The 53,251-nt window shown below is 63.6% G+C and carries 58 protein-coding genes (1 of these 58 cut by a window edge); 29 read left to right on the top strand and 29 right to left on the bottom strand.

The window, feature by feature from the left end; all coding sequences use genetic code 11:
- Positions 1-1,763: the 5' portion of a PhoX family protein gene (locus ACKUUH_RS09525; protein ID WP_407949669.1), read on the bottom strand. 223 nt of this gene lie to the left of the window's left edge; only the first 1,763 of its 1,986 coding nucleotides appear in the window; it begins with the start codon at positions 1,761-1,763; its stop codon lies off the left edge, out of view.
- 153 nt (positions 1,764-1,916) lie between these two features.
- Here ACKUUH_RS09525 and ACKUUH_RS09520 point away from each other — a divergent pair, with 153 nt between their 5' ends.
- The 4 genes from ACKUUH_RS09520 to ACKUUH_RS09505 all read left to right on the top strand — a co-directional run bounded on the left by ACKUUH_RS09520 (position 1,917) and on the right by ACKUUH_RS09505 (position 5,015).
- Positions 1,917-2,447, top strand: a complete 531-nt coding sequence (locus tag ACKUUH_RS09520) for a gamma carbonic anhydrase family protein (RefSeq protein WP_407949668.1) — start codon at positions 1,917-1,919, stop codon at positions 2,445-2,447.
- Positions 2,447-2,914, top strand: a complete 468-nt coding sequence (locus ACKUUH_RS09515) for a DUF192 domain-containing protein (RefSeq protein ID WP_407949666.1) — start codon at positions 2,447-2,449, stop codon at positions 2,912-2,914. Before ACKUUH_RS09520 ends, ACKUUH_RS09515 begins: the two co-directional genes overlap by 1 nt.
- A 64-nt stretch (positions 2,915-2,978) precedes the next feature.
- Entirely contained in the window at positions 2,979-3,803 is an 825-nt protein-coding gene (locus tag ACKUUH_RS09510; protein WP_407949665.1) for an enoyl-CoA hydratase/isomerase family protein, read from the top strand.
- 36 nt (positions 3,804-3,839) lie between these two features.
- On the top strand, positions 3,840-5,015 hold the full coding sequence (locus ACKUUH_RS09505) for a hypothetical protein (RefSeq protein ID WP_407949664.1): 1,176 nt from the start codon (positions 3,840-3,842) through the stop codon (positions 5,013-5,015).
- 4 nt (positions 5,016-5,019) lie between these two features.
- Here the strand turns inward: ACKUUH_RS09505 and ACKUUH_RS09500 are convergent, their stop codons facing one another.
- The gene (locus tag ACKUUH_RS09500) at positions 5,020-5,451 is read right to left on the bottom strand and encodes a peptidylprolyl isomerase (RefSeq protein WP_407949663.1); all 432 of its coding nucleotides are present in this window, start codon (positions 5,449-5,451) and stop codon (positions 5,020-5,022) included.
- 214 nt (positions 5,452-5,665) lie between these two features.
- Positions 5,666-6,427 (bottom strand): hypothetical protein, encoded by a 762-nt coding sequence (locus ACKUUH_RS09495; protein ID WP_407949662.1) that lies wholly within the window; start codon positions 6,425-6,427, stop codon positions 5,666-5,668.
- A gap of 168 nt (positions 6,428-6,595) precedes the next feature.
- On the opposite strand from ACKUUH_RS09495, the gene ACKUUH_RS09490 reads away from it, so the two are divergent.
- Positions 6,596-7,369 (top strand): enoyl-CoA hydratase-related protein, encoded by a 774-nt coding sequence (locus tag ACKUUH_RS09490; protein ID WP_407949698.1) that lies wholly within the window; start codon positions 6,596-6,598, stop codon positions 7,367-7,369.
- A gap of 98 nt (positions 7,370-7,467) precedes the next feature.
- On the opposite strand, the gene ACKUUH_RS09485 is transcribed toward ACKUUH_RS09490, so the two are convergent.
- The 3 genes from ACKUUH_RS09485 to ACKUUH_RS09475 all read right to left on the bottom strand — a co-directional run bounded on the left by ACKUUH_RS09485 (position 7,468) and on the right by ACKUUH_RS09475 (position 9,965).
- The gene (locus tag ACKUUH_RS09485; RefSeq protein WP_407949661.1) at positions 7,468-8,259 is read right to left on the bottom strand and encodes a transglutaminase-like cysteine peptidase; all 792 of its coding nucleotides are present in this window, start codon (positions 8,257-8,259) and stop codon (positions 7,468-7,470) included.
- Positions 8,260-8,572: 313 nt separating this feature from the next.
- Entirely contained in the window at positions 8,573-9,274 is a 702-nt protein-coding gene (locus tag ACKUUH_RS09480; protein WP_407949660.1) for a crotonase/enoyl-CoA hydratase family protein, read from the bottom strand.
- A 91-nt stretch (positions 9,275-9,365) separates the two neighbouring features.
- Entirely contained in the window at positions 9,366-9,965 is a 600-nt protein-coding gene (locus ACKUUH_RS09475; protein WP_407949659.1) for a PilZ domain-containing protein, read from the bottom strand.
- Positions 9,966-10,304: 339 nt separating this feature from the next.
- Here ACKUUH_RS09475 and ACKUUH_RS09470 point away from each other — a divergent pair, with 339 nt between their 5' ends.
- Positions 10,305-11,951 carry a choline dehydrogenase gene (locus ACKUUH_RS09470; RefSeq protein WP_407949658.1) on the top strand — a complete coding sequence of 549 codons (1,647 nt, stop codon included), beginning with the start codon at positions 10,305-10,307 and terminating at the stop codon, positions 11,949-11,951.
- A 70-nt stretch (positions 11,952-12,021) separates the two neighbouring features.
- Here the strand turns inward: ACKUUH_RS09470 and ACKUUH_RS09465 are convergent, their stop codons facing one another.
- Positions 12,022-12,696 (bottom strand): PAS domain-containing protein, encoded by a 675-nt coding sequence (locus ACKUUH_RS09465; protein WP_407949657.1) that lies wholly within the window; start codon positions 12,694-12,696, stop codon positions 12,022-12,024.
- A 508-nt stretch (positions 12,697-13,204) separates the two neighbouring features.
- Here ACKUUH_RS09465 and ACKUUH_RS09460 point away from each other — a divergent pair.
- Positions 13,205-14,170: a hypothetical protein gene (locus ACKUUH_RS09460; RefSeq protein ID WP_407949656.1), complete on the top strand. Its 966-nt coding sequence runs from the start codon at positions 13,205-13,207 to the stop codon at positions 14,168-14,170.
- A 273-nt stretch (positions 14,171-14,443) separates the two neighbouring features.
- On the opposite strand, the gene ACKUUH_RS09455 is transcribed toward ACKUUH_RS09460, so the two are convergent.
- Together ACKUUH_RS09455 and ACKUUH_RS09450 are read right to left on the bottom strand one after the other, a co-directional pair.
- The gene (locus tag ACKUUH_RS09455) at positions 14,444-14,881 is read right to left on the bottom strand and encodes a DUF2147 domain-containing protein (RefSeq protein WP_407949655.1); all 438 of its coding nucleotides are present in this window, start codon (positions 14,879-14,881) and stop codon (positions 14,444-14,446) included.
- 125 nt (positions 14,882-15,006) lie between these two features.
- Positions 15,007-15,465 carry a DUF2147 domain-containing protein gene (locus ACKUUH_RS09450; RefSeq protein WP_407949654.1) on the bottom strand — a complete coding sequence of 153 codons (459 nt, stop codon included), beginning with the start codon at positions 15,463-15,465 and terminating at the stop codon, positions 15,007-15,009.
- A gap of 226 nt (positions 15,466-15,691) precedes the next feature.
- Between ACKUUH_RS09450 and ACKUUH_RS09445 the strand changes: the two genes are divergently transcribed.
- Complete coding sequence (locus ACKUUH_RS09445) at positions 15,692-16,009, top strand: DMT family transporter (protein ID WP_407949653.1); 318 nt, start codon at positions 15,692-15,694, stop codon at positions 16,007-16,009.
- 415 nt (positions 16,010-16,424) lie between these two features.
- Here the strand turns inward: ACKUUH_RS09445 and hfaB are convergent, their stop codons facing one another.
- On the bottom strand, positions 16,425-17,489 hold the full coding sequence (gene hfaB / locus ACKUUH_RS09440) for a holdfast anchoring protein HfaB (RefSeq protein ID WP_407949652.1): 1,065 nt from the start codon (positions 17,487-17,489) through the stop codon (positions 16,425-16,427).
- 367 nt (positions 17,490-17,856) lie between these two features.
- Here hfaB and ACKUUH_RS09435 point away from each other — a divergent pair, with 367 nt between their 5' ends.
- From ACKUUH_RS09435 to ACKUUH_RS09425, 3 genes are all read left to right on the top strand, one after another.
- Positions 17,857-18,459, top strand: a complete 603-nt coding sequence (locus tag ACKUUH_RS09435; RefSeq protein ID WP_407949651.1) for a 2-hydroxychromene-2-carboxylate isomerase — start codon at positions 17,857-17,859, stop codon at positions 18,457-18,459.
- On the top strand, positions 18,452-19,285 hold the full coding sequence (locus tag ACKUUH_RS09430) for a rhomboid family intramembrane serine protease (protein WP_407949650.1): 834 nt from the start codon (positions 18,452-18,454) through the stop codon (positions 19,283-19,285). Before ACKUUH_RS09435 ends, ACKUUH_RS09430 begins: the two co-directional genes overlap by 8 nt.
- A gap of 70 nt (positions 19,286-19,355) precedes the next feature.
- On the top strand, positions 19,356-19,691 hold the full coding sequence (locus ACKUUH_RS09425) for a DUF4389 domain-containing protein (protein WP_407949649.1): 336 nt from the start codon (positions 19,356-19,358) through the stop codon (positions 19,689-19,691).
- Here the strand turns inward: ACKUUH_RS09425 and ACKUUH_RS09420 are convergent.
- A complete protein-coding gene (locus ACKUUH_RS09420; protein WP_407949648.1) occupies positions 19,675-20,358 on the bottom strand; it encodes a TetR/AcrR family transcriptional regulator in 684 nt (227 codons plus the stop codon). The two genes, ACKUUH_RS09425 and ACKUUH_RS09420, sit on opposite strands and share 17 nt — an antisense overlap.
- A 106-nt stretch (positions 20,359-20,464) precedes the next feature.
- On the opposite strand from ACKUUH_RS09420, the gene ACKUUH_RS09415 reads away from it, so the two are divergent.
- Complete coding sequence (locus ACKUUH_RS09415) at positions 20,465-21,898, top strand: carotenoid oxygenase family protein (RefSeq protein WP_407949647.1); 1,434 nt, start codon at positions 20,465-20,467, stop codon at positions 21,896-21,898.
- 113 nt (positions 21,899-22,011) lie between these two features.
- Here ACKUUH_RS09415 and ACKUUH_RS09410 read toward each other — a convergent pair whose 3' ends face one another.
- On the bottom strand, positions 22,012-22,617 hold the full coding sequence (locus ACKUUH_RS09410; RefSeq protein ID WP_407949645.1) for a GDYXXLXY domain-containing protein: 606 nt from the start codon (positions 22,615-22,617) through the stop codon (positions 22,012-22,014).
- Positions 22,614-23,903 (bottom strand): DUF2157 domain-containing protein, encoded by a 1,290-nt coding sequence (locus ACKUUH_RS09405; RefSeq protein ID WP_407949644.1) that lies wholly within the window; start codon positions 23,901-23,903, stop codon positions 22,614-22,616. Before ACKUUH_RS09405 ends, ACKUUH_RS09410 begins: the two co-directional genes overlap by 4 nt.
- A 265-nt stretch (positions 23,904-24,168) precedes the next feature.
- On the opposite strand from ACKUUH_RS09405, the gene ACKUUH_RS09400 reads away from it, so the two are divergent.
- Positions 24,169-24,597: a CBS domain-containing protein gene (locus ACKUUH_RS09400; RefSeq protein ID WP_407949643.1), complete on the top strand. Its 429-nt coding sequence runs from the start codon at positions 24,169-24,171 to the stop codon at positions 24,595-24,597.
- Between the two features lie 37 nt (positions 24,598-24,634).
- On the opposite strand, the gene ACKUUH_RS09395 is transcribed toward ACKUUH_RS09400, so the two are convergent.
- Together ACKUUH_RS09395 and ACKUUH_RS09390 are read right to left on the bottom strand one after the other, a co-directional pair.
- Positions 24,635-25,249, bottom strand: a complete 615-nt coding sequence (locus ACKUUH_RS09395; protein ID WP_407949642.1) for a pyridoxamine 5'-phosphate oxidase family protein — start codon at positions 25,247-25,249, stop codon at positions 24,635-24,637.
- A 68-nt stretch (positions 25,250-25,317) separates the two neighbouring features.
- A complete protein-coding gene (locus ACKUUH_RS09390) occupies positions 25,318-25,695 on the bottom strand; it encodes a DsrE family protein (protein WP_407949641.1) in 378 nt (125 codons plus the stop codon).
- A gap of 118 nt (positions 25,696-25,813) precedes the next feature.
- On the opposite strand from ACKUUH_RS09390, the gene ACKUUH_RS09385 reads away from it, so the two are divergent.
- On the top strand, positions 25,814-26,395 hold the full coding sequence (locus ACKUUH_RS09385; RefSeq protein ID WP_407949640.1) for a TetR/AcrR family transcriptional regulator: 582 nt from the start codon (positions 25,814-25,816) through the stop codon (positions 26,393-26,395).
- Positions 26,392-27,036, top strand: a complete 645-nt coding sequence (locus ACKUUH_RS09380) for a glutathione S-transferase family protein (RefSeq protein ID WP_407949639.1) — start codon at positions 26,392-26,394, stop codon at positions 27,034-27,036. The genes ACKUUH_RS09385 and ACKUUH_RS09380 overlap by 4 nt, the downstream gene beginning before the upstream one ends.
- Before the next feature lie 58 nt (positions 27,037-27,094).
- Here ACKUUH_RS09380 and ACKUUH_RS09375 read toward each other — a convergent pair whose 3' ends face one another.
- The 4 genes from ACKUUH_RS09375 to folE all read right to left on the bottom strand — a co-directional run bounded on the left by ACKUUH_RS09375 (position 27,095) and on the right by folE (position 31,011).
- The gene (locus ACKUUH_RS09375) at positions 27,095-28,153 is read right to left on the bottom strand and encodes a patatin-like phospholipase family protein (protein WP_407949638.1); all 1,059 of its coding nucleotides are present in this window, start codon (positions 28,151-28,153) and stop codon (positions 27,095-27,097) included.
- A gap of 112 nt (positions 28,154-28,265) precedes the next feature.
- Positions 28,266-28,703: a phosphoribosyl-AMP cyclohydrolase gene (gene hisI / locus ACKUUH_RS09370; RefSeq protein ID WP_407949637.1), complete on the bottom strand. Its 438-nt coding sequence runs from the start codon at positions 28,701-28,703 to the stop codon at positions 28,266-28,268.
- A 119-nt stretch (positions 28,704-28,822) separates the two neighbouring features.
- Positions 28,823-30,187 carry a DUF1254 domain-containing protein gene (locus tag ACKUUH_RS09365; protein WP_407949636.1) on the bottom strand — a complete coding sequence of 455 codons (1,365 nt, stop codon included), beginning with the start codon at positions 30,185-30,187 and terminating at the stop codon, positions 28,823-28,825.
- Positions 30,188-30,381: 194 nt separating this feature from the next.
- The gene (folE, locus tag ACKUUH_RS09360; protein ID WP_407949697.1) at positions 30,382-31,011 is read right to left on the bottom strand and encodes a GTP cyclohydrolase I FolE; all 630 of its coding nucleotides are present in this window, start codon (positions 31,009-31,011) and stop codon (positions 30,382-30,384) included.
- Between the two features lie 565 nt (positions 31,012-31,576).
- On the opposite strand from folE, the gene cysS reads away from it, so the two are divergent.
- From cysS to thrS, 4 genes are all read left to right on the top strand, one after another.
- On the top strand, positions 31,577-32,983 hold the full coding sequence (cysS, locus tag ACKUUH_RS09355; protein WP_407949635.1) for a cysteine--tRNA ligase: 1,407 nt from the start codon (positions 31,577-31,579) through the stop codon (positions 32,981-32,983).
- Positions 32,984-33,484, top strand: a complete 501-nt coding sequence (locus ACKUUH_RS09350; protein ID WP_407949634.1) for an iron-sulfur cluster assembly scaffold protein — start codon at positions 32,984-32,986, stop codon at positions 33,482-33,484.
- Between the two features lie 149 nt (positions 33,485-33,633).
- Positions 33,634-33,948 (top strand): membrane protein insertion efficiency factor YidD, encoded by a 315-nt coding sequence (yidD, locus tag ACKUUH_RS09345; RefSeq protein WP_407949633.1) that lies wholly within the window; start codon positions 33,634-33,636, stop codon positions 33,946-33,948.
- A gap of 10 nt (positions 33,949-33,958) precedes the next feature.
- Positions 33,959-35,917: a threonine--tRNA ligase gene (gene thrS / locus ACKUUH_RS09340; RefSeq protein WP_407949632.1), complete on the top strand. Its 1,959-nt coding sequence runs from the start codon at positions 33,959-33,961 to the stop codon at positions 35,915-35,917.
- Between the two features lie 128 nt (positions 35,918-36,045).
- On the opposite strand, the gene ACKUUH_RS09335 is transcribed toward thrS, so the two are convergent.
- Together ACKUUH_RS09335 and ACKUUH_RS09330 are read right to left on the bottom strand one after the other, a co-directional pair.
- Positions 36,046-36,600 carry an SRPBCC family protein gene (locus tag ACKUUH_RS09335; protein ID WP_407949631.1) on the bottom strand — a complete coding sequence of 185 codons (555 nt, stop codon included), beginning with the start codon at positions 36,598-36,600 and terminating at the stop codon, positions 36,046-36,048.
- Positions 36,597-36,908, bottom strand: a complete 312-nt coding sequence (locus ACKUUH_RS09330) for an ArsR/SmtB family transcription factor (protein WP_407949630.1) — start codon at positions 36,906-36,908, stop codon at positions 36,597-36,599. The genes ACKUUH_RS09335 and ACKUUH_RS09330 overlap by 4 nt, the downstream gene beginning before the upstream one ends.
- Before the next feature lie 141 nt (positions 36,909-37,049).
- On the opposite strand from ACKUUH_RS09330, the gene ACKUUH_RS09325 reads away from it, so the two are divergent.
- Positions 37,050-38,804, top strand: coding sequence for a hypothetical protein (locus tag ACKUUH_RS09325; RefSeq protein ID WP_407949629.1), 1,755 nt, complete (start codon positions 37,050-37,052; stop codon positions 38,802-38,804).
- A gap of 1 nt (position 38,805) precedes the next feature.
- Here the strand turns inward: ACKUUH_RS09325 and ACKUUH_RS09320 are convergent, their stop codons facing one another.
- Complete coding sequence (locus tag ACKUUH_RS09320) at positions 38,806-39,627, bottom strand: hypothetical protein (RefSeq protein ID WP_407949628.1); 822 nt, start codon at positions 39,625-39,627, stop codon at positions 38,806-38,808.
- Positions 39,628-39,737: 110 nt separating this feature from the next.
- Between ACKUUH_RS09320 and ACKUUH_RS09315 the strand changes: the two genes are divergently transcribed.
- The gene (locus ACKUUH_RS09315; RefSeq protein ID WP_407949627.1) at positions 39,738-40,325 is read left to right on the top strand and encodes a nitroreductase; all 588 of its coding nucleotides are present in this window, start codon (positions 39,738-39,740) and stop codon (positions 40,323-40,325) included.
- 3 nt (positions 40,326-40,328) lie between these two features.
- On the opposite strand, the gene ACKUUH_RS09310 is transcribed toward ACKUUH_RS09315, so the two are convergent.
- The gene (locus ACKUUH_RS09310; protein ID WP_407949626.1) at positions 40,329-40,616 is read right to left on the bottom strand and encodes a hypothetical protein; all 288 of its coding nucleotides are present in this window, start codon (positions 40,614-40,616) and stop codon (positions 40,329-40,331) included.
- Between the two features lie 75 nt (positions 40,617-40,691).
- Here ACKUUH_RS09310 and ACKUUH_RS09305 point away from each other — a divergent pair, with 75 nt between their 5' ends.
- Positions 40,692-41,420 (top strand): HAD family hydrolase, encoded by a 729-nt coding sequence (locus tag ACKUUH_RS09305; protein WP_407949625.1) that lies wholly within the window; start codon positions 40,692-40,694, stop codon positions 41,418-41,420.
- Here ACKUUH_RS09305 and ACKUUH_RS09300 read toward each other — a convergent pair.
- Complete coding sequence (locus ACKUUH_RS09300; protein WP_407949624.1) at positions 41,417-42,226, bottom strand: phytanoyl-CoA dioxygenase family protein; 810 nt, start codon at positions 42,224-42,226, stop codon at positions 41,417-41,419. The genes ACKUUH_RS09305 and ACKUUH_RS09300 overlap by 4 nt on opposite strands.
- A 42-nt stretch (positions 42,227-42,268) precedes the next feature.
- On the bottom strand, positions 42,269-43,699 hold the full coding sequence (locus ACKUUH_RS09295) for a tetratricopeptide repeat protein (protein ID WP_407949623.1): 1,431 nt from the start codon (positions 43,697-43,699) through the stop codon (positions 42,269-42,271).
- A gap of 180 nt (positions 43,700-43,879) precedes the next feature.
- Here ACKUUH_RS09295 and chrA point away from each other — a divergent pair, with 180 nt between their 5' ends.
- Positions 43,880-45,208 carry a chromate efflux transporter gene (chrA, locus tag ACKUUH_RS09290; protein ID WP_407949621.1) on the top strand — a complete coding sequence of 443 codons (1,329 nt, stop codon included), beginning with the start codon at positions 43,880-43,882 and terminating at the stop codon, positions 45,206-45,208.
- A gap of 3 nt (positions 45,209-45,211) precedes the next feature.
- On the opposite strand, the gene ACKUUH_RS09285 is transcribed toward chrA, so the two are convergent.
- The 3 genes from ACKUUH_RS09285 to ACKUUH_RS09275 are packed head-to-tail and all read right to left on the bottom strand — an operon-like array spanning position 45,212 to position 47,463.
- The gene (locus ACKUUH_RS09285) at positions 45,212-46,135 is read right to left on the bottom strand and encodes a 2-hydroxyacid dehydrogenase (RefSeq protein ID WP_407949619.1); all 924 of its coding nucleotides are present in this window, start codon (positions 46,133-46,135) and stop codon (positions 45,212-45,214) included.
- An 11-nt stretch (positions 46,136-46,146) separates the two neighbouring features.
- Positions 46,147-46,995, bottom strand: a complete 849-nt coding sequence (locus tag ACKUUH_RS09280) for an HpcH/HpaI aldolase/citrate lyase family protein (RefSeq protein WP_407949618.1) — start codon at positions 46,993-46,995, stop codon at positions 46,147-46,149.
- A gap of 3 nt (positions 46,996-46,998) precedes the next feature.
- Positions 46,999-47,463: a MaoC family dehydratase gene (locus ACKUUH_RS09275; RefSeq protein WP_407949617.1), complete on the bottom strand. Its 465-nt coding sequence runs from the start codon at positions 47,461-47,463 to the stop codon at positions 46,999-47,001.
- 102 nt (positions 47,464-47,565) lie between these two features.
- Between ACKUUH_RS09275 and ACKUUH_RS09270 the strand changes: the two genes are divergently transcribed.
- The 5 genes from ACKUUH_RS09270 (at position 47,566) to ACKUUH_RS09250 (ending at position 50,377) form a co-directional block, all read left to right on the top strand.
- Positions 47,566-48,735 (top strand): acyl-CoA dehydrogenase family protein, encoded by a 1,170-nt coding sequence (locus tag ACKUUH_RS09270; RefSeq protein WP_407949616.1) that lies wholly within the window; start codon positions 47,566-47,568, stop codon positions 48,733-48,735.
- Between the two features lie 58 nt (positions 48,736-48,793).
- Entirely contained in the window at positions 48,794-49,090 is a 297-nt protein-coding gene (locus ACKUUH_RS09265) for a type II toxin-antitoxin system RelE/ParE family toxin (RefSeq protein WP_407949615.1), read from the top strand.
- A gap of 9 nt (positions 49,091-49,099) precedes the next feature.
- The gene (locus ACKUUH_RS09260; protein WP_407949614.1) at positions 49,100-49,402 is read left to right on the top strand and encodes a HigA family addiction module antitoxin; all 303 of its coding nucleotides are present in this window, start codon (positions 49,100-49,102) and stop codon (positions 49,400-49,402) included.
- A 3-nt stretch (positions 49,403-49,405) separates the two neighbouring features.
- Positions 49,406-49,813: an HIT domain-containing protein gene (locus ACKUUH_RS09255; protein WP_407949613.1), complete on the top strand. Its 408-nt coding sequence runs from the start codon at positions 49,406-49,408 to the stop codon at positions 49,811-49,813.
- Positions 49,814-49,900: 87 nt separating this feature from the next.
- Positions 49,901-50,377, top strand: a complete 477-nt coding sequence (locus ACKUUH_RS09250; RefSeq protein WP_407949612.1) for a PleD family two-component system response regulator — start codon at positions 49,901-49,903, stop codon at positions 50,375-50,377.
- 182 nt (positions 50,378-50,559) lie between these two features.
- Here the strand turns inward: ACKUUH_RS09250 and ACKUUH_RS09245 are convergent, their stop codons facing one another.
- The gene (locus tag ACKUUH_RS09245; RefSeq protein WP_407949611.1) at positions 50,560-51,978 is read right to left on the bottom strand and encodes a spinster family MFS transporter; all 1,419 of its coding nucleotides are present in this window, start codon (positions 51,976-51,978) and stop codon (positions 50,560-50,562) included.
- Between the two features lie 163 nt (positions 51,979-52,141).
- On the opposite strand from ACKUUH_RS09245, the gene ACKUUH_RS09240 reads away from it, so the two are divergent.
- Positions 52,142-53,140: a lytic transglycosylase domain-containing protein gene (locus tag ACKUUH_RS09240; RefSeq protein ID WP_407949610.1), complete on the top strand. Its 999-nt coding sequence runs from the start codon at positions 52,142-52,144 to the stop codon at positions 53,138-53,140.
- Positions 53,141-53,251: the final 111 nt, after the last annotated feature.

The raw sequence follows: 53,251 nt of genomic DNA, 5'->3' as shown, positions 1-53,251 counted from the left end.
ACGGGGGCACGGAAGATGCGCCGCGCGATGCCGCGCTTGTCGCCCGTTGTGGCGAGGGCGTAAAGCCCGTCGGCGGCGCCCGATGCCGCGTTCCAGCCCGAGCCCTGATCGGTCGCGACCCAGAGACGGCCGGAGGGGTCGACCGCCATGTTGTCGGGGCAGGCGAACCATTGGTCGCTGCCCAGGTCAGGGTTCCATTCCGCACCGACGGCGGGAAAGCGCGGATCGCCGCATTTCACGAGCATGGTCCATGCGAACGCGGTTGCGCCGTGATCGCCGCCTGCCGGTGTGAGTTCGACGATCTGTCCCCAGAGATTGCGGGCACGCGGGTTCACGGCGTCGGTCTGCTCGCGCTCCTTCGAGTTGGTGAGCGCGACATAGACGCGGCCCGTCGCCTCGTTCGGTTCGACGTCTTCGGGGCGGTCGAGCGGCGTGGCGCCGAGGATATCGGCCGCACGTCGCGTCTCGATCATGACGTCGGCCTGCGAGGAGAATCCGTTTGTCTCGTCGAGGCCGTTCTCGCCGTGAACAAGCGGCATCCATGTGCCGCTGCCGTCTTCCTCGAAGCGGGCGACATAAAGCGTGCCCTCGTCCAGAAGCGACATGTTTGCCGCGCGATCGCCGGAGACTTTCGCGGCGGTCACGAATTTGTAGAGATACTCGAAGGCCTGGTCGTCGCCCATATAGATTGCGAGACGGCCATCCGCCGTCCGGGCGTTTTCGCAGCCTTCATGCTTGAAGCGGCCGAGGGCGGTTCGCTTCACCGGCGTCGAGTTGGGATCGAGCGGATCGACCTCGACGACCCATCCATAGCGGTTCGGCTCGTGCGGTTCGCGCGACAGGTCGAAGCGCTTGTGGAAATAGCCCCAGGGATAGGAGCGGCTGCCGGGAACGCCCATGCGGGTGTGGTTCGCGGCTTCGCGCTCATCCGCGTTCTCGCCGACGAAATAGAAGTTGATGTTTTCTTCCGACATGAGCCATGTGCCCCAGGGCGTGATGCCGCCAGCGCAATTGTTGAAGGTGCCCATGACCACGGTTCCGGAGGGATCTTCGTTCGTCTTCATGCGGTCATGGCCGGCAGCGGGGCCGGATATCGCCATGGCGGTGGAGAGCGGGGTGATGCGGCGGTTATAGGAACTGTCCGTCACCGTCCGCCAGCGGCCGTCTTCGCCGCGCGCGACCTCGACAATCGTGCCGCCATGCGCGGCCATGGAAATTTCCACGATCTCGCGCGTGTAGAAGGTGCGCGGATCGTCGGCCGGGTAGTCCGGGTACATCAGGTTGTCGTTCGTGTATTCGTGGTGGATGCAGAGAAGGCCGCGGTCGCTGGCACCCGAACCGTAGGGGAGGGGTACAAAGCCGATAAAGTCGTTGTTGTAGCCGAAGCGGGCGAGCTGCGAGCTGGCGCTCTGGTCATTCACGTCGAAGGCAGGCATGTCCTTCGCGACGGGGTCGCCCCAGCGGATCAATATGTCCGCATCGTGGTCGGCGGCGATGTGGTGCGTCTCGTCGATGCCGCCCGGCACTTCCTCGAAGCCGAAAATGGCATCGGGCCGCGCTTGCGGAGCGTCGTCGCAGGCGGCGAGCGAGAGGACGGCGGGCGAGACGCTGGCGAGCAATGCGGCCTTGCCGAACCCGCGCAAGACATCGCGCCGGGCGAGGCGGCGCTCCCAGAGAGTGGCAAGGGAGGGCGACGTCTCGCGCGGCACCGGCGCGTCGTCCGCCGCTTCGAGTTCCTCGCCGAAGGATTTCCGTCCCGCCATTTGCCGCCACTCCCCTTGTTGCCGCCGCCAGCCTATGCAGCGGGTTTGACGGAGCGATGACAGCCTGTTTCCGGTGGCTTCCGCAAGTCTCGTATCGCCGCGCGACCCGTGCCATAGTCCGGCAAAAGCGACCTGTTCGAGGAGGAATTCGAGATGCCCGTTTATGCCCTTGGCGACAAGAAGCCGATCCTGCCCGCAGAAGGCGAATACTGGATCGCGCCCAATGCGGAAGTCATGGGCAATGTGAAGCTCGAGAAGAACGCGAGCGTCTGGTTTGGCGCGGTGCTGCGCGGCGACAACGAACTCATCACCATCGGCGAGAATTCCAACGTGCAGGACGGTTCGGTGCTGCATACCGATCCCGGTTCGCCGCTCACCATCGGCGCGAACGTGACCATCGGCCATATGGTGATGCTGCATGGCTGCACGATCGGCGAGGGGAGCCTTGTCGGCATCGGCAGCATCGTGCTCAACAATACGAAGATCGGGAAGGGCTGCCTTATCGGCGCGAACACGCTGATCTCCGAGAACAAGGAGATACCGGACTATTCCATGGTGCTCGGCTCGCCCGGCAAGGTCATCCGCACGCTCGACAAGGAAACCGCCGAGGCGCTGCGGCTTTCGGCCGATCACTATGTCCACAACTGGCAGCGCTATGCGCGCGAGATGAAGCGGCTCGACTGATGCGAAGGCTGTTTGCGTCCGCTTCGCTTGCGCTGCTTTTTCTTTTCGGGGCCTGTGCTCAAGCCGACGAGCGTGAAGCCGTTATCGAGACGCAAGATGGCGCCGTGCACCGCTTTGCCGTCGAACTCGCGCTGACGCCGGACGAGCAGCGAAGGGGCCTCATGTACCGGGAGGAGCTTGCCGAAGACAGCGGCATGCTCTTCTTCTATCCCGCGTGCACGCCCGCGCATTTCTGGATGATGAATACGCTCATCCCCCTCGACATGATTTTCATAGAGGCGGACGGGCGGATCGCCCGGATTGCCGAAATGACCGTGCCGGAAACGCTGGATGTCCATGAATCGGGCGTGCCCGTGAACGGTGTTCTCGAGGTGAAAGGCGGGCTGACGCGACGTCTCGGGATCGGGGAGGGGGACTTTGTCCGCCACCCCTGGTTCGGAGAGGGCGGGGAGGCTACTTGCGGCTGATTTTATCGGCTAAAGTCCGGCCAACCGCATAAACACAAAACGCCGTTCCGCCAGGGAGGATCAAATGAGCCAGGCCAAGGCCGTGCAGCAGGATGCACAGGAAGTTCTCTACGAAGTCGCCGATCGTATCGCGACGATCACGCTCAATGCGCCCGATCGCATGAACACGATTTCCGGTCCGATGCTGAACCAGCTCACCAAGCGGTTGCAGGAAGCGGATGCCGACCCGGAGGTGCGCTGCGTGATCCTGACGGGTGCGGGGCGCGCCTTCTGCGCGGGTCTCGATCTTCGTGCCCAGACGCAAGGAGCCGGGCTCTCGATCGGCTCGAGCGGCGGCGTCACATCGACCAGCATCGACCTCAAGAACACGCCGCCGACGGTGCTCCAGGAAATGGAGACGCCGATCATCTGCGCCGTGAACGGCGGCGCTGCCGGTTACGGCATGGACACGGCGCTCGGCTGCGATATCCGCATCATGGGCAAGTCGGCCAAGCTTGCGGCCGCCTTCTGCAAGCGCGGCCTGCTGCCCGAATCGGGCGGCACGTGGTATCTGCCAAGGCTTATCGGCTGGTCGAAAGCGGCGGAACTGATCTTTACCGGCCGCACGCTCTCCGCCGACGAAAGCGTTGCCTGGGGGCTCGCATCCGAAGTTGTCGCCGATGAGGAACTGATGCCGCGCGCCCGCGCGCTCGCGGCAGAGATCGCGGCCAATGCGCCGCTTGCCGTTCGCGCGGCAAAACGCATGATGCGCATGGGGCTTAACGAGCCTTTCCCCGAGCATGTGCATCATGTCTATCTGCAGCTTCTGCCGCTGATGCGGACGGAAGACATAAAAGAGGGCATGATGGCCTATGTGGAGAAGCGGCAGCCTGACTTCAAAGGCAGGTAATCCGCCGCCTCTCCGGGGCCGGAGAAAGCAAGACGGATGATGCGGGGGCTGGCTGCGCGATATGCGGCATTCGACATGATGGAAGCAGTGCGGGCTTTGTCCGCGCTGCTTTTGCTTGGCATGGCCACTATCGTCTTTCCGCATTCGCTTCGCGCGGCGACCTTCAGTGGCGGGTATGACGGCATCGGCGACGCGGCCGGCATGTCGCTTACGCTGTCGCAGATCGAGCGGCGGGTGGTCGGCAGCCTGAGTTTGCAGGGCGGCGCTGTCTACACGCTCAACGGGGAGCGCGAGGATGCCCAGTCGGGAACCGCGCAAGGTGCGCTCAGCGCGAGAGGCGGGCAGCGCGACGCCTTCTTCCATATCGAGGAGCGTCCGCTCGGTCTGCAGCTTCTTTTCATTCCGGCGACGGCTGAAGGCGAACCCGATCTCGGACGGGCGAGCGAATATTCCTTCCTGAAGCGCGGCGTGCGCCCGACCGTCACGGAAGAGGCAAGTCCGCGCTACAAGGTCGCGCCGGAGGAGCCTGTCGACATTCTCGCTTTCATCGACGGGTTTCGCGGCTGGTCGCCTCGTGACACGGCGCGGCTTTACGCGGGACTGCCGGAGCGTCAGCGCGCGCTCATCCTGCTTTACGATCATGCGACGGCGGAACTCATGTGGCGGATCTGCGAAGCGGCGCCGGAGGAGGGCTCCATCGCCGCGCGGCGGCTTGCCGAATTGCAGGAGCGTCAGCAGACGGATTGCGAATCCTATCTCCGCGTCGTCGAACGGGCAAAGAAGGGCGGGCTCTTTTCGGAGTTCCTGCGGCGCTCGCAGTTCCAGCTCGAACTCATCCGGGCGACCGTGCTTTGCGATCGCGGGGAGACGGGCGCCGCGCGCTGTGCAGACGTGAGTGCGCTCGGCTCACCGCTCATCCTGCGCTGGCGGCGGGCGGACGCAATCATGCGCGAGCTTGCAGGGGCCGACGCGGAGCCGGATGTTCACGAAAACGCGCGGGAACCGGAAGCCGCGGCCGAACGCGAGGCAGGGGAAACGTCTCTCGTTCCGGCGGCGGAAGCGGAAACTGTGCCGCAGCTAGCGCCCGGCGCACCCATCCCGTTGCCCCGCCCCGGCGGCGGAGAAGAAGGGGTGTCGGACTTCGGACCCGATGCATTGCCGCTTGCGGCGGAGACGGTGGAACAATACCGCCTGCCGCTCGCGCGGCCGTGAGGTCTCAGGCGGCGATTTCGACCAGCTGAATCTCGAATGTCAGGTCTTCGCCCGCCAGCGGGTGGTTCGCGTCGAGGCGCACCGCGCTGTCGTTCACTTCCGTTATGACGAGTCCGATTTCGCGGCCGTCGCTTCCGGTCGCGGACAGACGCATGCCCGGCTGCGGTTCGAGTTCCGGCGGAAGTTCGCTGCGGGGAACGTCCTGCACGAAGCGCGGATCGTGTTCGCCATAAGCTTCGGCGGATGCCACCGTGAAGCTCTTGCTGTCGCCAGGTTCCATGCCGAGGACCGCGTTTTCGAATCCGGCAATCACCATCTGGCTGCCGATGGCGAATTCGATCGGGTCTCCTTCACGGCTCGTGTCGAAGACGGTGCCGTCGTTCAGCTTGCCGGTGTAGTGAACCTTCACGCGGTCGCCGTTCTGTGCTGCTGCCATTGCCTTGCCTTTCTGCGCGGCGGCAATTGCCTGCAGGCAGGCGGCCGCGCGTCTCGATCAAACTTCACTCGATAAACATTGGCCGATAAAAAATGAGGGCCTTCAGGAAATAAGCCTGAAGGCCCTCAAATCATCAGCAAGGGAAGACTAACAGCACATGACCTGGATCGCCACCTTGCGCGGTTATTTTATCGCGCAGGCAGGTCCGGTTGCGTCAGTAAGTCCGGCGCCAGACGCGGCGAATTTTTGCGTCAACTTCGGGGCCCATGGAACTCCATGCCGTGCGATCGCGGGTCGTGTCGGCGATGAACATGGTGTCCGTGCGCCCGATATGCTGGCTGAGTTCGTTGAGAAGACCGGCCGCCGTTGCATCGGTGTTCACGCACCAGACATTGGCAGCGAGTTTGTAGGCCGGTCCGAGCGACATGATCGCCTGTTCCAGCGGCCCGGCGAAGCGTGCCTTGATGTCGAGAACGATGATGAAGTTGGCTGTGTCGGGCTGGCGGCGCCGGTCGACCTGACCCTTGCCCGGGCCATAGGCAGAGCGCTCGTCCGCGGCTTCGGGAGCCGGCTCTGGTTTGCGGACCGGCTCGGCGGCGGCAACGGTTTCTTCCGCTTCGTAGACTTCCGTTGCCGCGAGTTCGGCGGAGGATTCGATTTCCTCGGTTCGCGGTTCTTCCGCAGCAGGTTCGACGGGTTGTTCTTCGACCTCGGCTGGCGCGCGGAAAAGAACGGCGAAGGCAGGAATGTCGACTGCGTGCTGCCACATGCCGGCGCCTGCGGGGGTTCCCTCAGGGGCGATCATGCTGTGCTCGGCGACGCGCCCTTCGGCAACATATCCCTTCATGGCCTCGTAGCTGTAAGGCCCGTAAACCTTGTCGCCATATTTCAGCACCCAGCGATGCGAAGGGATGCTGTCCGCCTGGGTATGGGCCGATGCTTCGTTTACTTGCGCCATGGGTTCTACGTTCGACATGAGGGGCCGCCGAAGCGGGATTCGGTACATCGTTCGTTACATTTTTAGATGGTTTTGGTTACCGCAACGTCAACAGACATGCGCTTGCGGAGGCCCGGACGAGCGGGCAAAGTCTCGGCCAGATCGACAAAACACGCGAAAGTTAACGCGGATTAACGGGGAATGCCGATGACTGAATTCTGCAAGGCCGAACGCGACGGGCACCTTCTTGTCGTCACCATAAACCGGCCGGAGCGCATGAACGCGCTGCATCCGCCGGCCAATTTCGAACTTGAGAAGATATTCGACGATTTCGCCGCCGATCCGGACCTCTGGGTTGCGATTATCACGGGCGAGGGCGAGCGCGCCTTCAGCGCCGGCAACGACCTGCGCTTTCAGGCCGAAGGCGGCAAACTCGAGGTTCCGGCGTCGGGCTTTGCGGGGTTGACCGCGCGCTACGACCTCAACAAGCCGGTCATCGCCGCCGTCAACGGCGTCGCGATGGGCGGCGGTTTCGAGATCGCGCTTGCCTGCGACCTCATCATCGCATCCGAAAATGCGGTCTTTGCGCTGCCGGAGCCGAAGGTCGGCCTCGCGGCGCTTGCCGGCGGCCTTCACCGCTTGCCACGCCAGATCGGCACCAAGCAGGCCATGGGCATGATCCTTACCGGACGTCAGGTTCCGGCGAAGGAAGGCAAGGAGCTTGGCTTCGTGAACGAGGTTGTCCCGGCAGGCGAGCTTCTCGCCGCGGCAAAGCGCTGGGCCGGCCTCATCATGGAATGCTCGCCCATGTCGATCCGCGCCTCCAAGGAGTCGGTCTACAAAGGTCTCGACGAAGCGAACCTGCGACAGGCGATCGAAGGAAAATATCCGGCGGTTGCCGCGCTCTTCAAGAGCGAGGACCTGATCGAGGGGCCGCGCGCCTTCGCCGAAAAGCGCAAGCCCAAATGGGCGGGAAAATAAGGCTCGCAGAAAAAAGAACCGGTCCTGCTGCGGGGGGAGCAACAGGACCGGCCTCGACAGGACCGGATCCAATGGGGGGCGGGGATCCGGTCGGTAGGTCAGTTGATCGCGGCCGTGGGTTTCTCCTTCGATGCGCTGCGGCTCGCGGTCTGACCGTCTGAAACGCCCGGACGGAGGGTGGGCTTTTCCGTCTTGCGGAGAATGGCGAGGAACGGCGCCTGTTCACCGAGAGGCGGAACTTCGATATGTGCGGTGCGCATTGTTCTGTGGTCGAGATTGACCCAGATGAAGGGCCGCTCGCGCGACTGACGCTTGATCCACTGATAGGGGGCGTCGGTCCAGGCGACGATCTCCCAGTTCTTGTTGTCGAGCACGAATTCGCCGCGGTCGGTCGTCACGAGCAGGACGGCGTGGCCGTCGCCATTCCATTCGCGCACCACGGAGATGAGAAGGTTTTCGGGCGCCCAGCCGCGCTCGATCAGGAGCTTGCGCTTCATCATGGCGAGGTCTTCGCAGTCGCCGCCCCGCGCGTCGGGATAGGACCACCACTCGTCCCGGTCATAGAGCGCCGCGTCACTGACCTGCGGGATGGCGCTGTTGACGTAGTCGTTGACTTTGTTGAGCTCCGTCCACTTCTCCGGCGTCATCGCGGCGGCCTGCGGCGCGTCCGTACCGCCCCCGCATTCATCCGGGTTGCGGACACAGAAGCCGACATAGCCGAAAGGTGCTGCGACCTGCTGATAGGTCGGCATGCTCGCGGTGACGATCTGCGCCTCGGATGTGCGCTCAAAATGTGCGGAGGTGATGCTGCCGACATAGCCGGGGGACTGACAACCCGCCAGAAGCGCCAAGGCGCTCGCCGCTATCGTGATTTTCGCACGCCACAACATGATACCCATCCAACTGCCGAAACCTTGAGTGGGAGAATGGCAGTCAGGAATTTGTGGCCGTTTAAATCCGGGACAGTAATTTGACGCAAACAAGCCGCAAACTTGAAACGGGTTTTCCTAAAATTTGAACGAGCTGAATGCGCCTAAAATTGTCCCGATTGGATACAGAGACAAAAACCCAATATTTTCAGGGCTTTTCCGGCACCTGCCATGGGACGCGGATGATCGTCTCTGCTGTCTTGCCGAAAGCGGCGCGGCGTCAATCCGATCCCCTAGGGCCGGTTGAAATTTTTTTTCCAGGCTATTACCGGCGCTATTGCGCACCGTCGAAGGTTCCTGAATCCGCCTTCATGGTGCTGCGAATGAGGCCGATCGTCGCCTTGCGCTCCTTGTGCTTGGTGTTTGCGAAGGCCGGCTGCTGCAGGGCGGCGAGTTCTCCCGCTCGCGCCTTTGCGGTTTCCAGCAACGAGCCCGCAGGCACCGCCGCATCGAGGTAGCCGACCGCGACGGCCTCGGCAGGGCCGTAGATCCGGGCCTGGGTGACGGCCTCCGTGAAGCGGTTGCGGGCGAGGCGGTCGCGGGCGAGCTCGATGCCGAAGACGGGCATGGTCATGCCGATGGCGACTTCGGGAAGGCCGATCTTGAAGGAACCCTCGGCGCCGATCCGCGCGTCCGCGGAGAGGAGCAACAGGCCGCCTGCCGCCAGCGCGTGGCCCGTGCAGGCCATCACCACGGGCAACGGGTATTCATAGAGGCGCATGAGCAGTTCGGCGCCCGCGGTCACCAGTTTCCGTACGTTTTCCGGGCCGGAGCCCATGACATCCAGGTCGAAACCGGCACAGAAGCGGTTTTCGCGGCCGAGGATGAGGACAGCCTTTGCTTCCTTCTCGGCGCGGTCGAGGGCGGCATGCAGCGCGCCGATCATGGCGTGGCCAAGCGCATTGGCTCGTCCGTCATCCATGGTGAGGATGGCGATGCCATTTTCGATGGTGGTGGTGAGATGCTCTCCGGACAAATCGGCCCCCTTTAATCTCCGCCGTCTGCGCGGCGTCAGGGGGAAGTCTAGAGAGATGGGGGAGCCGGGCAACAGGGCCCGGCCGTAAATATCAGCCGAAGGGCCGGGAAAGAGCGGTCGCGCGCTCGGGTATATCGGTGAACTGGATGCCGACACCTTCCTCGGTGTGGCGCACCACGCGGCCCGTCATGCGGCCGATCGAGACGCCGGTGCCGATCGGTGGCCGGTTTTCGACCGCGACCTGAGCGCCGCCGAGCGACATGTCGATGATGCGGCAGGGCATGGACTGGCCGTCCGCGAGGGTGAGGACCGAGCTCTCCTCGAGACCCGCCTCGCCGGGCGCGTAACGGGCGAAGGCACGACGGGCCGAGATATCGATCTTTTCGCCGCGGGCGAGGGCCTCGAGGCGCTGACGCAGGCGTTCGCGCCGCGGGCCGGCGATGGCGGTTTCGATCGCAAAGCCGCCATCGAAGCAGCGGACCACGGGGCCTTCAAAGCGGCCGAATTCGTCGAAATAGACGATGATCTGCGCGCCAATTTCCATGGGCGCGTCGGACGAGATCGCGATGCCGCCGAGCGACATGTCGCGAATCGAGCAGGGATGTTCCGATCCGTCGGGTGCCAGGAAGCGGCCCTTCGCCTCAAAGGCGACGCGCTGATAACGGCGGCGTTCGTCGTGTTCGGGTTGCATAGAGCCTGGCCTGTCAGTAGACGCGCAAGAAGGCGCTGAATTCCGGTGCCAGAATACGCGCGTCACAGTTAATGAATTTTTACCGGAACAGTCCTCACGGGCCGTTTTGATACCATTTCGGAGAGAGCCGGCAGCCTTTACTGCAGAAAATTGACGCTTGCGTCAGCTTCGGCAATTCCCGACAATCGCGCCATATTCCGACCAATCAGGAAAAATCGGCCAGGAAATGGCTGAGTCAGCCAGGAACGGGCGCCGTCCGCCGCCTCGCCGCGCAGGAAAGAGTTCTTTCCGCGCATGCAGGGACAGGGTGGTCATAAACAAAGACCGGAAACAAAGCTTATGAGCGAGTTCGACTACATCATCATCGGTGCCGGAAGTGCCGGCTGCGTATTGGCCAACCGTTTGTCGGAAAATCCGTCGAACAAGGTTCTGCTGCTGGAGGCGGGATCGAAGGACTCGAACTTCATGATCCACATGCCGGCCGGCGTCGGCAAGCTGATCGGCACGGACCTCGCCAACTGGTGCTACGACACGGAGGGCCAGCCCTTCCTCAACAACCGCAAGCTCTACTGGCCGCGCGGCAAGGTGCTCGGCGGCTCCTCCTCGATCAACGGCATGATCTACATTCGCGGCCATGCGCGCGACTACGACATGTGGCGCCAGCTCGGCCTCGAAGGCTGGGGCTTCTCGGACGTGCTGCCCTATTTCCGCCGCTCGGAAGGCAACGAGAACGGCAACAGCGCCTTCCATGGCGGCGAGGGACCGCTTGGCGTCAGCAACTCGCGCAAGACGAACGTGCTCTTCGAGTCCTTCGTGGAAGCGGGCAAGCAGGCCGGTCATCCCTATACGGAAGACTTCAACGGACCGCAGCAGGAAGGCGTCGGCCCCTATCAGCTCACCATCAAGGACGGTCAGCGCTGCAGCGCGGCCAAGGGCTACCTCGTTCCGGCGCTGAGCCGTCCGAACCTTTCGGTCGAGGTCGAGGCGCTTACCTCGCGCATTCTTTTCGAGGGCAAGAAGGCTGTCGGCGTCGAATATACGCAGAAGGGCGAAACGAAAGTGGCGCGGGCCGGCAAGGAAGTCATCCTTTCGGGCGGCGCCGTCAACTCGCCGCAGGTGCTGCTCCTCTCGGGTATTGGCAAGGGCGAATATCTCAGGAAGTTCGGTATCGATGTCGTGGCGGACCTGCCGGGCGTCGGCCAGAACCTGCAGGACCATCTCGACTGCACGGTGATCTACGAGTGCACGCAGCCGATCACGCTGCACAGCACGGTGTCGAACCCGCTGAAGCAGCTCATGACGGGCATGCAGTACACGTTCTTCAAGACGGGCCTTGCGACGTCGAACGGTCTCGAGTCCGGCGCTTTCCTGAAGACGCGGTCCGAGCTTGAAATCCCGGACATTCAGCTTCACTTCGTGGCGGCGATGATGCGTGACCACGCACGCGTGAAGTCGGACCGGCACGGGTTCACTGTCCATGTCTGCCAGCTTCGTCCGGAAAGCAGGGGGTATATCGCGCTCAAGTCGACAAACCCGAGCGACTACGCGCTCATCCAGCCGAACTATCTCTCGGCTGAATATGACCGCGTGGTGATGCGCGAGGGCGTGAAGATCGTGCGCAACATCATCTCGCAGCGCGCGATGGACGCTTATCGCGGGCCGGAGTTCTGGCCGGGTGCGGGCAAGCAGAGCGACGACGAGGTCGATGCATGGATCCGTGAGACCGCGGAGACGATCTATCATCCCGTCGGCACGGCCAAGATGGGCACGGATCCCATGGCCGTGGTCGATGCGAAGTGCCGCGTGCATGGGTTGCAAGGCCTGCGCGTCATCGATGCGTCGGTCATGCCGACGCTTGTCGGTGGCAATACCAACGCGCCGACCATCATGATCGCCGAGAAGATTTCGGACGATATTCTCGGAAAGGCGCCGCTGCCTTCCGAGAACGTGACCATTGCAGAGGACCGGGTCGGCAACGCAGCCTGATCTCTCGCCTAAGCAAAACAAAAGCCGGTGTCGCGAGACACCGGCTTTTTTGTTGATGCTTCGCCGCCTGTCAGCCGCGCTCTTCGTTTCCCGTGGGGGTTGCCGTTTTCACCAGCCGAAGATAGGAGCGTTCGCCGCGAAGCGGCGGCTTGCGGCTGGCATGGCTGGCGATGCTTGAGATCGCAACCGGCGGCTTCTCGGCCAGGATGCGGCGCGCGACGTTTTCGGCTGCAAGGCCATGTTTCGGCATCCGCTCGGGATCGAGGCGGCGCAGGCGGTCGATCCACTGACGAGCGAGAAGCCTATCGCCGATCCAGGTGAACTGATCGACCGGGACGGCCGCGCCGAGGACGCGGGTTATCGTCCCGTCTTCATGCGCAAGCGGGAGCAGGATCATTTCGAAGGTGGCTTCGTGGCCGTCATTCGTTGCGGCGGTGTATTCGACGACGGAGACCGTGGCGTTGGTGGACACATCGTCCAGCGCCTGCTTCAGGTTTTCGGCGCAATCATCCGACCACATGGAGAGGAGATTGTGGCCGCGGAACTCCATGCCGTAGGTCCGGCAGAGGCCCGTTCCCGCGAGACGGAAACGGCAGGTGTCGCGATCTTTCCGTTCCAGAATGAACACGTAAGGAAGAATGCGGCGGATGTCGCCGGGCTCGATTTCGGCGCGGCGCGGCGCAGGGCGCCCGGCGCGGATCGCGTTCCAGTAGTCGAACAGCGCCTGATTGTTCTTGTGCTTCATAGCCATCATCCCCTGCCGCGCCATTCCGCCTGGCAGGGGAATGCCCCCGTTAAGCCCCATGCGGAAAATCCTAACTCATTCCCGGCGAAACGTCCCGTTTCGGGTCGCTTCCCCTCTCATTTGTCCCGCATCAGGCTGCCGTTTCGATCCGGTACGGGCCCTGGCGCCCGATTGCGGGGACGGGTGTGAGAGAGCAGAAAGCGTGCCAACCGTTAATGAGACAGCCGGCGGCGGGGCAGGCCCGCGAAATTTGGTTGAAGCTTCAACAAGTTGCGAGGCATGGCGCGTGCAGGGGGCATGGGAGAGGCGTTAACGCGCGTCCGTTGGCGCGGTGTTCCGGCCACCGGCGACGTCCCGCGGCGGGGCGTTAACCATTGGGCGGCTGTCCGCACGCCGTTTCGGCCGCGGCGGCACGGCTTCTGCATCGTGGCGCACAAGAGCCGGACAAGGTCCGGAAAAGACGCAGGCCAACGTGTCCATTTGGACCGGGAGTGTCAGGATGAAGCAGATGATTTTCAAAAAGACGGCCAGCAGCAGGCTGGCGCTCGTGGCGGTGGCCTTCGGCGCTGCGGTGTTCTTCTATGCCCTCGGCGGCGCCGATCCCGCTTCGGCATGTGGCGGTGGCTGCAATCCGCCTCCGCCTCCGCCTCCGAGCAACGATTGCGGTTGCGATGGCGGTGGCGGCAAGGGCCATGGCGGCGGCAAGGGCGGCAGCAAAAACATCAATTACAACAGCAACAAGAACATCAACTACAACGAGAACAACAACTACAACAACAACACCAACACCAACACCAACACGAACAACAACCACAACGAGAACAACGTCAATGTCGAGGTGAATGTGAACGCCAATGCCAGCGCCACGGCATCGGCGACTGCCTCGGCCATCGCCAATGCGAATGCGGCGGCGGACAGCGCCTCGTCCGCGCTCGACCGTACGAGTTCGGTCGCGATCGGCAATGGCAGCGGCGGCGGCTATGGCGGTGGCGGTTCGAGCTATTATGTCTCCGCGCCCCAGGCGGCGCCGGTGGGCGCGCTCAATGTGATCGTGCGTACGGCAAGCGTCTTGAAGCCGGTGAAGGCGATCTGCGTCAGCGCAAAGGGCCTGGAAGAGGCCGCGCGCGTCAGCAGCACGGTTACCGAAATCGGCCCGGAAGACGATGTCGAACTCTTCCATTGCGTCGCCGGCGACATGCTCGTCGCCACGATCGGCCGCATGGCTGGCAAGGGCGACAATGCGAAGCCGGATTACCTCGGCGGCTATGTGATCGAGTGCCGCCCCGGCGAAGCTCTCCGCCACGGTTCGAACGGCATGCTCGCCTGCGTGCCGCAGCAGCGGGACTACGGCTATTCCCAGGTTCCGGCGGCGACGCGCATGGCCTATGCCGAGGTCTTCATCCGCAAGAGCGAAAAGGGCGAAGAAGTCGCGGCGACGGGCGGGGCCTTCTTCTCCGGCGGTGTCGGCTACTAAGGATTACGACGGCGGGGCGTCAGCCTGCTTCATCCGCGCCCTGCTGCCGGTCCTGAGACGGGGAGAGCGAAAGCTCTCCCCGATTTCTTTTCTACGTGCTCCAAACAAGATGTCATCCCGGCGAAAGTCTCTCCGTCGGGACTGTCCTCCCCATGCAGGCCACTAGAACAAAGCGGCTCCCGCCTGCCCGATCTCGTGAGGGGTGAGGCAAACGGGAGCCGGGGGCGGCCGGAGGAAGAACCGCCCTGAGGAAGCCTGTGCTTTGCGTGCGTCCTACTCCACGCGTTCCCAGGTCTGGCTGCGGCTCATGATGCCTTTCGAGCCGGTGACCTCGAGTTTCGAGCCGCCATCGGTGAGTTCGAGGCTGGCGTTCGCCGTTTTGCCGTTGGCGGGGCGGAGGATCGTGCCGCCAGACCATTCGTCGCCCTTATTTGTCAGACCCCAGAGGACCGGCATGCCGAGGAGCGGCTGGTTTTTCCTGTCGCCATCGCATTGCGAGCAGGTGGTTTCGCCGTCATCGAGCAGTTCGACGATGGTGCCCGTCAGCGTGCCGTCCGTTTCGGTGATTTCGACCACCGTTTTCGGCGCGCCCGTGTCCGGGTCGAAGGTGCGCCACTTGCCGAGCGGCGAGCCGGTATCGGCGGAGGCGGGCAGGGCGAAAGCCGCCGCGGCGAGAAGCGCCAGGGAGGCAATGTGAAGCCGGATCGTCATGTTTCTCTCCCCCAACTTTTTGGTCTGGTTGGCCTATATTTGGCATTGTAACTGCCAATATACACGAACCCGCATGCGAGGCCAAGCAGGCTCGCACGCGGGTTCGGCAAGGTTTTGTGACGGGATCAGTCGATCCGCTCCCATTTCTGGTCGACCCGGAGGGGCCCACGGCCCGTCGTCATCAGCAGCGCCCGGCCGCCGTCCACGAGTTCGAGGTGAGCGGGAGAAACCGTGCCCGTCGCCGGCCGCAGCAGGAAGCCGCCGCTCCAGCCCATCGCGTCGGGGCGGAAGCCTGCGAGGAATTTCATGCCGGCGAGCGGCTTGTTCTTGTTCTCGCCCGTGCAGCTCCAGCAGATCGCGTCTTCCGGGCCGCTGGCGAGCTTCACGATATGACCCTCCAGCGCGCCGTCATTTTCCTCGATCTCGACGATCATGAGCGGCTCGCCGCTTAGCGGGTGGTGGATCATCCATTTGCCTGCCGCCGAGCCGCTGTCCGCGATGGCAGGATGTGCGAAGAGGGCGGCCGCCCCGGAAAAGAGAGCGACCGCGCACATAAGCGCGAGCCTGCGAATTTCGAAAATCATGAATTGCTCCCAGCTTTATATTGACACAATCAGTGTCAATATAAAGAGACTCACACAAGGTGCAACACTTTTTGCTCCAGGCTCAGCCGCCGGATGCTGCCTGTTCCGGGACTTCCGGTTCCCGCCCGCTTTGCTATAACTGCATCAGGCGGGGACGGCCCCGCCGAAGGATATGTCCTTCACGTCATCCGCGGGGACGGCCTCGCTTCTTCGTCAGGAGAGGCACATGGCCTGGCTCCATCTTCTCGTCGCAAGCGCGGCTGAAATCGTCTGGGCCTTTACGCTCAAGGCAAGCGACGGCTTCACGAAGCCGCTCATGGTGGCGTTCAACGTCGCGGCGCTTCTCGCCGCCGTCTGGTTTCTCGTCCAGGCGATGCGGACGCTGCCGCTGGGAACCGCCTATGCCGTGTGGACCGGCATCGGCGTCGTCGGCGCGGCCGTTCTCGGCATCGTCGTGCTCGGCGAGAGCGCGTCTCCCCTCCGTCTTTCCGCCATCGCCCTCATCGTGACGGGCGTCGTGATGCTCAAGCTCGCGGAAGGATAATTGTTCGTCCCATTTCCGGACAGAACGCGGGTGGGGATATCTCCAGCCGGCTCGCGACATTCGGGTTTCAAGTCGGGGAATCGGGTCGGGAAACGAGCACCCTAATTTCACCATCGCTATTCTTCCGGGGGGACAGGCCCGTCGGATGTGACGTATCGATGACATTTCGATGACAGTCGCCGCTTTTGCGGGATAAGCCGCAAAAAAGAGGGAGGGCGCGAGGCCCTCCCAAGTGGTCTTCCGGAACGGAAAAGGAAATTCAGAACTCCTGTTCCGGGATCGGCGGGCAAGCCCCGCCTGTGCTCTCAAGCGCGTGCCGGAGGCCGACCAGCAAGACGCATTGAGGGTGGGAACCGGCGATGTCGTTTTTCATTTCGGTCTCCGACATCGCCGATAATTCGGTGGGAAGTCTGGATCAGTAAGTGCCGCCGCGGAGGCTGCCGGCATCGAAGTCCGGCTCCGAGTAGTAGGCATAGGGATCGTTGCCGGCGGGGCTGCGTTCTTCGCGCGCGGAGGAGGGAGCCTGCGCGACACGCTGGCTGTTCACCGGCTTCGCTTTCGCGCCGGGATTGGCCTGGCGATAGTCGATCTGGCCCATCGGGTCCTTGTTGCCGGGGAAGCGGGCGCAGTCGGCCGGGTTCACCTCATAGAGAGGAACCAGCAGCTTCAGCACGGCGCGTTCGACAACGGCGCGGACCGCGAGCTGGAGCGGTTCCTGTGCGCTGGTGCCGAGGCCAAGCGAGAAGAGATTGCCGCCGAAGAAGTCGAACACGCCTGCCTTGATCTCACGGCCGACGATCTGCTTCTGGTAGGAAACATAGTCGACGACTTCGAGCGTGCGGCTGTTCACAAGGCGCAGGTCGAGGCCGATGTTCATGACGTAGGTGGAAGCGGAAGCATTCGCCGCCGCGCCCATGTCGCCCCCTTCTGCAAAGCCTGCATTGAGGCCGCCGGACTGGATGTTGAAGTTGAGTTCGGTGATGCCGCCGACGAGGTAGTAGTCGGAGCCGCGGATCTCGCCCGCATAGATCTTGCGGTAGTCGTCCTGCTCGCCGCCGTCGCCGATCAGCTTGTTGTTGGTGTATTTGAGTTCGAGTTCGGTGATCGAGGTGTCGTAGCGCTCGACGAGCGGCACGCCGGCCTTTCCGAGAGCGGACATCGCCATCAGCGAGGCGCCCTGCGTGATCTTCATGCCGGTGCCATCGGCTTCCGACTTGCCGGTGTAGTCGCGGATGTTGCCGACCGCGATACGCGTCGCCGTCGTGCTGGCGGGCACGTGGTTCGCGAGGCAGCGCAGCGCGTTGGAATAGGGCGTCTCGTTGTTGATGACGGGGGCGTTGCCGATCGGCGCAGCATAGCGGCCATCGGAGCCCGCATTGGCGCTGACACAGCCCGTAAGTGCGAAAGCCATGGCGAGAGCTCCCAGCGTACGCTTGGGCATTCCCTTCTTCGCCGCATTCGTCACAACAGTTGAAAACACTTTGGCCTCCTGATGGTCATCGGTCGATGGCTGGCGCTGGCGATCATTGTTTTTCGATCTTGCCGGCGCGCCGCCGACCGCTCTGTTGCCCGTAGGTCTGCAACCGGTGTGCCAGCAGTTACCTTTCGTTAAGAACCGCAGAAATCTGCGGTTTTCAGGATGTTTTCCCGCTCCACCCGTTAAGCTTTCCGATTGCGCGGGATCGTCTGCGGCGGCTCTGGCACGGGCTTTCCCGTTTCGGCACGTCAACTTCCCGTTAAGGCTGTGCCGCGCTGCAACAGGCGGGAAAAGCAGGTTGCGGCATGTCTCCGAGCGCGCGACACTCCGCGCCAATTGCAATTGGCATTCCCGAAAACGGACGGACAAATTGGCAAAGCTCGAATTCTTCTTCGATTGCTCCAGCCCGTGGACCTATCTCGCCTTCAGCCGGATCGAGGCTCTGGTCGAGCGGACGAAGGCGGAGATGGTGTGGAAACCGATCCTTGTCGGCGGCGTGTTCAATGCCGTTAACGAAAGCGTCTATGAGGTGCGGGCGAACCCGCATCCCGTCAAAGGCCGGTACTACGTCAAGGATCTGCAGGACTGGGCACGCTTTTGCGGCATCGAGATCGGAAGGCCGCCGGTGTTTCCCGTGCGCTCGGTCGATGCGATGCGGGCGGCAATCGTGGCGCAGAACAAGGGTAAGCTACCGGCATTCGCCTGGGCGACGTTCCGCAGCTACTGGGGCGATCTCAAGGATATCAGCCAGCCGGAGGTGCTCGAAGAAGTCTGCGCGGCCGCCGGGCTCGACTGGAACGAGGTTAGCGAGCGGATCAAGAGCGACGATGTGAAGGGCCGGCTCCGGGCCAATACAGAAGAGCTCATTGCGCGCGGCGGTTTCGGTTCGCCCACCATGTATGTGAATGAGACCGACATGTATTTCGGCAACGACCGGCTCCCGCTGGTGGAGGCGGCGCTTCTTCATGGCTGATCCCTATTCGACCGGCCTGCCGCCGCGGCGGGAACCGCCGGCCTTCAATGTGCCGGGCCCGGTGCTCGCGCTCCTCGCGCTCATCATCGGTGTGCATCTTCTCGCCGTCTCGCTGTCCTGGGAGATGCAGGAGCAGATCATCCTTTTCTTTTCGCTGATCCCGGCGCGCTACCTTCCGGAGATCGCCGTGCTTCAGCCTGATTTTCCGGGCGGCGTGGGCGCGCAGTTCTGGACGCCGATCACCTACACATTCCTGCATGGCGGATGGGAGCATCTCATCGTCAACAGCGTTTGGCTGCTCGCTTTCGGATCGCCGGTGGCGCGGCGGCTCGGCACGGCGCGCTTTTTCCTCTTCTATTTCCTGTGCGGCATCGCGGGCGCCGGCCTGCATGTCGTTCTCTATCCGGGCTCGGACATTCCGGTTGTCGGCGCCTCGGCGGCGATTTCCGGATTGATGGGGGGCGCGGCGCGCTTCGTGTTCCTTGCGGGGGGGCCACTCGGGGCGCTCGGCGGACGTAGCAGCGGCCATCCGGGCGGCGGCGCGGCGCGGCGCGCGGGCATTCTCGTGGCGCTCAAGGACCGGCGAACGCTGATCTTCGCCGGCGTCTGGATCGGGCTCAATGTGCTGTTCGGGGCGACGCCGCTCAGCGGTATTTTCGGCGTGACGGCGCAGGTCGCGTGGGAAGCGCATCTCGGCGGCTTCCTGTTCGGGCTGCTGCTGTTTGGCTTCTTCGACCCGCTGCGCCTGTCGCCTTCCGGGGGGCCGGGCAATGTCGGCTATGGCGAGTGGCTGGGAGACCAGGGCCGGGAAAACGGGGGTCATTGAATCCGCTGGCGGGCGAACCACATAGAAAAAAGGCCCTTTACCCCCATGGCCTTTTTCAGGAGGAGATCCCATGAGCGACACATCCGCGCATTCGGACGGACAGCCCGAAGGTGCGCATACGGCTTATGACGGCGAGGCTCCGTCGCAGCGCAAGGAGTTGTGGTTTCGCCTTCTCTACATGATCGCGTTCTGGTTTCTCGGCAATATCGCCTTCTCGGTCGCGATCTTTCTGGGCGCGTTGCAGTTCGTCGTCGTTCTCATCACCGGCAACAAGAACGAGGAGTTGCGCGCCTTCAGCCGTAACCTCATCCAGTATGTGTGGGAGTGCCTTGCCTTCGTGATCTTCGCGCGCGAGGAAAAGCCGTTCCCGCTCGGACGTTTCCCGTCCGTCACTCATCCCGATTGAGGCTGTCGAGTTTTTTCCGCCCTTCGGGCGTCAACAATCCGCGGAGGATCGCTCCCGTCGTTACGTTGAAGCGCTTCTCCGCGGCTTTCGCGCTCGCGTGAAAGCCCGCGAGTTCCAGGCTGCACAGGCCATGGACCACCGCCCACAGGGCATCGGCAAGAACATCCGCCCCGACATTGGCCGGAAGGCTTCCTTCCCCGATACAGGCCGTCACCGCTTCGAGCATGATCCGATAGGAGCGGTGGCCCGAGACGTTGCGGGCGGCCGGATTGCCGTCCGCGGCTTCGCCGTGGCGAAGCGCAGCCGGCACGGGAAGCGTCGAGCTGATCATCAGCGCGTAGTAGGACGGGTTCTTCAGCGCGAAGCTGCGATAAGCAAGTGCCAGATCGTGCAGGCGGCGCAGCGGTTCGCGGTTTTTCGGCACCGCTTCCTCGGCCGCAGCGAGACGGTCATAGGCCTCGTCGAAGAGGGCCGTTATCAGGCCTTCCTTGCCGCCGAACGCCGTGTAGACGGCCATGGTGGAGGTGCCCACGCGGGTTGCGAGCTTGCGCAGGGAAATGGCGTCCGGGCCGCCATGGACAAGCATTTCGCTCGCCGCGTCCAGAAGCGCCTCGCGCTGGGCGCTGCGCCGCGCATCGGCGGCACTCATTTCCGTACCCATACTCATGCGCTTTCTATCGAACAGGCTTGACGACAAGTCCAGCCGCTTTCATTATAGCAAATATAACACTGTTATAAACATGGCGCGGCGAAGCCGTCCAGGAGGACCCGAGATGTCGAAGCCCTTTCCGAACAACCCCTTCCTGCAAGCGAATTTTGCGCCGGTGATGGCGGAGTGCGATGCGCCCGAGCTCGTGGTCACGGAAGGCGAATTGCCGCGCGACCTCGCGGGAACGCTTTACCGCAACGGTCCGAACCCGATGTTTCCGCCATTCGGTGACAAACATCACTGGTTCCTCGGCGAGGGCATGGTGCATGCGATCCATGTGGAAGACGGCAAGGCGAGCTATCGCAACCGCTGGGTGCGCACGGAGCAGTACGAGGCGCAGCGCAAGGCGGGCGAGCGGCTGGTGCCGACGGGCTTCGGCGAAGCGGGCGTCGCGGGGGCGGAGAGCATCAAGCGCAATGTCGCGAACACGAATATCGTCTGGCATGCGGGCAAGCTGCTTGCGCTCGACGAAGGCAATTCGCCGGTCGCGATGGATGGCGACACGCTCGACACGCGCGGCTCATGGACCTTCGAGGGCAAGTATGAAGGGCCGATGACGGCGCATCCGAAATTCGATCCGCGCACGGGCGAGATGCACTTCTTCGGTTATATGGCGGCGGGTCCGGGAAGCGCGGTCATGTCCTATCAGGTGGTGGACCGCGACGGGAAACTCATGCGGACCGACATGTTCCCGACGCCCTATGCGAGCATGGTGCATGATTTCATCGTGACCGACGAACACGTGATCTTTCCGATCTTTCCAGCGACGATCGACGTGGAGCGCATCATGAAGGGCGGGCCGACGATCGCGTGGGACCCCGATGCGGGCACGCATATCGGCATCATGGCGCGCGATGCGAGCGTCGACACGATCCGCTGGTTCACGGGCGATCCCTGCTACGTCTATCATCCGATGAATGCCTATACGTCCCATGAGGGCGGGAAGACGCGCGTCATCGCGGACATGATGAAGTACAGCCGCGTGCCGCTTTTCCCGAGCGCGGACGGCACGAAGGCGCCGCTCGACCTCAGGGACGAGCAGGGAATGCTGGTGCGTTGGACGTTCGATCTCGACGGCAATTCCGATACGTATACGGAAGAACAGATCACCGATCTCGGCGGCGAGTTTCCGCGCTTCGACGAACGCTTCGCCGGACATGGCTATCGCCATGGCTATTACGCGGCGATGATGCGCCCGAAGGAGCGGCCGGGTTCGTCCTACGACACGCTCGTCCACATCGATCTTCAGACCGGCGCGCGCAAGGCGTGGGAACCGGGCAGCGGCAAATATGTGCATGAGCCCGTCTTCGTGCCGAGCAAGGCGGATGCGGCCGAAGGCGACGGCTATCTCGTGTCGCTCGTCTACGACACGGACCGGAACATCAGCGACTTCGTGGTGCTCGACGCGGAAGACATTTCGCGCGGCCCGATCGCCCGCGCCGAGCTTCCAACGCGCGTTCCCTTCGGTTTTCATGGCAACTGGCGCGGGGCCGATTAATCCCCGGGGGCGGGGACAAAGCACGGCAAGTGTCACACGACTGTCATTGAAACGTCACGATGCTGGAATTGCGCGCGCCGATGTGCGTTCGCAATGACGCTTGTCGGAGGGACTCAGAAGAGCGGTTCTTCGTAGACGGGTTCACCGTCGATGCGGAGCTGCTTGATGGCGGGGGTGCCGTCCTTCCCGAGAGCGACATCGACGGTGAGCTTGCCGTCGTTGCGGATGTTTTCGAGTTCGCGGCCTTGGCCCTCGGGAACGAAATAGCTTTCGATGCCGTAGTTCACGTTCAACACAGAGCAGTCGGTGCATGGAGGTGCGGGAACATCCCCTTCGGTTCCCGGAGATGCGGTCGTTGCTGGCGGCGATATGTAGCTAATCCGTCCGCGAATTATCCGATCGTCAGGTGCGGCCTCGTGGCCTTCATGCCAGACGGAGACGGCCTTCCATGTTTCGTTTTCCTGTGCGAGTTCGACGAGAACGGTATCGCCGGAGGTGAAGTCGCTATCGCCTTCGAGATAGGCAAGCGGAAGTTGAGCAATGTCGTAGGTGAGGATGACGTAGTCGCCGCGGAAGATGTCGCGCGGATCGACGGGGGCGGTTTTGAGCGTCACGACATTTTCGGAGCGGAGCAGCGAGACGCGGTCCCAGACCATGGCGCCGAGGAAGAGCGACTGGCCGACGACGAGAGCAAGGACGGCGAGGGCGAAGCGGTTCATGCTGCGTCTCCTTCGACAGTCGCGACAAGACGGCGGCGCATGCGCTCCATGACGAGAGCACCGGCGATGAGCAGCACGCCGCCGAGCGCGAAGAAGAGCGCGGTGTCGAGCAGCGTGTTCAGTGTCTCGAAGTAGAGGTAGAGAACTTCCGCGCCGAAGGCGACAAAGCCGAAATTGACGGCGAAACGGAACTCATGTGCCGCGCCATAGGAAACAAGCCAGGCGGCGAGCGCGAGGAAGAGCGCGGCATAGACCCAGGGCACGAGCTCGGGCGCGGCGCTGTCGAGCATGGGGTAGGCGAGCGAGGCGAGCGCGAGGACGGCGATGCCGGCCGCGTGGCGCAGCTCCAGCAGGCCGCGCGCGACATCGAGAACCGCAAGCACCGCGACGATCCCCAGCATGGCGAGAAGCAGGGGCGAATAGAGGATGGCATTTTCGCCGAGCGCGCGGTCGGGGCTCAACTGCCAGACCCAGAAGAGGGCGAAGGCGATGACGATGGCATAGGCCGCAGCGGCGGTGGCAAAGCGCGGCGCGCGGCCCGACATAAAGAGCGCCGCGAGCCAGATGGCGAGGGCTTCGAGGAGATAGAAGAGCGCGAGCCAGGCAGGGTCGATGCGGAAACTCTCCCCGATGGAAGGGCCCCAGATCGCCTGCCAGATGAAGCCCGCTATGAGCGCGAGGTGGAAGCCGGGCATCCATGACAGGCGGAGCGAAAGCGCGAAGGCGGCGGCCCATGGCAACCAGAAGGCCCAATGCGGCGTGGTCTCTTCAAGGCTCAGGGTGAAGCCGGTCCAGACAATGGCGAGGAGGATGCCGAGCGCGAGGGCGGGACGGGATGGGAGAAGCCATGCCGCTGCGAGCGAAGCGATGCACCAGGCAAGGACGCCGCCCGGATCGTCCGTGACGATGTGATAGATCTGCGCGATGAGCATGATCCCGCCGCCGAAGAGGCCGAGGCCGATCAGGACGGCGGCCTGCGCGAAAGCGGGATGGCCGCGGCGCTCAAGCGGAATGGCGGCGATCCATGCTGCCCACATGGCGCCGAAGATCATGACGAGTTTGACGAGTTTCGGAATCTCCGCCCAGTTGGCGGCGACGAAGCTCATCACCGCGAAACCGATCAACACCGCGCCGAGCATTGCGAGGATGGCGGGCATGCGCCGCACAGAGGGACGGTCCTCCGCCGATTTCAGGATCGCCTCGGCGCTTGCGGGCGTGACCCAGCCGCGCTCGATCCAGAGGTCGATGTCGCGTTTCAGGCGGTGGAGATAGGCGCGTTGCCACATGGGTGAGCCGCTTCTTCTCTTTATTTGGGGCAAGGGGAGGGCCGTCGGATCGCGGGACTCAACAAAGGCAGAGCCCGATTATCCGGCGGCGGAGGGGGAAGTCAAAGCCGGTCCCGAAGGCTCCTTCGGAAACGGCAGATTCCTGCGATTTGCATGTATCTTCTTGTCGGACGCGACGGAATGCCGCATCATTCTTGAGGGAAAGCCGGTGCGGGGAGGGACCGCAGCGGTGGGGCCTGCCGGGTCCAACATGCGGAGGAACGCCATGAATGTCGCCACCATCCTGAAGGCCAAGGGTTCGGATGTCACGAGCGTGAGCCCCGACACGACGCTTCGCGATGTTGCCGTGCTGCTGACGGAGCGCCGGATCGGCGCCGCGGTGGTGATGCAGGACAAGAAGGTCATGGGCATCGTGTCCGAACGCGACATCGTGAAAGCGGTTGCGAGCGGTGGCGGCAATGCGCTCAATGCGCCGGTGCGCGACGTGATGACCTCGCGCGTCGTCACCTGCAGCCTCAACGACTCCGTCGACGAGTTGATGGACTCGATGACGATGGGCCGCTTCCGCCATCTGCCGGTGATCGAGAACGGCGAACTCGCCGGTATCGTCTCCATCGGCGACGTGGTGAAGCATCGCATCGCCGAGACCGTCATGGAAACTGAAGCGATGCGCCTTTACATCGCCAACGGGTGACGGCTGGACCCGTTTCTCCGGAAACGTTTCCGCATCCTCAAACTCCCTGCCTCAGCCGTTCGATCTGCGCCTTGAGCTCGGCGATTTCCCGGTCCCGTTCGGCCAGCATGGAATCGACTTCATCGGCATCGATCTTGCGCGGGATGTGCTGGGGGCAATTGGGATCCCAGGCGGAAACCCTGAACAGGAGCAGGCGCTCGGGCACAGCGGCATAGCCCTCGGGCATGACGGCCTGCAGCAGGGCATCGTCGCCCTCGACCATCCGAGCCTCACCCCAGATCTTGATGCGGCGGCGGTTGGCATAGTCCATCAGGAAGATGAAGGCCTTGCCGCTTTCGAGCAGGTTGCCCTGCGAGATGAACTGCCGGTTGCCCCTGAAATCCGCCATTGCGAGCGTGTGCTCGTCGATCGGCTTGAGGAAGCCGCGCGGTCCACCACGATGCTGGATATAGGGTTGCCCTTCCGCATTGACGGTCGCGAGGTAGAAGCTGTTCTGCCGGGCGATGAAGTCCGCCAAGGGGGGCGTGATGCGGTCGGACCAGCCGCCGCGTGCCTCCATGCCGGCATAGGCATCGCGCGAGCCGTTGCGGGTTTGAAGCTGCTTCACCGTGTCGGTGAAGGCGATATCGCTCGAGGGACGTTCGCTGTTCATGCTCGATCTACTCCAAGACAGGGGGGCCGGTGCCCGCCCCTGGGGCGGGCGGACACCGGACGGGAAAATCAGAAATTGATCACGCTGTAGCCCTGGTCGATGTAGCTCGAGACGTCGAGCACGCCGGGGGTTCCGGGAATCGCCTTCTCGTAGTCGAGCTTGAGGCCGGTCTTCCGCACGTCCTCGGTGGCGCCGAAGACATCCGCGCAACCGCCGCAGACGCCGGCCACGACGTCCTTGACCGCCTCGTAAAGCCCATGGGCCGGATGATCGGCCCTGGCGAGGTCCGCCGGCCAGCGCGTGCCAGCGCCCTGGAAGATGAGGGCGACGTCCCGCTTCTTTTCCCTGAGTTCGTAAGCGAGGAACAGGCCGTTGAAGAGGCGGCCCAGGGCCTCCTCGGACCCCGACTTGGGATCGGAGTAGATGATGATGGCGGTCTTGCTCATGAGGGGATTCCATTTGAGGTTATAAAAATACCGAACGAACGGTAAAAATGAAATAGAGGCTAGACAGACGGACGTCAAGATATTAAACCGATCATTCGGTAAATATGGAGATTTGGCCATGGCCCGCAAGGCGCTGATTGGAAACGAGGCATTGCTGGAGCGCCTGGGCGCGACATTTCGCGATGCCGGCTATGAGGGCGCATCGCTCGCAATGCTGTCGGAAGCGGCCGGCCTGAAGAGGGCGAGCCTCTACCACCGCTTTCCCGGCGGGAAGGAACAGATGGGTCTCGAGGTTCTTCAGGAGGCGGGCCGCTGGCTCACCGCCCATGTGCTCGAGCCGCTGGCGGGCGAGGGCTCGCCGCGAGAACGCATCGCGGCAATGGCGCGCGAACTCGACTGCTTCTACCGCGGCGGCGAGCAGGCCTGCCTGCTCAACATGCTTTCGGCGCCCATCGGCAAGTCGGGCCCGTTCGTGGCGGCGATCCGTCAGATGTTCGAGGTCTTTGTCGGGACGCTGGCCGGCGTCATCTCAGAGACGGGCTGCCCCGCCGATGTCGCGCGCGACCGCGCGGAGCGCGGCGTGGCGCTCATTCAGGGCAGCCTGGTGCTGTCCCGAGGGCTGGGGTCGACCGAACCTTTCCGGAAGACGCTCGATGCGCTTCCCGACGAACTGCTTTCAGACAAAGGAGAATGCGCATGAAGCTCTACTACAGCCCCAAGTCCGGGCATTCGCACCGCGTGCGGCTATTCCTGTCGCTCATCGGCGCCGCGTTCGATCTCATCGAAGTCGACCTTGCGGCGCGTCAGCACAAGAGCGCCGACTTTCTGAAGATGAACGCCTTCGGGCAGGTTCCCGTGCTGGAGGACGATGGCGTGGCGATTGCCGATTCCAATGCAATCCTCGTCTATCTCGCCAGGAAGTTCGGCCGCACGGACTGGTATCCGGAGGATGCCCTTGGCGCGGCGCGCGTACAGCGCTGGCTCTCGGTCGCCGCGGGCCAGCTTGCCCAGGGTCCGGCCAGCGCCAGACTCGTCACCTTGTTCGGCGCGAAGATCGACGCCGATGCCGCCATCGCTCGCGCACATGCGCTGCTGGGTTTGATGGATGCGGAACTCGCGCAATCGGGCTGGCTCGCCGCCGATCGTCCGACAATCGCCGATATCGCGCTCTACAGCTACGTCGCACGCGCACCCGAGGGCAATGTCGCGCTCGGCGACTATGCGCATGTCCGGGCCTGGCTTGAGCGGATCGAGGCGCTGCCGGGCTTCGTTCCCTTCGCGATCCATCCGGTCGGCCTCTACGCCCCGGGTGCCTCGCTGGCGAAATTTGCAACCGGCTGAGGGAGACCTCGACGGGACGTTCGTTCCTTTCCTCCGTTTACGGAAGAAGCTCGAAGCGTCAGGACATGATCTCGACGATTTCGTGGATCTGGGGGATCGCCTCTTCGGCGGCCTCTTCCCCGAGACGGATCAACTCGTCCGCATGATCGAAATCGAGCAGGCTCAGATGGCCGACCATCGGCGCGATCATGATGTCCGGCGGGTCGCCTGCCATGCGCATGCGGGCAAGGCGGTCCTGAACGATGTTCAGCGAAGCGAGCATGACGCTGGCGATGCCGGGCTCGCGCCGCTTGCCGCCGATGACGCGGCGCATGAGTTCCTGTTCGGGCGAGCGCTTCCAGCGGAGGTTCCGGAGGCTCTTGCGAATGCGCTCGGCGACGGCGGGTGAAGCGGCGCCTTCCAGCATTTCGGTTTCGATCTCGGCTTCTTCCTCTTCCTCCTCCTCTTCCTCGATCTGCTCTTCCAGTTCGCGGAGGATGGCGTCCTCGGGGGAGATGGGCGCGGAAGCGCGGATGTAGCCGGGGAAGGCGGCCTCGTGGGCGCGGCGGCGGGCGGCCGGGTCGAAGGGATCGTTGTTCAGGTTGACGGCGATGACAACGCGGGCACCAAGCGCACGGGCGACCGACACGGGCACCGGGTTCACGAGCGCACCGTCGATGAGCCAGCGGCCATCGACGGCGATGGGCGCGAAGACGCCGGGCAGCGCATAGGACGCGCGGATCGCCTGAATGAGATTGCCGTGGTGAAGCCAGAGTTCGTGGCCGGTGGTGAGCTCGGTCGCGACGCTGACGAAACGCTTTCCCATATTCTCAATGACGATGTCCGACAGATGATCACGCATCAGCTCGGCGAGCTTCGCGTCGCCGATGAGGCCGGAGGAGCGGAAGCGGAAATCGAGCAGGGAGAGCATCCGCCTGCGCGTCAGCGAGCGCGCAAACTCTTCCAGCGGATCGAGCTTGCCCGCCACATGGCAGCCGCCGACAAGCGCGCCGATGGATGTGCCTGCGACGATGTCGGCATCGATGCCGGCGCGCGTCAGCGCTTTCAGGACGCCGATATGCGTCCATCCTCGCGCCACGCCGGCGCCCAGTGCGATGCCGATTTTGGGTCGGGGCATGCGAAACTGCTTCATGGATTACGGTACTCGAAAGAATGCTACAGCGCCGGCTGCGATGCCAGACGGCGCTTTCTCTATATGGGGACGAAATGTGACGGAATTCGAGCGCCGCTCAGCCGTGGCGGTGCGGCAATTTCTCCGCGCCCACGGGCTCGAGTTTTCCGGGCTCGCCTTTTGGTACGCGGCGGTAGAAGCAGGAGCGGTAGCCGACATGGCAGCAGCCGCCGTCGCCCGCGACATCGACTTTGAGCCAGACCGTGTCCTGGTCGCAGTCGGTGCGGAGTTCGACCACAGTCTGGATCTGGCCCGACGTGTCGCCCTTGTGCCAGAGTTCACCCCGCGAGCGGCTCCAGTACCAGGCCTCACCGGTTTCGACGGTGCGGGCCAGCGCCTCGGCGTTCATCCAGGCAACCATGAGGAGTTCGCCCGTCTTCGCGTCGGTGGTTACAGCGGTGATGAGGCCGTCCGCATCGAATTTCGGCGAGAAGGACGTGCCTTCCTCGATCTCTTCCTTCGTGCCGCGGGGGGGGAAGGGGGCATTGCCGGTCATGTCTCTGTCTTTCGGATCCGATGAAAGGGCCCCGTCCTTCAGATGAAGGCGAGGCCTCTTGTCTAAGCGCCTTTTGCCGGTGGGCGCAATCGCTGTTCGGATGACCGCCGCCCGGGACCTCAATCCAGCCGTTTGACCGCCGGCGGCGCCCAGTCGCCCTCAAGCACGGCGGAGGTGGGCCAGTAGAGACGCAGGTTCATGGAGAAGGCGCCGGAGGCGGGTGCGGGCAGCCAGTTCGACTTCCATTCGGCATTCGGCATGTCCCGCTGGATGTAGAGGTCGAGCGAGCCATCCTCGTTGAACCTGAGCTTGTCGCGGTCGCCGATCGCAAAGCGGTCGACCGGATTGGCCGTGAAGAGCTGCTTTTCATTGTACATGGTGAGCGACCAGAAGGCGCGGGCGGGCGGAAGCTCGTCGCGCTCGAAGTGCATGACATATTTCGCCGCGCTGTCGAACGGTTTGCCGTCTGCCTGGGTGAGCGCGCTCGGGTAGATGGCGTCCTCGACGGGCACGGCGCCGAGACCGAAATAGCCGATCACGGCGCGCCTCATGTAGTCGATCCCGTAGGTGCCCATCGGATGACCGATCATGCGCCAGCCGTTGACGAGCGTGCCCGTGCGGGAAATGGCGATGCCCAACTTGCGCTGCGCGAGTGCCGGGGCGGCCTCGAATGCCGCCTGCAAACCGGGATCGAGGCGCGCGAGATCGAAATCCTCTCCGGGAATGAGGCCGACGCGGGCGAGCCTGTCGATCATGGCGTGGTCGTCGGCATGGGGCGGGTTCGTGCGGAGAAGCCCGGCGAAAATGCCGAAGAATTGCGAGGCATCCATCGACATGACCTGGTCGCTCGGCGCGCGCATGTCGAGCGCGGGGTCGAAAGTGCCTTCCGCGGGCTGGTACGAACCGTCACCCCATTTGGAGAGCGGCACCGCTTCGATGCCGGCCTGAAAATTCCGCACGGCGGGATAGTCGTCCGCGCCGTTCGTCTGGGTACGGCCGATCATCCAGCCGAGCGGCGTCGGCGAGCGGTAGGCGCGGACACCTTCAGGCAAGTCGCCGTTCCAATCCGGGCCGGTGATGGCGATGGTCTGCGCATGGGTGCCGGTGGTCCGCGAGCCGGGCGCAGCGAAGACATGGGTCCACATGTCCATGATGGGCAGCAGATAGTAGCGTCCGCCGGAATCCGGCACCGAGATAACCAGCGGCTCCGCGCTTACATCGAACCAGAGGGCGGAATAGAGCGTGTCCGCATTGGGCCGCACGACGGCGTTGAAGTTGTCGTCGGGAAAGCGCGGCATGTGGGTGAAGCGATTCATCGGCGCCTGGATGCGCAGGCTGTTCGCGCCGCTGGCAGGCGGAATGTTCGTCGATACCCGCCTGGTGATTTCCATGACGACCATCGGGAAGGCGAAGATATACGCGTCGATCGCGATCTCTTGCGCCAGCTCAGCCGAAAGGGGCGGAATGGTTGCGGCTTTGGTCATGGCTCATCCTCCTGCTTCGATGAGCGAGCATATGACCGGCGACCCGACGGCTGCACCAAACATCATTTCGGAAATTCCGCGTGGCGGAATCTACGACCGCGCGCTCAACCGGACTCAAGAGGCGGTTTCAAACGAAAAGGCCCCGCATTCAGATGAAGGCGGGGCCTCTTGTCAAAGTATCTGGCTTCCGGGGATCAGTATCCGCGGATCATCTGCATGAACCGGGCTTCCATGCGGGGATCTTCGCGGAAGACGCCGGTGAACTGCGTGGTGATGGTGGCGACATCGGGCTTCTTGATGCCGCGCGTCGTCATGCACTGATGCTTCGCCTCGATCAGGATGGCGACACCCTGCGGCTGGAGCGCGGCATTGATCGTGTCCGCGATCTGCGCGGTCATGGTTTCCTGCGTCTGGAGGCGGCGCGCGTAAATCTCGATCACGCGGGCGAGCTTCGAGATGCCGACGACTTTCTTGGTCGGCACATAGGCGATATGCGCGCGGCCGAGGATCGCCACCATGTGGTGTTCGCAATGCGACTCGATGTCGATGTCGCGGAGCATAACCATGTCGTTATACCCCTCGACCTCCTCGAAGGTGCGGGTGAGCTCCTTGTAGGGATTGACGTTGTAGCCCTCGAAGAATTCCTCGTAGGCACGCACGACGCGGCCGGGCGTGTCGATCAGGCCTTCGCGGTCCGGATTGTCGCCCGCCCAGGCGATCAATGTCCGCACGGCGGCTTCGGCTTCCTCGCGGGAGGGTTTTGTCACTTCCACCAGGCGCTCGTTATTCGTCTGGGCGCGAAGCCCATCAACTGCAGCATTCATGTCCATTCGACCAATCTCGTCCAGGGGTTTCCCGGCCGCGCCACCCTTTTCACGGGGCATCCCGTCCGGTTCAAGTCACAGGCTTTCCGCTGCGGGAAGTCCCGTTTTGCCCATCAAGCACGGGTCTTATGCCATGCTGTAGCTGATGTGACATCGTCTCAACCTTGCATATAGCCTTGCGGAAACTGGTTATCAAGGGCGGGAGAACCGCGATCCCACGCAAACTCGGGCCCGAGGCGGGACTGCGAAGCGCGCTCTCTTCCGGCATTCCTGCGGCAGATTTCCGGGGATGGATCGGGCTGGCGGAGCGGCTTTGGTTAATTCTTAAACCTTGCCGGGGATGATCGGTTTCGCTATCAAAACGGACAGAAGCGACCGCTTCTATCGCTCTTGAAAGGTTTGACGGTCATGACGCGCCGGACGACGTGTTGTCGAACTTCGATCCGCCTCAGCGGCGGATGCGCGGCTCGTTGCGCGACCACCGGTCGCGCCACCGTCTAAAGGCCCGTCGGAAAGCGGGCCGTCCGACCGGAACAACCCGCCGACCGACATCAAGGCCATCCCGATGAATACCCAGCTCAAACGCCACAAGCTCACGCTCTACAATACGCTGACGCGCAAGAAGGAAATCTTCGAGCCGGCGGACCCGAACCGCGTGACGATGTATGTGTGCGGACCGACCGTCTACAACCATGCGCATATCGGCAATGCGCGGCCGGCGGTCGTGTTCGACGTGCTGGCGCGAGTGCTGCGGCGTCTCTATCCGCACGTGGTCTATGCGCGGAACATCACGGATATCGAGGACAAGATCATCGCCGCCGCGAAAGCGCAGGGCGTCGATATCTCCGTGGTGACGGAGAAATATGCGGATATCTATCGGAACGACATGGGCGCGCTTGGCGTTCTCGCGCCCGATCTGGAGCCGAAGGCGACGGACAGCGTTGCCGAGATGATCTCGATGATGGAGCGGCTGATCGAAGCGGGACACGCTTATGCGGCGGATGGCCATGTGCTCTTCAACGTGCCGAGCTACCCCGGCTACGGGCGGCTTTCGGGGCGCGACCGCGACGAGATGGTGGCGGGGGCGCGCGTGGAAGTGGCGCCCTACAAGAAGGACCCGGCCGACTTCGTGCTGTGGAAGCCGAGCGCGCCGGACCAGCCGGGCTGGGACAGCCCCTGGGGCCGCGGCCGGCCGGGCTGGCATATCGAATGCTCGGCGATGATCGAGAAGCATCTCGGGCAGACCATCGACATTCACGGCGGCGGCATCGACCTGCAGTTCCCGCATCACGAGAACGAGGTGGCGCAGTCGGCCTGCTCGCATCATGGGGCGCCGCTGGCGCGCTTCTGGCTGCATAACGGCTTCGTGAACATCGAATCCGAGAAGATGTCGAAGTCGATCGGCAATGTGCTGCTGGTCCACGATCTCATCAGCCAAGCGCCGGGCGAAGCGATAAGGCTGGCGCTGCTCGCAGGCCATTACCGCCAGCCACTCGACTGGACGGCGGAGGGGCTTGCGCAGGCAAAGCGCATGCTAGACCGGCTCTATGGCGCGCTCCGGAACCTTGCCGATGTGCGCTCGGAGCCGACGAATGACGCGGCGCCGGATGCCTTTGTCGACGCGCTGCTCGACGATCTCAACACGCCGAAGGCGCTGTCGGAACTCTTCGCCATCGCCAAGCGCGCGAATACGGAGACGGACCCCGGCACCAAGGCGCTTTTGAAGGCGGAACTGATCGGCGCGGGACGGCTCATCGGCATTCTCGAAATGGACCCGGAAGCCTGGTTTGCAGGCGGCGGCACCGCTTCCCATATAGACGGGGACGAGATCGAGCGGCTCATTGCCGCGCGGAACGCGGCGCGCAAGGAGAAGAACTTCGCCGAGGCCGACCGTATCCGCGACGAACTTGCGGCGATGGGCGTTCAGATCGAGGATGGGCCGCAAGGCACAAGCTGGAGAGTGGCGAGCTAGATGCTCAACGAGATCTATAACAAACGCATTCTGGCCCTCGCAGCGGATATTCCGCATGGCGAGCGGCTCGATGCGCCCGACGCTTCGGCGACGGCGGTCTCGAAACTGTGCGGCTCGAAGGTGACGGTCGATGTGAAGCTCGATGCGGAGGGCCGGGTTGCCGATTACGGCGCCGATGTGAAAGCCTGCGCGCTGGGGCAGGCGTCCTCCTCGATCATGGCGCGGCATGTGATCGGCGCGAGCGCGGAGGAGCTTCACGAGGTGGGCGCGGCGATGCGGGCCATGCTGCGGCAGGGCGGCGAACCGCCGCGCGAGATTTATGGCGGCAAGTGGAAGGACCTCGAGGTGCTCGAGCCCGTCCGCGAATACAAGGCGCGGCATGCCTCGACGCTGCTCATTTTCGACGCGGTAGAGGAGGCGGTGGAAGCTGCGCTCGCCAAAAAGGGGAGTGGTACTGCCGCGCAGACCGGGACCGCCACTAGCACCGGCCCGGCCGCTTAGGCGCCGGGCCCGGCCGCTCCCGCGTTTCCGCCCGGGCGGCTTTTTCCAAGCGAAACAGACGGATAGGCCAGGAGCGCCGCTGCGTGCTCTCTGTTGTGCCGATTCCGATAAAAAGCTAACAAGTGCGTGTCACAAGGACGGGTTTTCCCATGCGGCGCGACCCTTTATCGCTCGCGATGCGCGGCCTGATCAGGCTCTATCAGTGGTTCATATCGCCGCTGCTGGGGCCGAACTGCCGGCATCTGCCGACCTGCTCGGATTACACCGTGCAGGCGATCGAGCGCTTCGGGCCGTGGCGCGGGGGATGGCTCGGACTGTCGCGGTTCGTCCGGTGCAATCCGTGGGGAAGCCACGGCTTCGACCCGGTGCCCGAGACGCTGGTGCCCCAGCCTTTCTGGGCGCCGTGGCGATATGGACGCTGGCGGATGAAAGAGCCCCGCGAATGCACGCACGGAACGCAATGAGAGAAGAGACATGATCAATCTGAAACTGCCCGATGATTCCGTACGTGAAGTGGAAGCCCCGCTCGACGGATTGGCCTTCGCCGAGAGCATCGCGAAATCGCTGGCGAAGAAGGCCGTGGCGATCAAGATCGACGGCCAGATGAAAGACCTCTCGACGGTGATCGACAAGGACGCCGCGGTCGAGATCGTCACGCGCGAGACGCCGGACGGCGTCGACCTGCTGCGCCACGATGCGTCGCATGTGATGGCCGAAGCCGTGCAGGAGCTTTTTCCGGGCACGCAGGTGACGATCGGGCCGGTGATCGAGAACGGCTTTTATTACGACTTTGCAAGGGCGGAGCCCTTCAAGGCCGAAGACCTCGAAAAGATCGAACAGCGGATGCGCGAGATCGTGGACCGCGACGAGACGATCACGCGCGAAGTGTGGGATCGCGACGAGGCGGTCGCATATTTCCGGAAGATCGGCGAGCATTACAAGGCGGAGATCATCGCTTCCATTCCGGGCGGCGAGCCGGTTTCGATCTACCGGCAGGGCAACTGGCTGGACCTCTGCCGGGGGCCGCATCTGCCTTCGACGGGCAAGCTCGGCAAGGCGTTCAAGCTGACGAAGCTTGCCGGCGCCTATTGGCGCGGCGACAGCCGCAACGAGATGCTTCAGCGCATCTACGGGACGTGCTGGGCGACGGACGCCGACCTCAAGGCCTACCTCACGATGGTGGAAGAGGCGGAGAAGCGCGATCATCGCAAGATCGGACAGGAGATGGACCTCTACCACTTCCAGCCGGAAGCGCAGGGGTCGGTGTTCTGGCACCCGAAAGGTTTCGTCATCTACAACCAGCTTGAAGCCTATATCAGGCGGCGGCTGAACGCGTCTGGCTACCGGGAGGTGAAGACGCCGCAGCTCATGGCGTCGAAGTTCTGGGAGCAGTCCGGCCATTGGGGCAAATACCGCGAGAACATGTTCGTGGTGCCCGATGAAATTCCGAATACAGAAGACGATGCGCCTGTGCTGTCGGGCGATGCCGATCTCATGGCGATCAAGCCAATGAACTGCCCGGCGCATGTGCAGATTTTCAACCAGGGCATCAAATCCTATCGCGACCTGCCGATGCGCATGGCGGAGTTCGGCTGTTGCCATCGCAACGAACCGCATGGCGCGTTGCACGGGCTGATGCGCGTGCGCCAGATGACGCAGGACGATGCGCATATTTTCTGCACGGAAGAGCAAATCCAGTCGGAGACGGAGCATTTCGTCAATCTGCTCTATGCGGTCTACCAGGACATGGGTTTTTCCGATGTCGTGATCAAACTCGCGACGCGGCCGCAAAATTTCGGCGGCACCATCGAGCGCTGGGACGCGGCGGAGAAGGCGCTGGGCGATGCGTTGCGCGCAACGGGACATGACTTCGTCATTGCGGAAGGCGAGGGCGCCTTCTATGCGCCGAAACTCGAATTCCACCTGAAGGATGCGATCGGCCGTTCATGGCAGGTGGGTACGCTGCAGCTCGACTATGTGTTGCCGGAACGTCTCGATGCGACCTATGTCGCCGAAGACGGTTCGCGCAAATATGCCGTGATGCTGCATCGCGCGATCCTCGGCACGCTGGAGCGGTTCATCGGCATCATGATCGAGAGTTGCGCGGGCAAGATGCCGATGTGGCTGGCACCCGTGCAGGCGGTGGTGGCGACGATCACATCGGAAGCGGATGAGTATGCCGTGAAGGTGGCGGAGGAGTTGCGTGCCGCCGGGCTTCGCGTGGAGCTCGATCTCAGGAACGAGAAGATCAACTACAAGGTGCGCGAGCACTCGGTGGGCAAGGTTCCGGCGATCCTCGTTGCCGGCAAGCGCGAGGCGGAAGAGGGGACGGTCTCGGTCCGCCGTCTCGGCTCGCAGGATCAGAAGACGATGGCGCTTGCCGATGTGGTGAAGGCGCTTGGCGACGAGGCGACGCCGCCTGATTTGAAGTGAGGGCTATATGAATGACGTCATGACCCGGCTTGTCCGGGTCATCCACGTCTTCCTTTTGAGCTGCATAGAAAGACGTGGATGGCCCGCATGAAGCGGGCCATGACGTTTTGGAAGGGCGCAAGCGTCTTTCACTTGCCGGTGTAACGCTTCCGGTATTCCTCTTCCACGCCATCGAAGGCGCTCCAGAACGGCGTCTTCGGATCGCCTTCGAGCTGCTCGGCGAGCATCTGGAGATGCGTGTGCCAGCCGCCGGAGACGTTGATCGCACCGTCGATGCCGGAAAGGCGGCGATGGGTGAGGACGAGGCGGACCTTGCCGGCTTCTTCGGATAGTTCGAATTCGACGACGCAGCCTGCGGGGTCGAGGTCGTCGTCCCAGGTGAATCCGAGACGGTGAGGCGGTTCCCAGACGGTGACGACATGCTTGCTGTCGAAGGGGCCGCCATATTTTTCGAAGCGCTTCGGCGGCTGCTCGGGGTGGGGCCCGAGATTGTTGTTGTCAAAGACGATGTCCATCTTGCCGCCGACGCGAGGCTCCATCGGCCCGGCGGCGAACCAGCGTCCGCGCAGTTCCTTGTCGGTCAGATACCCCCAGACACGCTCGATAGGGCCGGGGAGAAGGCGCTCGAAGCGCACCGTGTTCTTGTCGATCAGTCTGCCGTAGGTGTCGAGGGTGCTTGTCATTTCCTGTCCTTCTCTGCGTTGAGGGCGCTTTCCAGCGCGTCGAGTTTCGGACCCCAGAAGCGGCGGATATTGGCGAGCCAGGTCTCCATGTCTTTCAGCCCTTCCGGATCGAGCGAATAGATGCGGCGCTGCGCGTCGACGCGGACGCGGACAAGGTGCGCCGATTTCAGTGCCTTCAGATGCTGCGAGACGGCGGGGGCGCTCATCTCGAAGCGGCGTGCGATGTCGCCGGCGGCGAGTTCGCCCGCCGCCAGCATTTCAACGATCTGGCGCCTGGTGGGGTCGGCGAGGGCTGCGAATGTCTCCATGTGCTTATATTTATGTATATGCTTAATTAAGTCAATATGAAAATTAAAACATGGCCTGTCCGCATCGGACAGGGAGCGTGTGGCTATGGTTAAATGTGCGCAGGGGTGCTGTTGCAGAACGCCGGCGAGGGGCTTTCGAACATGACGCGCATGAGGACATGGCAGGGTGCGGTTTTCGCGCTCGTGGTGGCTTGTGTTCCGGGAGCGGGGGCAGCGGAGGCGACAGAGTCCGGCACCGCGACGATGGCGCCGGTGGCGAGCGGCGCCGAGACGATCGATCCCGCCTATTATCAGACGCCCGAAGCCTTCCGCTGGCGCATCACCAAGACGGAATGGAAGGAGAGCGACGAACGCGCCTTCGGCGAGTTCGTGACGGCGATCGGCGAAAGCCAATGCCGGACCTTCGACGAGTGCCTGAAGGGGCCGCACAACATCTACCGGGCGAGCGATCCGAAAGGCATGTTCTTCTATGCCGATTGCGCGGACCTGCCTTATGCGCTCCGGGCCTATTTCGCGTGGAAGAACGGCTTGCCCTTCTCCTACACGAGCGGCGTGGCGGCGGTCGGCCATTCCAACGATCTGCGTTATTCGCGGTATGGTAATTACGTCTATGCGCGAACGGATGTGCTGCCGCATCTGGAGGGCGCGTTTCCGAACGGGCGGAGCGTTCTCAACGCGATCAACAATGTCGTGTCGAGCGCGATGTACCGGTTCGCGCCGGGTGAGACGAAGGGCCAGCTTTTCGATTTCTATCCCGTAACGATTGCGCGCGGGGCGATCCGTCCGGGAACGGTGATCTACGATCCGAACGGGCATGTCGCTGTCGTCTACAAGGTGGAGGATGACGGGCGCATCCGCTTCATCGATGCGCATCCGGACAATTCGCTGACGCGCGGGTCCTATGGCAAGCGGTTCGTGCGGGCGTCGGCGCCGATGGGCGCGGGTTTCAAGAACTGGCGGCCGGCGAAACTCACAGGCGCGAAACAAGGCGCGGACGGCACGTGGTATGGCGGGCGCGTCGAACTTGCGGCGGACGATGCGCTTGCCGACTGGTCGGACGAGCAGTTTTTCGGCACGGAAAACCCTCGCGCGACGCAGTGGATGGGCGCGCGCTTCGTCTACAAGGGCGAACGGCTCGACTATTACGACTATGTGAGGGCCGCGTTGGCGAAGGGCGATGTCGCCTACGAGCCCGTGGGGGAAGCGCGGCTGATGGTGCGCGAGCTTTGCGACGACCTGCACTATCGCGCGCAGTCGATCGACATTGCCGTGAAGGCGGGGCTCAGCAGCCGCGCGCAGCCGGGGCGTTTGCCCGACAATATCTACGGCACCTCCGGCGACTGGGAGACCTATTCGACGCCCTCGCGCGACGCGCGGCTGAAGACGTCGTTCGTGGAACTTCGCGAACAGATCGCGCGCTTCGCCGAGATGGCGGAAACGGGCGATCCGAAACTCGACTATGAGGGCGACGATGTGGCGCGCGACATCGCAGAGGCCTACCGGCAGGAAGCGGAGGCCTGCGAGGTCGTCTACACGGCGAGCGACGGATCGGCGCGGCGGCTCGGCTTCGAGGAGGCGCGTGCGCGGCTTTTCGACTTTTCTTTCGACCCGCATCACTGTCCGGAACTGCGCTGGGGTGCGACGGCGGCGGAAGAACTCGCAACCTGTCCGGACGGCGCGACGAAGCGCGCCTGGTACGAGGCGCAGCGGCGGCTCCGCAACCAGACGGAGCGCGCCTACGATGTGAGGATGGGGTTCACGCTTGCCGACCTGAAGGCGGCGGTGCCCGGAAGCGGCAGCGATGTGCCGCCCGAGACGGATGTGCTTGGGCTCATCGGCGAGGTGAAGGCGGAGAGCGTTTCAGGGGAGAGCGTTCGAGCTTCCACCGGGCCCTGAGTCAGAAGCGGTACCAGAGGCCGAGGCGCCATGTCGTGCCGTCGACGGTGTTTTGCCCGGCGATCGTCCGTTCCATGCCGACTTCCAGCGAGACGCCGGGGGCGAGGTCCTCGGGCAGGGCTTGAACCAACGAGAGGGCAACCTTGTTGGCGGTGTAGGAATCGCCCACATCGGTCGGGCCCAGTGCCGTGGTGTTGAGGCTTTTCAGAAGCAGCATGGTGCTGGCCCAAGGCTTCGCGCCGAGCGTCACGTCGGCTCGTGCTTCGGCGGGCCTGCCGCGGTCGCGGTAGTTCCAGGCGATTTCCTGCACCGAGAACATCTCCATGTTCCAGACGGTATCGCTGCGCGCGAGCACGAGACCAAGTTCGATATCCATGTCGCCACTTCTTGTGGCGGAGGGGTCGTCGCTCGTCGAGGCGAGATGGAGCGTTGCCAGAGGCTGGAACGAAAACCTCGTCTCTTCCCAGTCGCCGAGCGAGATACGTCCGCCCGCTTTCAGCCGCGTGAAATCCTCGTCGGCATATTCGGTGCCGAAGAAATCCGTCTCCTGCCGCGACCAGGCAGCCTCGCCGATCAGCGTCAGCCAGTTTGTGAGGCCGTATTCGGCGTAGGGCGAGACTTCGAGTTTGGTGTAGTGGCTCGTCCAGCGCTTCGTGCCGTCGGACTCAAAGCGCTCGTCGGCGGAAAGCCGGGTGAAGCTGACAATGACCTCGCCCGTGCCGGGCTCGAGCGGCCAGCCGCCTGCTTGTGCATCGCCCGCCCACAGCAGAACGGCGAGCGCGGCGGGCAGGATCGCCGCCCTGCACGAAGAGAGTTGTTGCAATGGAATGCCCCCATCCCCGGAGGGGATATGTTGACGGGTGGGCTTGCCTAAGTAAAGCGGGGGCCATAAGTAAAACCGGGCCTTACCCGACAGTGCGCAAAGGAGCCACCGTGCCGAAATCCCCGGAGACGATCGACCTTCTGCTGACAAGGCGCTCCGCGAAGGCCCTCACCATGGTGGAGCCGGGGCCCGGCGAGGAAGAACTCCAGACGATCCTGCGGGCCGGCGCGCGCGTGCCGGATCATGGCAAGCTCGCGCCGTGGCGTTTTATCCTCTTCAAGGGTGAGGCCCGGCGGCAATTCGGCGAGGTGCTTGCGCGCATCTACGCCAAGGTGGAGCCGCGGGCTACGGGCGAGCAGATCGAGTTCGAGGCGGGCCGCCTGACGCGCGCGCCGGTGGTGGTCGCTGTGGTGTCGCGGGTGACGCCGGGGATCAAGATTCCGGAATGGGAGCAGCTTCTTTCGGCCGGTGCGGTCTGCCAGAACATGCTGATTGCGGCGACGGCGCTCGGCTTCGGCGCGCAGTGGCTGACCGAGTGGTATGCGTTCGATGCCGATGTGAACCGGGAACTCGGGCTCGGCGAGAACGAGAAGATTGCGGGTTATCTCTATTTCGGCAGCGAGAGCGTGGCGAAGGACGAACGTCCGCGCCCGGAGCTTTCGGAGATCACGTCGGAGTGGCGTCCGCGCGAGGGCTAGGCGTCAGCCGCCCTTGTAGCCCGGTGCGCCGCGGACCTCGCCCTCGCCGAAGCGGGTGAGAGCTGCGGCCTGGCCGATGGCGACGCCCGACTTGCCGCGGGGGGCTCGTGCGGCGGCAGAACCGCCGCCGAAGAGGACGCTCCAGTTGTCGTAGAGGAAGGACAGAAGCACCAGCCCGAGGAGGGAGCCAACGGAAATCGCCGCGGCTTCGCTCTGCATGTAGATTGCGCCTGTCACGCCGACGAGCAGCGCTATCAGGACCACGGCGATAACGATCTTGAAGGTTCGCATGGCGGCGTTCTCCCGACTTCTTGCACGGCGTACCTGGCGGCACTATAAGCCGGAACTGTGCCGGAACGGAACAAGATGAGGAAAAACGGAGGAAATGCGGGGCGTGGCCGCATAAGGGGCGTGCTGTTCGACAAGGACGGGACGCTTTTCGACTATCACGGCACCTGGGGGCCGATCCTGAGCGAAGTGGCGGCCGCGCTGGCGGGCGGGCAGGTTTCGCTCGTACCGGCGATGCTCGCTTCCATCGGGTACAGGGAGGAAACGGGCCGCTTCGAGGCCGGGAGCATCGCGGCGGCGGGGGACACATTCGCGCTTGCCGATGCCTGGCGCGGCCTGCTCGGCGTCAGCGACCGGGAGAGGCTCGTCGCGCGGCTCGACGGCTATTTCGCCGAACTCGGGCCGGAGCGTTCCATCCCCGTCACCGATCTCGGCGTCTATTTTCAGGCGATGAAGGGAAGGGGTTTGACGCTCGGCATTGCGACGAACGATGTGGCAGCATCGGCGGCGGGGACGATCCTGCGCTTCGGGCTTTCGGACTATATCGACTTCGCGGCCGGGTATGACAGCGGGCACGGTGCGAAACCCGGACCCGGCATGGCGCTCGCCTTTTGCGCGGCGTCGGGGCTGGCGCCCGCCGACATCGCCGTGGTGGGCGACAACATGCACGACCTCGAAATGGGCCGCGGCGCGGGGGCGGGGCTTCTTGTCGGCGTGCTGACGGGAACGAGCGGGGAGGCGGACCTCGCGCCGCTCGCCGATCATGTCATCGCGGACATCACACTGCTGCCAGCGCTGCTGGACTAAGCGAGATCCCAGATCGACTTGAAGTCGCGTTCCTCGCCAAGCAGGCGCTGGGCGGGCGTCTTCTTGTCGATGTGACCGATGAGGCTGCGATAGGTGCCGAAGCCGCAAAGTTCCTGCAGGCGGGGCTCGAACGTCTTCACGAGGCCGAGGGGCAAGCCGAGCTGCTGGTTTTCCTGCTGGCGAATAAATCCCGCGCAGTAATTCATGGCGATGCCGACGCGGCGTTTTGACGAGCGGTTGGCGCCGCCGCCGTGCCAGAGACTGCCATGCCAGATGAGGACGGAGCCCTTCGGCATTTCGGCGGGGATGCTGTCGTAGTGCGTTCCGTATTCGGGAGAGGCATCGCGCTTATGCGAACCGGGAATGATGCGCGTGGCGCCGTTCTCCTCGGTGAAGTCGGTCAACGCCCACATGGAATTGCAGACGAAGGGGATGTGCGGCTTGGCCGCCGGCATCACCTGATCGTCGGCATGGATTGGCTGCGCCTTCTCGCCGGGGTCGATGGAGATCGACGAGAGCGAGGAGACGAGGCAGCCTTCGTCCAGCACGCCTTCGACCACCGGCAGGACATTCGCGTGGACGGGAATGCGCTGAAAGACCGGCGCGAGGGCGAGCAGATTGTAGATGCGGACGGTGTGGTGGCCTTCGAAGCCATTCTTCGCGGGCACGATGTTCATGTCGCGCTCCAGGCGGAGCAGCGTGTCGTTCAATTCGTCGAGGAGGGCGGGCTCGATCGTGTCATGCACGATGGTGTAGCCGTCCGCTTCCACTGCCGCGACGTGGCGGGCCTTATCTTCCGGTGTCATGGTGTCCTCCCACAGGCCGCGATGATAAGCGCAAGGGTTGCGTCAGCGCCAGCTTGTCGGTTTCACGTCGAAGGCGAGGCTGATGCGCCGCTCATTGCCCGAGAAGGGCAGCGTCCGGTGGAAGAGGTAGGAGGGGAAGAAGAAGGCATCTCCCACGCGCGGCTCGAAGGTGATCGTCATCGGTTCGAAGACGGCGTCGAACTCCGGCGGCGGATTGCCGAACTCGATCCAGCCGTCCTTGCTTCCTTCGCCCTTGCCGAGTGAGGAGGGCAGAGAGACGTAGTAGACGCCGCTCATCCAGCCGCCGACATGGATATGCGAATGCTGGTGTCCGCCTTCGGAAAGGAGCGTGCCCCAGAGATCGAGGTGGTAGGTCTTTGGCACCTGGCAGCGATAAGGGTGGCCGGGCTGCAGGCGGATCGTGTCGAAATGTGCGTCGATCGCCTTGCGGAGCATTTTTTCGAAGGCAATGAAAGGCTCGCGCGGCGCATCGAGGAGGAGGCCGGTCTGACCGCCCTTGCGTGTCGCCTTGCCGGCGGGTTCCCAGACGAGCGTCGGGTCTTCATCGAGGGCAGCGGCAAGGGCGGCGTTGAGGTCTGCCATGGACGCATAGGTCTCGGGCGGGGTGAGCTTGTGGCGGGAGACGAGTTCGCCCATCTCGGCGCGGTAGCCGGTGGGCATTTCGCCGAATTCCTGCGCGCGGGCATAAGGCAGCCATGCGGCGGCGCGGCGCTCGGGACCATGGACCGCGAGGGCGCGCTCGAAGATTTCGGCCGCTTCGCGCGCCTGCCCGAGCTTCAACTGCGCCATGCCGAGGCTGACATAGGAAACCGTGTCTTTCGGATTGAGCGCCACGGCCTTTTCATAAGCCGCCGCGGCCGCTTCCATGTCGCCCTTTTTCTGCAGCGCATTGCCGAGATTGCCGTAGGCGGCGGCGAGGTTCGGATTGTGGGCGATGGCCGTGTTGAAAGCGTCGATCGCCTCGTCCACGCGCTCTTGCCGGAGCAGCACCATGCCGAGCTGGACATTGAGCGCCGGGACGCCGCCATTCGCGATGGCATTGCGGTATTGCGTTTCGGCATCGGCGAAGCGGTTTGCGCGCTGATAGAGCTGGCCGAGCGTTGCGGCGAGCATGGGATGTGTGGGGAAAAGACCGGTCGCGTGCTCATAGACCTGCACGGCCTCGGCCCATTGCCCTGTCTGTTGCAGAAGACGGCCAAGATTGATCCAGGGCGTCGGCTCGGTTGGCGCTAGCTTGAGGGAATGCCGCAGGAGGTTTTCGGCTTCGTCGAATGCGCCGCGCTCCACGATGATCGAAGCGAGCAGGGCCATGAGGTCGGCGTCCGTGGGGATCTCGGCGAGCAGGGCGCGGCAGCGCTCCTCCGCCACCTTGCGGCGGCCTTCCTTCATCAGTGTCAGGATTTCGCGATAGTGCGCGGGAAGCGCGGGCGCTTCCGGGGATTGCGTCGTCAAGCCGATACCCTTTCAGGCAGATACGCTTTCAGAATGGGGGCTCAAACTGCACAGCGCCGGGCAGCGCGTCAATGCTCCTGCGAGTCGCGAAGGCGAACAAGCGGCTGCAAGCGTCGCAATCGGGTGTCATATTGCCGGGGCGAGCTTGTGAATCGCCTTTCCGGAGAGGCCGTTAACGCTATGACCGTTGCCAGTTCCGTGCCTTTCCGCGAGGCTTTCCGCGTCTGGGTGAAGATCGGTCTTCTGAGCTTTGGCGGTCCGGCGGGGCAGATCGCCCTCATGCATCGCATTCTCGTGGAAGAGAAGAAGTGGCTTTCCGAGCCGCAATTCCTGCATGCGCTGAATTTCTGCATGCTGCTGCCGGGGCCCGAGGCGCAGCAGCTTGCGACCTATTCGGGCTGGCTGCTGCATGGCGTGAGAGGGGGGCTGGCGGCAGGGCTCATGTTCATCCTGCCGGGCGTCGCGGTGATGCTCGCCTTGAGCGTGCTTTATGCGGCCTATGCGGAGCTTGCCTTCGTGGAGGCGCTCTTCTTCGGCATCAAGGCGGCGGTCTTCGCCATCGTGATCGAGGCGTTGATCCGCATTTCCAAGCGCGTGATGAAGACCGGCGCGCTTTACGCCGTGGCGGCGGCGGCCTTCGCGGCGATCTTCTTCCTCGATGTTCCTTTCCCGGTGGTGGTGCTGGGGGCCGCGCTTTTCGGGTTCGCGGCTGTCCGCGTTTCGCCTTCGGTTTTCGGCGAGGCGTTGCCGGCAGAGGAGAAAGGGACAGCGAATGGAAACGGCGTCCGTGCCGGGCGATCCTTTCTCCGCATGATCGCAACGCTTGTCATCGGGTTGACGGTGTGGCTCGGGCCGGTTGCCGCGCTTCTCCTCGCGTTCGGCGCGAGCCATGTCTTCACGCAGGAAGCGGTCTTCTTTTCGAAGATGGCGGTGGTGACCTTTGGCGGCGCCTATGCGGTGCTTGCCTATGTGGCGCAGGAAGCCGTGCAGAATTTCGGCTGGCTCAATGCGGGCGAAATGCTGGACGGGCTCGGGCTTGCGGAGACGACACCGGGGCCGCTGATCATGGTGCTGCAGTTTGTGGGCTTCCTCGGCGCCTATCGCGGTGAGACCGGGCTCGACCCGATGGCCGGCGGGATCGCGGGCGCGGCGATCACGACCTGGGTGACGTTCGCGCCGTGCTTCCTGTGGATTTTTCTCGGCGCGCCTTACGTGGAGCGGCTCAGAAACGTGAAGAGCCTCAACGCCGCCTTCACCGCGATTACGGCGGCGGTGGTCGGCGTGATTGCGAACCTTGCGGTCTGGTTCGGGCTTCACGTGTTGTTCGGCGAGGTGGCCGAAACGCGCTTTGCGATTTTCAGGTTGTTTGTGCCGAATGTCGCGACGCTCGATCCATGGGCGCTTGCGCTGAGCGTAGCGGCGGTCGTCGCCGTGCTGAGGTTCAAGGCCGGGATGCTGCCCGTGCTCGGCGTTGCCGCCGTGCTGGGCCTCGCGATCCGCTTTCTCTGACTTCTATTCGGCCGTGACCGGATTGGGCAGCGGCTTACCCGCGAAGAAGGCGTCGAGATTGGCGATGACGGTATCGCCCATCGCGACAATGGCTTCCGATGTACCGCCGCCGAGATGCGGCGTGACGACGATGTTCGGCAAGCTCACGAGATCGGCGCGCGGGTTCGGTTCGTCCTCGAAGACGTCGAGGGCGGCGCCGGCGATCGTTCCGTTCTTCAGCGCGGCGATGAGCGCGTCCTCGTCGATGGCGGAGCCGCGCGAGATGTTGACGACATGGCCTTCGGGGCCCAGCGCGCTCAGCACCGCCGCGTTCACGAGATGACGGTTCGTTTCGTCGGCGCGGTGGGCGAGGATCAGCGTGTCGGCCCAGGTGGCGAGATCGAGCACGGAGCGGAAATAGCGGTAGGGAATGCCCTGCTTCTCATTGCGTCCGAAATAGCCGATTTCGGTTTCGAAGCCTTCGAGACGTTTGGCGATCTTCAGGCCGATGGCGCCGAGGCCGACAATGCCGATCTTGCGGCCCGTCAACCCGCGCAGGAAGAGGAGAGGCGCCGGGCTGTCGCCCCGCCATTTTCCGGCGCGAGTGATCCGGTCCGCCGCCACGACCTTGCGGATCGATGCGAGAAGCAGCGCAACCGCGAGATCGGCGACGGTCGCGGCGTTGGCGCCGACCGTGTTCGCAACTTTGATGCCCCGCCGCTCCGCTTCCACGACATCGACGCCTTCATGGCCCGAACCGAAACAGCAGATGAGTTTCAGTTTCGGCATCGCATCCATCAGCGCCGCATCCGTGACATTCGCGCCGATGGTCACGAGGGCTTCGGCCTCGGCACGCTGCGATGGGTCCGTGATGACGGTGAAGCGCTCCGAAAGTTTCCGCTCGAAGGGCTTGCCGAGCGGAAGGGCGAGGAAGACGGCAGGTTTCATCGGTACTGTTTCTAATGTCCGGCGCGGGCGAGAAGGGCGCGCGCCTGTTTCAGATGCGGGATGTCGAGCATGACGCCGTCAAGCGCGACAACGCCGACATCGCCCGCCTGCTCGAAGGCGGCGACGACCGCACGCGCGTGGGCGAGATCGGCTTCGCTCGGCGTGAAGACCTCGTTGATGATCGCGACCTGGGCGGGATGGATCGCCATCTTGCCGGTAAACCCGTCGCGGACGGCGGCACGGGCTTCCGCTTCGAGGCCTTTCTCGTCGCGAAAATCCTTCCAGATGCCATCGACCGGTTGAACGCCCGCGGCGACGGCGCCGAGCAGCGTCAGCGTGCGGGCGAGTTGGTAGGGAGCGGTGTAGAGACCGCTTTCGTCCTTGTTGTCGCGCGCGCCGAGCGCGGCGGCGAGGTCTTCCGCTCCCCAGGTGAGGAAGGCGAGACGCGGGTGCGACCCTCCATAGGTGCCGAGGGTGAAGAGCGATGCGGCGGTTTCGGTTGCCACACAACCGATGCCGATATCCTTCGCGCCGCCAAGCTTGTCGATGGCGTTGCCGACTTTCTTCACGCAATCGCCGGAAAGCGTCTTCGGCACGACGATCATGTCGGGCTTCGCCGGGATGACGGCCTCGAGATCCTTTTCCCAGAAGGGTGTGTCGAGCGCGTTGATGCGCAGAACGAGTTTGGGGCCTGAGCGGTCCGCGGTGTTCAGATAGGCGGCGGCGGCACTGCGCGCCGCATCCTTGGCGGAGAGGGCGACGGAGTCCTCAAGGTCGAGGATGAGCGCATCGGCGCCGCAACTTGCCGCTTTCGACAGTTTCTTTTCGCTGTCGGCGGGGACAAAGAGGAAAGACCGCATCTCTCAGTGTTCCCCCGGACCCTTGGCGTGCATGAAAGCCTGGCGAATGCAGGTGGCGACTTCGACGCCGTGCTGGTTGTAGGCCTTGTGCTCGAAGGTTACGATGCCCGCAAGCGGTCGCGATTTCGAGCGGCGCTTCGAGACGACGCGGGTTTCGATGCGCAGCGTATCGCCCTGGAAGACTGGCTTCGGGAAGGAAATGTCCGTCATGCCGAGATTGGCGATGGTGGTGCCGTGCGTCGTGTCGTTCACCGAGATGCCGATCATGAGACCGAGCGTGAAGAGGCTATTCACCAGCGGCTTGCCGAATTCCGTTTCCGTCGCGGCATAGTGATGATCGAGATGGAGGGCGGCCGGGTTCATGGTCATGGTGGAGAAGAGGACGTTGTCCGTCTCGGTCACCGTGCGCCGGATCGGGTGCTTGAACACGTGCCCCTCTTCGAACTCCTCGAAATAAAGTCCCGGCATGCTGGTCCTCGTCCTTCATTACTGCAGGTTGTATCGCCATCCCGCTCCCGGCTAGGTTATAGCCTCACGCGAGAGAACACGAAACGGCACGGGGGAGGATAAATGGATTTCCGGCTTACCGAGGAACAGCAGGCGATCGGCGATGCGGTGGGACGTATCTGCGCGAGATATGACGACGCCTATTGGCTGGCTCGCGACCGCGATGGCGGCTTTCCGGACGACTTCGTGCGCGATATCGCAGCGGGCGGATGGCTCGGCGTGGCCATGCCGGAAGCCTTTGGCGGTTCGGGGCTCGGCGTGACGGAGGCGGCGATCGTCGCGCAGACCATCGCGGGGTCCGGGGCCTGTCTCTCGGGGGCGTCCGCCATCCATATCAACCTCTTCGGGCCGATGCCGGTCGTCGTCTTCGGGACGGACGAACAGAAGGAGAGGAACCTGCCGCCGCTCATCAGGGGCGAGGACCGTTGCTGCTTCGGCGTGACCGAACCCGATGCGGGGCTCAACACGACGGCGATTTCGACACGGGCGGAGCGGGACGGCGACTTCTATGTGGTCCATGGGCGGAAGATGTGGACCTCGACGGCGCAGACCGCGAACAAGATCCTGCTTCTCGCGCGGACGACGCCGAAGGAAAAATGCGCGAAGGCGACGGAAGGATTGTCGCTTTTCTATACCAATCTCGATCGTGGCGGCGCGACGGAGGTGCGCGAGATCGAGAAGATGGGGCGGAAGGCGGTCGATTCGAATGCGGTGTTCTTCGACGGGCTTCGCGTGCCGAAGGAAGACCTGATCGGCGAGGAGGGGAAGGGGTTCCACTACCTCCTGCACGGGCTCAACCCGGAGCGGGTGCTGATCGGGGCGGAGGCGGTGGGCGTCGGGCGTATTGCGCTGAAGAAGGCGACCGATTATGCGCGGGACCGTGAAGTTTTCGGCCGGCCCATCGGCAAGAATCAGGCGATCCAGCATCCGCTGGCGCGCTCATGGGCGGAGCTCGAGGCGGCGAACCTGATGGTGTTCAAGGCCGCCTCGCTCTACGACGCGGGCGAAAATTGCGGCGCGGAGGCGAATGCGGGCAAGTATCTTGCGGCCGAAGCGGGCTTCCGGGCCTGCGAGACCGCGATCATGACCCATGGGGGCATGGGCTATGCCAAGGAGTTTCACGTGGAGCGCTATATGCGCGAGATCATGATCGCGCGCATCGCGCCGGTGAGCCGGGAGCTGATCCTGAGCTTCATCGCCGAGCGGGTGCTCGACCTGCCGAAGTCGTATTGACGCCGCCTTGAAATTTGTACCGTTGAGTGGTACATAGGGATTACCGGAGGAGCGGCAGGTGACAGGCGGGTTCCGGGATAGCTGGCTCGGCGACTTTTTCGAGAAGGACAAGCGGTCGAAGAAGATACCGGCGGATATAGCCGACAGGCTGTTTCGGAAGCTGCAGATGATTGACGACGCCGTTTGCGACCAGGATTTAAGGGTGCCTCCGAGCAATCATTTCGAGAAACTGAGCGGTTGCCTCAAAGGGTGGCACTCCATCCGGGTCAATGGACAGTGGCGCCTGATTTTCGAATGGGACGGCGACCGGGGAGAGGCAACGAATGTTTACCTCGATAACCATGAATACCGTTAGGAAGCGAATATGCGCGTGACAAAAAGAAAGCCTGCAAGCGTGGGGGAGGTTCTGACGGAGGAGTTCATGGTTCCGCTCGGGCTTACTCAGAGCGACCTGGCCGAGAAGATGTGTGTGCCCCGCAAGCATGTGAACGAGTTGTGCAACAACCGGCGGGCAATCACGGCAGACACGGCGTTGATCCTGGCGCGGGTGTTCGACATGAGCCCGGATTTCTGGCTCAACACGCAGCAGCGCAACGATGTCTGGGAAGCGCTCAATACCCCAAAGCGGCGCGAACGCATTGAGCGTGCGCGTCCAGTGGCTGCCTGACCTATGGCGTTCGAACTTCACGAGAGGCTGGCGGCGGATACGCTGCTCATCGCCGACCTGCCACTCTGCCGGGCGCTGCTGATGAATGACCGACGGTTTCCCTGGGTTATTCTGGTTCCCCGGCAGGAAGGGTTGAGGGATTTCGACGATGTCGCGGCGGGGGAGAAGCCCGATTTTCACGCCGAGATCGACCTGGCCTCGGCTGTCCTGCGTGAGGCGACGGCGGCGGAGAAGATGAACGTGGCGGCACTGGGGAACATGGTGCCGCAGCTTCATGTTCATGTGATTGCCCGCTTTTCCGTGGACGCGGCCTGGCCGGGGCCTGTGTGGGGCGTGGGAACGGCAGAGCCTTATGGGCAAGAGGAGGCGCGGGCGCTGGTCGAAAAGCTCTGCCTCGGATTTCATGGGTAAGCGGCCTCACGGTTAACGATTGGTTTAAGACTCAGCGCCTAGTGTCCCAGCTGAAGACGGGTTTGCCCGCACTCAGGAGACGGACGCTTGGTCAACGCCCTTATTGCCGAACCTTCAACCGAAGCGCGCCGCGCCGCGAGCCACATGCTCGAACGGCTGGGCTTTCGCGTGGCGGGTGCGGCATCGGCAGAAGAGGCGCTGGCGCTCATTGCCGCGACCGGTCCCGATCTCGTGCTTGCCGAGGCGAGGCTCGAGACGGCAGACGGCAGGCCGCTCACCGAGGCTGTCCGCGCGCAGGCGGGGGGCATGGATCTCTGCCTTTTCCATGTCACCTCGGACGGGGCCGCGGCTTCGATCCGCCGAGCCATCGAGGCCGGGGCGGACGACTATCTCGTGAAGCCCTATGACGAGGCGCTGCTGCGTTTCAAGCTGGCCCAGGCGCGCACGCGGGGCCGCCTCGATGCAGGGCGGCCGAAGCTGCGGGTGGTGCAAGAGGGCGCGCGCATTGGTGCGAGCACCGGCGCAACATCATGGCGCTTCGGGCTCTACGGCAAGGCCGTCTGACGGCCTGTGGACAAGTCCGCTCCGCCGCGCAGGGCAGGGGCTTCGCCTTCTCTCTTCATATTCCGGTTTGTGGCCCTCAGGTTTTGAATCAGGTGCCTCAGATTTTGAATCAAGGTGCGGTGCGACTTGCCATCAAGTTCACGATCGAGATTCGGTTTACCATTTAACCTTCTGATTTTTATCTATTTTTCGTGTTCTGCGCTCCAGCGATTCAGGTAGTCGAGGCTTTCCGTGTAGGGGCGTAGCGCGAGCACGCCCGAGATCACGGCAAGTACCAGAACGACCGCAGGAACGAGCACCAGCGAGTAGCGGAGCATCATCTCGTCGCCATAGATGTAGTCCGTCGCGAGCGCGATGGAGGTGGGTCCGAGGCCGAGGCCGATGATGTTGACGACGAAGATCATGACGGCGGAAGCGAAGCCGCGCATCTGGTTCGGCATCAGTTCCTGCAAGGCAGAGGGGCCCGCGCCGGTCGTGAAGGTTGCGAAGAAGGTCGAGAAGCAGATGAGGATGAGCGCGACCCAGGGGCTGTCCATCAGCGGGTAGAGGACCGTGAAGGGCAGCGCCGCGAGCCCGGTGAAGGCGCAGACCATCATGCGGCCGTTGCGGATGCCGCGGCTGGTGAGCACGTCTCCCATCCAGCCGCCGGCGACGACGCCTGTGGTGCCGAAGATGACAATGACCCAGCCATACCACCAGCCGGCCATCGGATAGCTCCAGTCATAGGTGCGCACGAAGAATGTCGGGATCCAGGCGGCGACGCCATAGGCCATCATGGCCGAGAGGGCGTAGCAAAGGTTGAGGGGGACGACGGTGCGCCAGTTGGTGCGCATATAGCCGAGAACCTCGGAGACGGGCACTTCAACGGCGGTTTCGGTGCCATCTTCGGCGACGGTCTTGCGCATGTAGCCGCGCCGGTCCGGTTCCTTCAGCGTCCAGACCCAGAAGGCGACCAGAAGGCCCGGCAGGCCGACGATGAAGAAGGTGATCTGCCAGGCATAAACCTCGCCGATGAGGGGCAGCTCCATGCCGCCGCCATTCGAGACGAGGCCGATGACGGCCGCTCCGATGATGAGGGCGAGGCCCGCGCCGATATAGACGCCCATGCCATAGACGCCGAGCGCGAAACCGAGCCTTTTGGGCGGGAAGTAATCGGCGATGATGGAATAGGCGGATGGCGAGAGCGCCGCTTCGCCGACGCCGACACCGGCGCGGAAGATGAAGAGCTGCAGGAAGGAGCGGGCGGTGCCGCAGAGCGCCGTCATCACGCTCCAGATGAAGACGCCGACAGCGATGATGTTGATGCGGTGGTGGCGGTCGACGAGGCGGCCGATGGGAAGGCCGGCGACGCTGTAAAAGACAGCAAAAGCAAAGCCTTGCAGGAGGCTCATCTGCGTGTCCGAAATTTCGAGGTCGCGCTTTATCGGCCCCACGAGCAGGCTGAGTATCTGCCGGTCGATGAAGGAGAAGGTGAAGGCAAGGACGAGGACCGCGACCACGTACCAGGCGTAAATCTGCCTCGGGTATGGTTTTTCGGCCTTTCCTTCATGCGGGTGATGAAGTTCCTCTTCGACCTCGGCGGCCACTTCGACTTCGGACATGCTCCCTCCCTCTTTGCGAAGCTTCGCTCCGCGCTTTTCACGAAGCTTAGCGCGGCGGCGCGGGAATGCTTGTGAAAAACACAAGATTTCCGCCAGACGGAACGTTAATTCGTCTGGCATGGGGCTTGCGACCTTCCACGCAGAGAAGGAAGGAAACGGCCCCATGAGCCTTGTCGAAACCATTGCCCTGCAACCTACGATCGCGACCGCGCTGAAGTCCGCGAGCGTGCGCACGGGCACGGATTTCGACTATCTCCTGAAGACGGCGATGCGCGAATCGAGCCTGGATTACGAAGCAAAATCAACGACTTCGAGTGCGCTCGGACTTTTCCAGTTCACCGAACAAAGCTGGCTCGGCACGCTGAAAAAACACGGCGCGGAACTCGGTCTCGGGTCTTATGCAGAGGCCATTACGGAGACCGCCAAGGGCCGCTACACAGTGGCAAATGCTGCCCAAAGGGCGGAAATTCTTGCCCTGCGCGAAGATCCGCATGCATCGGCGCTGATGGCGGGCGCCTATACGCAGGACAGCGCCGAAATCCTGGAAAGCCGGATCGGACGGAGCGCGAGCGAGGGCGAACTCTACATCGCGCATTTCCTGGGCGCGGGCGGTGCGGCGAAGCTGATCGAGGCTTCGGAAGAGACGCCAAATGCCCGTGCGGACATGCTTTTTCCGGCGGCGGCGGCGGCGAACCGCTCCATCTTCTACGCCAAGGACGGCACGCCCCGGAGCGCGGCCGAGGTGCATGCGAACCTCGTCGCGAAACATGAGGGCGCGGACGCGACGCGGATCGCCGAACTCGCCGACAACGCCCGACTGTCATCGAAACGTCATCGAAATGTCACGGACCGTTCCGGCGCGCCGACCGATCTCGCCAGCGGGGATATCCGCACGGGATATGCGACGCGCGGCGCGGCCCTGTTGTCCCCGGTTTCGGGTGGCGGCGGTTCCGGCGTTTCGGGGACAAGTTACGGACGGACGCCGCTCAAACTTACCCCCGGGGTTGTGGAGCTTCTCTCGTCGCTCAATCCGATTCCCGAAGGACGCTCGTCGCTGAAGGGCGGGGACAAGGCGGACCGGCGCGAGGCCGCGGAGGAACGCCGCGAGGCGCGGCGCGAGCGCGAGGCGCTGAGGCCGCATTCCGGGTTCTCGTTCGGGTAGAGGTTGCGCGTCCGGCCCCCGCCCCGAACGAGCCGCCGCTCGTTCGACCCTCCCCGAGGATTTCTCTGCAAAAGAGGGTGGCGGCTGGTGTTGATTGATGATTCCCTGTTT

It is taken from the genome of Parvibaculum sp. (genome assembly GCF_045863935.1).
Lineage (GTDB): Bacteria > Pseudomonadota > Alphaproteobacteria > Parvibaculales > Parvibaculaceae > Parvibaculum.
Note: the sequence above shows the minus strand (reverse complement) of the source record. Positions and strands in the feature narration are given on the sequence as shown.

Excerpts from the sequence above, each read along its gene's own strand:
- ACKUUH_RS09495 (WP_407949662.1), bottom strand. The coding sequence starts at position 6,427 with ATGTCGAACGTAGAACCCATGGCGCAAGTAAACGAAGCATCGGCCCAT.
- ACKUUH_RS09400 (WP_407949643.1), top strand. The coding sequence starts at position 24,169 with ATGAATGTCGCCACCATCCTGAAGGCCAAGGGTTCGGATGTCACGAGC.
- ACKUUH_RS09395 (WP_407949642.1), bottom strand. The coding sequence starts at position 25,249 with ATGAACAGCGAACGTCCCTCGAGCGATATCGCCTTCACCGACACGGTG.
- ACKUUH_RS09405 (WP_407949644.1), bottom strand. The coding sequence starts at position 23,903 with ATGTGGCAACGCGCCTATCTCCACCGCCTGAAACGCGACATCGACCTC.
- ACKUUH_RS09280 (WP_407949618.1), bottom strand. The coding sequence starts at position 46,995 with ATGCGGTCTTTCCTCTTTGTCCCCGCCGACAGCGAAAAGAAACTGTCG.
- ACKUUH_RS09325 (WP_407949629.1), top strand. The coding sequence starts at position 37,050 with ATGACGCGCATGAGGACATGGCAGGGTGCGGTTTTCGCGCTCGTGGTG.
- ACKUUH_RS09260 (WP_407949614.1), top strand. The coding sequence starts at position 49,100 with ATGCGCGTGACAAAAAGAAAGCCTGCAAGCGTGGGGGAGGTTCTGACG.
- ACKUUH_RS09475 (WP_407949659.1), bottom strand. The coding sequence starts at position 9,965 with ATGCAACCCGAACACGACGAACGCCGCCGTTATCAGCGCGTCGCCTTT.
- ACKUUH_RS09275 (WP_407949617.1), bottom strand. The coding sequence starts at position 47,463 with ATGCCGGGACTTTATTTCGAGGAGTTCGAAGAGGGGCACGTGTTCAAG.
- ACKUUH_RS09245 (WP_407949611.1), bottom strand. The coding sequence starts at position 51,978 with ATGTCCGAAGTCGAAGTGGCCGCCGAGGTCGAAGAGGAACTTCATCAC.
- ACKUUH_RS09455 (WP_407949655.1), bottom strand. The coding sequence starts at position 14,881 with ATGACGATCCGGCTTCACATTGCCTCCCTGGCGCTTCTCGCCGCGGCG.
- ACKUUH_RS09485 (WP_407949661.1), bottom strand. The coding sequence starts at position 8,259 with ATGTTGTGGCGTGCGAAAATCACGATAGCGGCGAGCGCCTTGGCGCTT.
- ACKUUH_RS09255 (WP_407949613.1), top strand. The coding sequence starts at position 49,406 with ATGGCGTTCGAACTTCACGAGAGGCTGGCGGCGGATACGCTGCTCATC.
- yidD (WP_407949633.1), top strand. The coding sequence starts at position 33,634 with ATGCGGCGCGACCCTTTATCGCTCGCGATGCGCGGCCTGATCAGGCTC.
- ACKUUH_RS09505 (WP_407949664.1), top strand. The coding sequence starts at position 3,840 with ATGATGCGGGGGCTGGCTGCGCGATATGCGGCATTCGACATGATGGAA.
- cysS (WP_407949635.1), top strand. The coding sequence starts at position 31,577 with ATGAATACCCAGCTCAAACGCCACAAGCTCACGCTCTACAATACGCTG.
- ACKUUH_RS09285 (WP_407949619.1), bottom strand. The coding sequence starts at position 46,135 with ATGAAACCTGCCGTCTTCCTCGCCCTTCCGCTCGGCAAGCCCTTCGAG.
- ACKUUH_RS09385 (WP_407949640.1), top strand. The coding sequence starts at position 25,814 with ATGGCCCGCAAGGCGCTGATTGGAAACGAGGCATTGCTGGAGCGCCTG.
- ACKUUH_RS09350 (WP_407949634.1), top strand. The coding sequence starts at position 32,984 with ATGCTCAACGAGATCTATAACAAACGCATTCTGGCCCTCGCAGCGGAT.
- ACKUUH_RS09520 (WP_407949668.1), top strand. The coding sequence starts at position 1,917 with ATGCCCGTTTATGCCCTTGGCGACAAGAAGCCGATCCTGCCCGCAGAA.
- ACKUUH_RS09240 (WP_407949610.1), top strand. The coding sequence starts at position 52,142 with ATGAGCCTTGTCGAAACCATTGCCCTGCAACCTACGATCGCGACCGCG.
- ACKUUH_RS09420 (WP_407949648.1), bottom strand. The coding sequence starts at position 20,358 with ATGAGTATGGGTACGGAAATGAGTGCCGCCGATGCGCGGCGCAGCGCC.
- hisI (WP_407949637.1), bottom strand. The coding sequence starts at position 28,703 with ATGACCGGCAATGCCCCCTTCCCCCCCCGCGGCACGAAGGAAGAGATC.
- ACKUUH_RS09500 (WP_407949663.1), bottom strand. The coding sequence starts at position 5,451 with ATGGCAGCAGCACAGAACGGCGACCGCGTGAAGGTTCACTACACCGGC.
- ACKUUH_RS09430 (WP_407949650.1), top strand. The coding sequence starts at position 18,452 with ATGGCTGATCCCTATTCGACCGGCCTGCCGCCGCGGCGGGAACCGCCG.
- ACKUUH_RS09450 (WP_407949654.1), bottom strand. The coding sequence starts at position 15,465 with ATGATTTTCGAAATTCGCAGGCTCGCGCTTATGTGCGCGGTCGCTCTC.
- ACKUUH_RS09425 (WP_407949649.1), top strand. The coding sequence starts at position 19,356 with ATGAGCGACACATCCGCGCATTCGGACGGACAGCCCGAAGGTGCGCAT.
- thrS (WP_407949632.1), top strand. The coding sequence starts at position 33,959 with ATGATCAATCTGAAACTGCCCGATGATTCCGTACGTGAAGTGGAAGCC.
- ACKUUH_RS09415 (WP_407949647.1), top strand. The coding sequence starts at position 20,465 with ATGTCGAAGCCCTTTCCGAACAACCCCTTCCTGCAAGCGAATTTTGCG.
- ACKUUH_RS09465 (WP_407949657.1), bottom strand. The coding sequence starts at position 12,696 with ATGAAGCACAAGAACAATCAGGCGCTGTTCGACTACTGGAACGCGATC.
- ACKUUH_RS09410 (WP_407949645.1), bottom strand. The coding sequence starts at position 22,617 with ATGAACCGCTTCGCCCTCGCCGTCCTTGCTCTCGTCGTCGGCCAGTCG.
- ACKUUH_RS09380 (WP_407949639.1), top strand. The coding sequence starts at position 26,392 with ATGAAGCTCTACTACAGCCCCAAGTCCGGGCATTCGCACCGCGTGCGG.
- chrA (WP_407949621.1), top strand. The coding sequence starts at position 43,880 with ATGACCGTTGCCAGTTCCGTGCCTTTCCGCGAGGCTTTCCGCGTCTGG.
- folE (WP_407949697.1), bottom strand. The coding sequence starts at position 31,011 with ATGAATGCTGCAGTTGATGGGCTTCGCGCCCAGACGAATAACGAGCGC.
- ACKUUH_RS09375 (WP_407949638.1), bottom strand. The coding sequence starts at position 28,153 with ATGCCCCGACCCAAAATCGGCATCGCACTGGGCGCCGGCGTGGCGCGA.
- ACKUUH_RS09335 (WP_407949631.1), bottom strand. The coding sequence starts at position 36,600 with ATGACAAGCACCCTCGACACCTACGGCAGACTGATCGACAAGAACACG.
- ACKUUH_RS09510 (WP_407949665.1), top strand. The coding sequence starts at position 2,979 with ATGAGCCAGGCCAAGGCCGTGCAGCAGGATGCACAGGAAGTTCTCTAC.
- ACKUUH_RS09305 (WP_407949625.1), top strand. The coding sequence starts at position 40,692 with ATGAGGAAAAACGGAGGAAATGCGGGGCGTGGCCGCATAAGGGGCGTG.
- ACKUUH_RS09330 (WP_407949630.1), bottom strand. The coding sequence starts at position 36,908 with ATGGAGACATTCGCAGCCCTCGCCGACCCCACCAGGCGCCAGATCGTT.
- ACKUUH_RS09445 (WP_407949653.1), top strand. The coding sequence starts at position 15,692 with ATGGCCTGGCTCCATCTTCTCGTCGCAAGCGCGGCTGAAATCGTCTGG.
- ACKUUH_RS09460 (WP_407949656.1), top strand. The coding sequence starts at position 13,205 with ATGATTTTCAAAAAGACGGCCAGCAGCAGGCTGGCGCTCGTGGCGGTG.
- ACKUUH_RS09270 (WP_407949616.1), top strand. The coding sequence starts at position 47,566 with ATGGATTTCCGGCTTACCGAGGAACAGCAGGCGATCGGCGATGCGGTG.
- ACKUUH_RS09365 (WP_407949636.1), bottom strand. The coding sequence starts at position 30,187 with ATGACCAAAGCCGCAACCATTCCGCCCCTTTCGGCTGAGCTGGCGCAA.
- ACKUUH_RS09300 (WP_407949624.1), bottom strand. The coding sequence starts at position 42,226 with ATGACACCGGAAGATAAGGCCCGCCACGTCGCGGCAGTGGAAGCGGAC.
- ACKUUH_RS09515 (WP_407949666.1), top strand. The coding sequence starts at position 2,447 with ATGCGAAGGCTGTTTGCGTCCGCTTCGCTTGCGCTGCTTTTTCTTTTC.
- ACKUUH_RS09390 (WP_407949641.1), bottom strand. The coding sequence starts at position 25,695 with ATGAGCAAGACCGCCATCATCATCTACTCCGATCCCAAGTCGGGGTCC.
- ACKUUH_RS09310 (WP_407949626.1), bottom strand. The coding sequence starts at position 40,616 with ATGCGAACCTTCAAGATCGTTATCGCCGTGGTCCTGATAGCGCTGCTC.
- ACKUUH_RS09490 (WP_407949698.1), top strand. The coding sequence starts at position 6,596 with ATGACTGAATTCTGCAAGGCCGAACGCGACGGGCACCTTCTTGTCGTC.
- ACKUUH_RS09470 (WP_407949658.1), top strand. The coding sequence starts at position 10,305 with ATGAGCGAGTTCGACTACATCATCATCGGTGCCGGAAGTGCCGGCTGC.